Origin of the sequence: Algoriphagus sp. UBA3586 (genome assembly GCF_002376385.1) — a bacterium.
Lineage (GTDB): Bacteria > Bacteroidota > Bacteroidia > Cytophagales > Cyclobacteriaceae > Algoriphagus > Algoriphagus ornithinivorans.
Genome location: NZ_DFMT01000026.1, coordinates 230,687 through 273,561, shown reverse-complemented (window position 1 = coordinate 273,561; position 42,875 = coordinate 230,687). Strand labels below are relative to the sequence as shown.

General features: G+C 39.8%; 36 protein-coding genes (1 of these 36 cut by a window edge). 10 read left to right on the top strand and 26 right to left on the bottom strand.

From position 1 onward, the window contains the following. Positions 1–545: 545 nt before the first annotated feature. Positions 546–3,323: an outer membrane beta-barrel protein gene (locus tag B2906_RS09100; protein WP_286938411.1), complete on the bottom strand. Its 2,778-nt coding sequence runs from the start codon at positions 3,321–3,323 to the stop codon at positions 546–548. A 304-nt stretch (positions 3,324–3,627) separates the two neighbouring features. Here B2906_RS09100 and B2906_RS09095 point away from each other — a divergent pair, with 304 nt between their 5' ends. Continuing rightward, on the top strand, positions 3,628–3,885 hold the full coding sequence (locus tag B2906_RS09095) for a hypothetical protein (protein ID WP_286938402.1): 258 nt from the start codon (positions 3,628–3,630) through the stop codon (positions 3,883–3,885). Continuing rightward, entirely contained in the window at positions 3,882–4,655 is a 774-nt protein-coding gene (locus tag B2906_RS09090) for an XRE family transcriptional regulator (protein ID WP_286938392.1), read from the top strand. The genes B2906_RS09095 and B2906_RS09090 overlap by 4 nt, the downstream gene beginning before the upstream one ends. Here B2906_RS09090 and B2906_RS09085 read toward each other — a convergent pair whose 3' ends face one another. Beyond that, a complete protein-coding gene (locus tag B2906_RS09085) occupies positions 4,656–5,417 on the bottom strand; it encodes a hypothetical protein (RefSeq protein WP_286938383.1) in 762 nt (253 codons plus the stop codon). A gap of 72 nt (positions 5,418–5,489) precedes the next feature. Here B2906_RS09085 and B2906_RS09080 point away from each other — a divergent pair, with 72 nt between their 5' ends. Beyond that, the gene (locus B2906_RS09080) at positions 5,490–6,101 is read left to right on the top strand and encodes a 2OG-Fe(II) oxygenase (protein WP_144604351.1); all 612 of its coding nucleotides are present in this window, start codon (positions 5,490–5,492) and stop codon (positions 6,099–6,101) included. Here the strand turns inward: B2906_RS09080 and B2906_RS09075 are convergent. Together B2906_RS09075 and B2906_RS09070 are read right to left on the bottom strand one after the other, a co-directional pair. Beyond that, positions 6,098–6,529, bottom strand: a complete 432-nt coding sequence (locus tag B2906_RS09075; RefSeq protein WP_286938377.1) for a DUF2141 domain-containing protein — start codon at positions 6,527–6,529, stop codon at positions 6,098–6,100. The genes B2906_RS09080 and B2906_RS09075 overlap by 4 nt on opposite strands. Next, positions 6,526–7,596, bottom strand: coding sequence for an AMP-binding protein (locus tag B2906_RS09070; RefSeq protein WP_286938369.1), 1,071 nt, complete (start codon positions 7,594–7,596; stop codon positions 6,526–6,528). Before B2906_RS09070 ends, B2906_RS09075 begins: the two co-directional genes overlap by 4 nt. Positions 7,597–7,701: 105 nt before the next feature. Between B2906_RS09070 and B2906_RS09065 the strand changes: the two genes are divergently transcribed. After that, positions 7,702–8,535: a 1,4-dihydroxy-2-naphthoyl-CoA synthase gene (locus B2906_RS09065; protein ID WP_144604348.1), complete on the top strand. Its 834-nt coding sequence runs from the start codon at positions 7,702–7,704 to the stop codon at positions 8,533–8,535. 191 nt (positions 8,536–8,726) lie between these two features. Here B2906_RS09065 and B2906_RS09060 read toward each other — a convergent pair whose 3' ends face one another. From B2906_RS09060 to B2906_RS09010, 11 genes are all read right to left on the bottom strand, one after another. Next, positions 8,727–8,885 carry a hypothetical protein gene (locus B2906_RS09060; RefSeq protein WP_219958536.1) on the bottom strand — a complete coding sequence of 53 codons (159 nt, stop codon included), beginning with the start codon at positions 8,883–8,885 and terminating at the stop codon, positions 8,727–8,729. 100 nt (positions 8,886–8,985) lie between these two features. Further along, positions 8,986–10,413, bottom strand: a complete 1,428-nt coding sequence (locus tag B2906_RS09055) for a sulfatase family protein (RefSeq protein ID WP_286938363.1) — start codon at positions 10,411–10,413, stop codon at positions 8,986–8,988. Next, on the bottom strand, positions 10,410–11,753 hold the full coding sequence (locus B2906_RS09050; RefSeq protein WP_286938361.1) for a vanadium-dependent haloperoxidase: 1,344 nt from the start codon (positions 11,751–11,753) through the stop codon (positions 10,410–10,412). Before B2906_RS09050 ends, B2906_RS09055 begins: the two co-directional genes overlap by 4 nt. Further along, the gene (locus B2906_RS09045) at positions 11,743–15,045 is read right to left on the bottom strand and encodes a VCBS repeat-containing protein (RefSeq protein ID WP_286938351.1); all 3,303 of its coding nucleotides are present in this window, start codon (positions 15,043–15,045) and stop codon (positions 11,743–11,745) included. The genes B2906_RS09050 and B2906_RS09045 overlap by 11 nt, the downstream gene beginning before the upstream one ends. A gap of 11 nt (positions 15,046–15,056) precedes the next feature. Then, entirely contained in the window at positions 15,057–16,304 is a 1,248-nt protein-coding gene (locus B2906_RS09040) for an ROK family transcriptional regulator (protein ID WP_286938347.1), read from the bottom strand. A 378-nt stretch (positions 16,305–16,682) separates the two neighbouring features. Then, positions 16,683–16,853: a Lacal_2735 family protein gene (locus tag B2906_RS09035; protein ID WP_286938345.1), complete on the bottom strand. Its 171-nt coding sequence runs from the start codon at positions 16,851–16,853 to the stop codon at positions 16,683–16,685. Between the two features lie 42 nt (positions 16,854–16,895). After that, the gene (locus tag B2906_RS09030) at positions 16,896–18,479 is read right to left on the bottom strand and encodes a toxin-antitoxin system YwqK family antitoxin (protein WP_144604344.1); all 1,584 of its coding nucleotides are present in this window, start codon (positions 18,477–18,479) and stop codon (positions 16,896–16,898) included. A gap of 102 nt (positions 18,480–18,581) precedes the next feature. Next, positions 18,582–19,133, bottom strand: coding sequence for a hypothetical protein (locus B2906_RS09025; RefSeq protein ID WP_286938337.1), 552 nt, complete (start codon positions 19,131–19,133; stop codon positions 18,582–18,584). Beyond that, positions 19,133–20,131: a 3-oxoacyl-ACP synthase III family protein gene (locus B2906_RS09020; RefSeq protein ID WP_286938326.1), complete on the bottom strand. Its 999-nt coding sequence runs from the start codon at positions 20,129–20,131 to the stop codon at positions 19,133–19,135. Before B2906_RS09020 ends, B2906_RS09025 begins: the two co-directional genes overlap by 1 nt. Before the next feature lie 322 nt (positions 20,132–20,453). Next, the gene (locus B2906_RS09015) at positions 20,454–21,152 is read right to left on the bottom strand and encodes an SOS response-associated peptidase (protein ID WP_144604341.1); all 699 of its coding nucleotides are present in this window, start codon (positions 21,150–21,152) and stop codon (positions 20,454–20,456) included. 23 nt (positions 21,153–21,175) lie between these two features. Beyond that, positions 21,176–22,135 (bottom strand): YheT family hydrolase, encoded by a 960-nt coding sequence (locus tag B2906_RS09010; protein ID WP_286938324.1) that lies wholly within the window; start codon positions 22,133–22,135, stop codon positions 21,176–21,178. 121 nt (positions 22,136–22,256) lie between these two features. Between B2906_RS09010 and B2906_RS09005 the strand changes: the two genes are divergently transcribed. The 4 genes from B2906_RS09005 (at position 22,257) to B2906_RS08990 (ending at position 26,699) form a co-directional block, all read left to right on the top strand. Then, positions 22,257–23,915 (top strand): pyruvate dehydrogenase complex dihydrolipoamide acetyltransferase, encoded by a 1,659-nt coding sequence (locus B2906_RS09005; protein ID WP_286938319.1) that lies wholly within the window; start codon positions 22,257–22,259, stop codon positions 23,913–23,915. 142 nt (positions 23,916–24,057) lie between these two features. Next, entirely contained in the window at positions 24,058–24,600 is a 543-nt protein-coding gene (gene hslV / locus B2906_RS09000; protein ID WP_091655287.1) for an ATP-dependent protease subunit HslV, read from the top strand. 110 nt (positions 24,601–24,710) lie between these two features. Continuing rightward, complete coding sequence (locus B2906_RS08995) at positions 24,711–25,376, top strand: TetR/AcrR family transcriptional regulator (RefSeq protein WP_286938309.1); 666 nt, start codon at positions 24,711–24,713, stop codon at positions 25,374–25,376. A gap of 3 nt (positions 25,377–25,379) precedes the next feature. Next, positions 25,380–26,699 carry an ABC1 kinase family protein gene (locus tag B2906_RS08990; protein ID WP_219958547.1) on the top strand — a complete coding sequence of 440 codons (1,320 nt, stop codon included), beginning with the start codon at positions 25,380–25,382 and terminating at the stop codon, positions 26,697–26,699. A gap of 19 nt (positions 26,700–26,718) precedes the next feature. On the opposite strand, the gene B2906_RS08985 is transcribed toward B2906_RS08990, so the two are convergent. Next, positions 26,719–27,285: a GNAT family N-acetyltransferase gene (locus tag B2906_RS08985; RefSeq protein ID WP_286938307.1), complete on the bottom strand. Its 567-nt coding sequence runs from the start codon at positions 27,283–27,285 to the stop codon at positions 26,719–26,721. Next, positions 27,285–28,406, bottom strand: coding sequence for a pyridoxal phosphate-dependent aminotransferase (locus B2906_RS08980; protein ID WP_219958549.1), 1,122 nt, complete (start codon positions 28,404–28,406; stop codon positions 27,285–27,287). Before B2906_RS08980 ends, B2906_RS08985 begins: the two co-directional genes overlap by 1 nt. A gap of 200 nt (positions 28,407–28,606) precedes the next feature. On the opposite strand from B2906_RS08980, the gene B2906_RS08975 reads away from it, so the two are divergent. Continuing rightward, complete coding sequence (locus B2906_RS08975; RefSeq protein ID WP_144604334.1) at positions 28,607–29,398, top strand: hypothetical protein; 792 nt, start codon at positions 28,607–28,609, stop codon at positions 29,396–29,398. Positions 29,399–29,417: 19 nt separating this feature from the next. Here the strand turns inward: B2906_RS08975 and B2906_RS08970 are convergent, their stop codons facing one another. From B2906_RS08970 to topA, 8 genes are all read right to left on the bottom strand, one after another. After that, positions 29,418–30,617 (bottom strand): MFS transporter, encoded by a 1,200-nt coding sequence (locus tag B2906_RS08970; RefSeq protein ID WP_219958550.1) that lies wholly within the window; start codon positions 30,615–30,617, stop codon positions 29,418–29,420. Further along, positions 30,614–31,636, bottom strand: a complete 1,023-nt coding sequence (gene mgrA / locus B2906_RS08965; protein WP_144604332.1) for an L-glyceraldehyde 3-phosphate reductase — start codon at positions 31,634–31,636, stop codon at positions 30,614–30,616. The genes B2906_RS08970 and mgrA overlap by 4 nt, the downstream gene beginning before the upstream one ends. A gap of 17 nt (positions 31,637–31,653) precedes the next feature. Further along, positions 31,654–32,988, bottom strand: a complete 1,335-nt coding sequence (locus tag B2906_RS08960) for a YfcC family protein (protein WP_219958551.1) — start codon at positions 32,986–32,988, stop codon at positions 31,654–31,656. Further along, positions 32,985–34,097 carry a serine hydrolase domain-containing protein gene (locus B2906_RS08955; protein ID WP_219958552.1) on the bottom strand — a complete coding sequence of 371 codons (1,113 nt, stop codon included), beginning with the start codon at positions 34,095–34,097 and terminating at the stop codon, positions 32,985–32,987. Before B2906_RS08955 ends, B2906_RS08960 begins: the two co-directional genes overlap by 4 nt. A 9-nt stretch (positions 34,098–34,106) precedes the next feature. Beyond that, positions 34,107–35,453, bottom strand: coding sequence for a flavin-containing monooxygenase (locus tag B2906_RS08950; protein ID WP_219958553.1), 1,347 nt, complete (start codon positions 35,451–35,453; stop codon positions 34,107–34,109). Beyond that, complete coding sequence (locus B2906_RS08945; RefSeq protein WP_144604328.1) at positions 35,450–36,403, bottom strand: DUF5996 family protein; 954 nt, start codon at positions 36,401–36,403, stop codon at positions 35,450–35,452. Before B2906_RS08945 ends, B2906_RS08950 begins: the two co-directional genes overlap by 4 nt. 324 nt (positions 36,404–36,727) lie before the next feature. Next, positions 36,728–37,408, bottom strand: coding sequence for an SIR2 family NAD-dependent protein deacylase (locus B2906_RS08940; RefSeq protein WP_286938274.1), 681 nt, complete (start codon positions 37,406–37,408; stop codon positions 36,728–36,730). An 85-nt stretch (positions 37,409–37,493) separates the two neighbouring features. After that, positions 37,494–39,815 carry a type I DNA topoisomerase gene (topA, locus tag B2906_RS08935; protein WP_286938270.1) on the bottom strand — a complete coding sequence of 774 codons (2,322 nt, stop codon included), beginning with the start codon at positions 39,813–39,815 and terminating at the stop codon, positions 37,494–37,496. 155 nt (positions 39,816–39,970) lie between these two features. On the opposite strand from topA, the gene B2906_RS08930 reads away from it, so the two are divergent. Continuing rightward, positions 39,971–40,438, top strand: coding sequence for a SixA phosphatase family protein (locus B2906_RS08930; RefSeq protein WP_144604325.1), 468 nt, complete (start codon positions 39,971–39,973; stop codon positions 40,436–40,438). Between the two features lie 133 nt (positions 40,439–40,571). On the opposite strand, the gene B2906_RS08925 is transcribed toward B2906_RS08930, so the two are convergent. Further along, positions 40,572–42,875, bottom strand: partial view of a M14 metallopeptidase family protein gene (locus tag B2906_RS08925; protein ID WP_286938267.1) — the 3' portion only. 237 nt of this gene lie beyond the right edge of the window; the window shows 2,304 of its 2,541 coding nt (coding positions 238–2,541); its start codon lies beyond the right edge, outside the window — the gene reads right to left on this strand; the stop codon is at positions 40,572–40,574.

Below are 42,875 nucleotides of genomic sequence, written 5' to 3'. Positions count from 1 at the left end.
CAATTTGAAAGCAATTCACAACTGATGAGCGCTCCATGTACCGCTACATTCGGCTGTGATTCCTACAGGAAAGTACCAATTTGAAAGCAATTCACAACGCGCTTTGAGATTGATCTGGCGGAGCAGTCGCTGTGATTCCTACAGGAAAGTACCAATTTAGTTCGCTAAGAAATTATATTCAATGGTGCTCATGAATCTCCCTTCGGTCGATTTGAAAGCAATTCACAACCGGGAAGGAATTCTAAGCAACCCTGAGAGTGCTGTGATTCCTACAGGAAAGTACCAATTTAGTTCGCTAAGAAATTATATTCTATGGTACTCATGAATCTTACTTTGGTTGATTTGAAAGCAATTCACAGCAGAATAATTGTTGTTGAATCGAAAATTCTACTTAAGATCAATAAAATTGAGCTTAATCTATAGACCTATCTCACATACGTTTGAAGGACGTAAAACAAAGATAATTCCCCCTAAGCAGCCCCTAATTCGCAAACCCTAAAAATGAGTTTCTCTGAATTTCAGATTTTTGAATTTAGCCTTCATCTTTACAGTCCACCACCTCTCACGCTTCCATCATTTCCGGTATTGATGAGTTCTTGGTAGTCATCCATATCCATGCCTTTGCTGAACCTTCGGATATTATAACTGAAAGTCAGCATGACATAGCGTTGCAAGACATTGGTTTGTACATCTTCAATAAAGGTCTCAGAAATGTTTCTGCGAATGTTGTTGTTCTGCCGGAATAGGTCATAGACATTCAAGCTGATTTCTCCTCGCTGATTATTGAAGATCTTCTTGCCCAAACTCATATTAACCAAGGTGAAATTGGTGTCAAAGCCTTCGGAAAGGCCAGAATTCACTTGATGGGTCAAATCCAGTCTATACACAAAACCTTCCCAAATGATCCAGTTGAAATTGATTCTTCCCCGCTGATTGAAAAACTTGTTATTCAAATTCGGATTGAGTGTATTTTCTACATCATTAAAGGAAAATCTTGTCCAGATGTTAAAGTCAATCTGATCGCTGATATTACTGCTGATAGAGAACCCTGTACTGAGTCTTCGAGAGTTATTAAAACCGTTTTGCTGATTGACTAAAGTTGGCCTTTTGGTGTAAGCCGCCCCGAAATTCATATTGAAATTGGACTTGATAAATCCTGCAGGAATACCATAACTCAACCAAGATCTAAAATCCCAATAACCATCTAAGTTTACCGGTCTAAACAACTGACTGCCCTGTTCCAAGATGATTCCATTTTCAATTTCGGTTGCTTCTTGTGCAATAAAGGAACTGTTGCTGATTGTGTTTTTTACAAAAGAGGACTGAGCAAAAAGGAACCAGTTCCTGTCTGTTTCAGGATTGTTGCTTCTGAATCTTACTCTCAATCGGTTACTGTAAGATTGATCCAAATCCGGATTTCCTACATACAATTGCAATGGATTGGAGTTGTCGACTACCGGTTGTAATTGCCTTAAGTTTGGCTCATTGGTTCTGGTATCGTAATCGAACTCTATATTTGTGTTATCAGAAAATTTATAATCAATTCTGACACTTGGCTGGAAACTTTGGAAAGTCCGCAGCAAATCAAAAGTCAAAGGAAAACCCTGGCTATTGTCCAGTTTGGCATTTTGATATTGTCCTTCCACCTGAAATCTCAAGCCATCTTTTGAATATTGATAGCCTAACTCCACTTCCTGAGTTAAAAACTTGCTTTCAAAAGTATTACTCAAAGCAGTATCCAATCTTAATTCAGGATCACCTGGTGTTTCATCGATCACATCAAAAATCAACTGGTCTGAATCATTAATTCGGTTTCCGATTTCATATTCCAATTCAAATTGGCTTCTTTCACTCACTGCCTCTGTGAAGGAAATTCCTGTTTCCCAGGAAAGCCCAGTTCGGTCTCTGTTTATCTGTTGGTTGATGGTTTCAGTTCGGAAAGTAGGGGAGAAAAACTGGTTTTCAGCCAGTCGGTTGGCCCTATCCTCATTGGCATTATTTCCCAATCTAGCTCTAACAGTCATGGTTCTTCCGGGCTTATCAAATTTGTGACTGTAGAAAAAGCGATTGAATAGATCGTAATCCTTGTTTTTTGATGTTCGAGTATTCTCTACTGAATTGATCAAATCCACTCCATTGGTCGTTTCCCCAAAGAAATCTGAGTTTTCTGTTTCGAACCTTGCCGAAAATCTAGGGATATATAAGATCCTGTTCTTCTCATCAATATTATATTCGAAGCGCATATCAAATTGATGCTGGTTGTTCAATCTGGTATCATTGCTTACTTCTTCATAAAATTGATCCGTTTCATTATTGGTGATAAACTCACGGAAGCGTATTTCCTGCCCGATATTTTCTCTGCTGCTGAATACATAGCTTCCCGAGACCTTTATTTTTTTACCCCAAAGATCTGAATAGTTTAAGCCAGCCAAATTTGTATTAATGATCCCATTTTGAGGTCTCGCATTGTCCTGAGCATTGGGGTCGGAGGAGTAATCAGTCAGGTTAATATTATTGGAAAGTCCAGTAAATGTGATACGCTGATCCTCGTTGAAAGCATTGATACTTGCTCCCACTACATAGCGATCATCGCTTCCATAGCCTGCTGAAGTACGTCCAAATTGCCCCTTTCTTCTATTAGGCTTAGTGATGATGTTGATCGTTTTAAGCCTTTCACCATCATCGAAACCACTCAATCTGGCTTTTTCGCTTAGCTGATCAAAAATCTCAATGCTTTGAATTACCTCTGCAGGCAAATTTTGTAAGGCTGTTCGTACATCAGTTCCGAAAAATGGCTTTCCATCCACCAATATCTGCCCAATATTTTCACCTTGAGCCTGCAAAGCTCCATCAGCGGAAGTTACTCCCGGTAATTTTTCAATCAGTGTCTGAGCGCTGGCATCCCGCATAGTCTTAAAGGCATCAGCATTATATAGGGTCGTATCTGACTTTTGCTGACTGGTAGATCTTCTTGCAGAGATGGTAACCTCCTCCAAAGCAGTTGCCTCTTCTTGGATGGAAATGACACCTAGGTCAATATTTCGTGCAACTTGAAGACTTCTAAACAGGTTTTGATAGCCTAAATATTGAACTTTCAATAGGTATTCCCCCTCGCGGACATCGTCGATTTCAAAATTTCCATCTAAATCTGAAATCATTCCATCCACCTGGGTGGAATCGTTTACACGGAGAAGTAAGATGGTTGCATTGGGGATTGCTGTTTTGGAGCCTGATTCCTGAACTCGCCCTTTGATAGAGTAGGTTTGGGCAATTAATGTGGTAGTTGCAAAAAAGAATAGCAGGATACTAAATTTTACTCTCATGGGTAGGTTTACTGTAATTCGCTGGTTTGAAGCGAAGATTGGTTTTAGTTTTCAATACAAAGGAAAGTCCTGTCAGAACTAATTGTTTGAACTTTTCGCTGAGCGGTCATATGGGAAAATGAAAGCATACCGATCGTGTAAAAAATTAGTCTTTATCATGTTATAAGTGCCTGATAATTTTATGATTTAGCTTCCTTTTTTGTAAAAAATGACAATGCCTGTCAGAAATTTATGTAAATTTTATAAACCTGTTGATGTTTATAAAAGTAACATTTTATATTAGTACTCGTAAAACAGGTCAATCATGGAAAAGCTAGAAAAAATCAACATCACCACTAAAAATTTGGCATCAGGGAATTGTCAGGTAAAGTTTGTTGTCGAAGATGATCAGGATTCAAGGTACGGGTATCTTTTGATGACAGAGCCGAAGCCGGTAGGTGAGATCATTTTGGAAATTCAGCGAAAGTTGGAAAATAGAAGAATGGCTGAGCGGAATATCAATCCCTTGTTTCCTGTTGCCCCAGCTCAGGATGATCCTAACTTTTATTTATTCTCGGCATGAGTTTTCTAGCTTCCAATCTCCGGTTTTTGAGAAAGCAAAAAGGCATTACCCAAAGTGATCTAGCCGATCAGTTGGACGTGCAAAGGACTATGATTTCTGCATACGAGGATGGGCGTTCAGAGCCCAAACTTGCTGCCCTTCAAAAGATCTGTGAATTATTGGAAGTTGGGATGGATGAGTTGATCAATCATGATATTGAAAAGCTTGGAAGAAAAGCTATTCAAAAGCGAGATCTGAACATTTTGACTATCGCGGTAGACGATCAAGACAGGGAGAATATTACGCTGGTAGGTCAGAAAGCTTCTGCAGGATATTTGAATGGTTTTGCTGATCAGGAATACATGGAGAAGTTACCACAATTCCGACTTCCTAATTTAGCAAGCAACGCGACATACAGAGCCTTTGAATTGGCGGGAGATTCCATGCTTCCCTTGATACCTGGCACAATCGTAATTGGTGCTTATGTGGATCATCTCAGTTCTATCAAAAGTGGTAGAACTTATGTGCTCGTTACCCAAACAGAGGGGGTGGTTTACAAGAGAGTTTTTAACTATTTATCCGAAAATGGAAAGCTCTTTTTGGTATCGGATAATGAACATTATAAGCCCTTCGAGGTAAAAGGTGAAGATGTACTGGAGGCATGGGAAGTCAAGGCCTTTATCAGTACTGATTTCCCAAATCCGGGAGATAAGAAAAAGCCTTTAAGTTTGGATGATTTGGGCGAGATGATTAAAGATATTCAATTGGATTTGAAAAAGCTGAAAGGTTAATTATTCATCTATCAAGCTCTGAAATCCTTCCTGGATTTTCCCCACTGCATCAAAAGCTGGATCTATGTTGACTACTCCTTTGCCCAATTCATGCCAATAGCCATCACCGCAATCAATGTAATGACCTCTCTTGGTACCTGGCGATTCCTTAGCCATATCATAATGATAATCCGGAGTAAAAACCAATTTCATCAATTGAATGGCGTATTCCCAATTGATGGTTCTGCTTTTACCATTTTGCTCAAAAATCACCTTTCTATTGGAAAAATGAACCGATACGGAGCAATCAACAGTTTTTTCAGAGTTGACTATTCTATAATGAACCTGAAGAGGAGCTTCTTTTTTGGTGGTTTCATAAATGGCTTGAATCAGATCCTGAGCCATTAATTGCCATTCTTCCTGATTGGCAGGAGTTTTATAATCCTTTACTTTACCTGATTCTGTTAAACCAATTCTAATTCCTCCTTCATCCAGAGATTTGCCTGTCCATCTAGAAGTGGAGATCAGTTCCTGAAGAGATTTGACCCAAACCTGATCAATAGGGCCATCATATTGATAATCATCGTTGAGTGTAAAGCCTTCATCTAAGATTTCTTCTTCCGAAAGCTCCTCTCTATCAGTGTAATGTAATTGAAGTTGAGCTTGAAGTTCCTTGCCCGACCAGTCCAAAGTCATGTGAAATACATGGGCATAGGGAGGTGGGGTGATTCCTGAATCATATTCGAAAACTAATCCTGTAACGTTTGATTTTGGGGAACTCATAGCTTGAAGTTTGTGCAAAAGTATATTTTTTCCACTGATAAAGCAGTTATTTTGCAAGCAAATAGCTGATTGATGGAAGATGTATTGGAAAAGATAGCAGAGGAGATTTATACCAAGTCCTATGTGGTCATAGATAATTTCGTGGATGAGATCTTTAGAAAAGCCCTTTTTGATGAACAAACTGATTTACTCGAAAAAGGAAAGTTTCGAAAAGCTGCTGTAGGTTCAGGTGATAAAAAGCAAGTGATACCTGAAATCAGAAGTGACGAGGTGCTTTGGATGGATGAAGAAAACCTCAGCCCACTTCAACAAGAATATTGGAATCGTGTGGAAGAAATCAAGACTATTTTGAACAGGAGATGTTTTCTAGGATTGAAGTCATTTGAGGGCCATTTTGCGAGGTATCCTATAGGTTCTTTTTACAAGCGTCATCTGGATCAATTCCAACAAGTTCCTTATCGGGAGGTCACAGTTATCCTTTATGTAAATGACCAATGGACTGAGGCGGATGAAGGGGCTTTGCGCATGTATCTTCCCAATCCCGATGGTACAGAGCGAATAGAAGATTATTTGCCAATGCCAGGTAGGTTGGTGGTTTTTTTAAGTGCTGAAATCCCACATGAAGTCTTGCCTACAAAAAAGGAAAGAAATAGTATTACAGGCTGGCTAAAGACTATAACCTAACGGAGATTTATGTTGATTTCTCTGACTTGATTAGCTTTCAGTTCAAAACTGCATTTTTCAAATGATGGTGGAGTAAAAATTACTCGCGGGTTATTAGAAAATCCATATTTCTCGGAAGGATAGCCAAATGGATTTTTGTTTAACTCACCATTTTCGTCCTCATCATGGAAAGTTGAAATGGAGTATTTCCCTGGTTTTAAATCTAAAATGGCAATTTTTGATTCCTGATTTTTTATAGGTAGTGAGATGGCCTTAATCGCTTTTTTTCTATTGTCAGGAAATCCACTTTCCTGATCAAAAATCAATATTCTTACCATGCCTTGGTTTGATCTGCAATTCGAGACCGTCAAGGATATACTTGCTAAATCTTGGTTGAAATTTGGTCCTTGAAATAAGAAATGAAAAACTATCAATAGGATTTGTATCATTCAAGCAGGCTTTTTCTGGCTAATTTGCCATTTGCAGTCTCAGGAAATTTGGGTAGGCAAATAATCTCCTTTGGCCTTTCAAAACGGGATAAAACAAGTTCAAGTTGCTTTTTTAAATTTTCTGCCTGATCCGCTTCAATTTCTTTCCTTTCCAGAAACAGAATTACTTTTTGTCCCAAGGATTCATCCTTCTTTGAACTGATAAGGAAACGCGTATCCGGAAAAATCGCTTGAATTGAATCCTCGATTTTATTTTCAATTTGTTCAGGGTGAATCTTTACACCTCCAGAATTGATCACAAAGTCCAACCTGCCTTTCCAAATAAATTGATTAGGAGAAAGCAACTCAATTTGGTCATTTGTTTGGATATTTTGAGGCCCGCTCATTGGGGATTTTATCCAAAGTGCATCATTTGAATCTGTTCCGATTTCTACACCCGGCAAGGTGCTGTAAATTAATTCTGGCTGGTCAGTTATTCGAGCTAATGCAACATGTGAAACAGTTTCTGTCATACCGAAGGTTTGCCAAGCAGCAATTCCATGTTTGACTATTTTAGATTTTAATTTTTGGGAAAGAGGAGCTCCACCTATAATTACTTGTTTGATTTTCTGCAATTTTTCTAAGCTCTCAGGCTTCTCTATACTATTTTCCACCTGTAGTGGCACCATTGCTACAAATTCAGGTAATTCATCCAAATTGATTTCACCCAGTGGATCTGAACTTGCAGCTACAATTTGGATGGGAGCATCCCAAACCATTGCTCTAACAAGCATCATTTTTCCCGCGATATAGGCAGGATTTAGGCAGCAAAGTAGTTTGGTGTCTTTACCTACCTTGAAAAATCCCTGAGTTGCTTTAGCACTGGCTTCCATTTGAAACTTTTCTAGTAAAATGGTCTTAGGCACACCTGTCGAACCCGAGGTTTGTTGAATAAATTTTGTTTCTCCAATTTTCCAAGCCTGGCAAAAAGCCAATGCCTCTTTTAAGAAATCAGGAAAGTCTGATTGGATCTGAGTAAAATCTTCAGGTTTTTGAAAAGTGAGGTGATGATATTTTAATTGAAACATAATGTTTTAACTCTTGTAAGCAGACTTCGGGTTCGAAAGATCAACAAATTCCGTGGAAGGCTGTTATCTTGCAAAAAAATCTGATTTTTAACCAAAACGGAAATCATGGAGTGGATTACTGCCAAAGAATACGAAGATATCACCTACAAGAAGTGCAACGGGGTTGCCAGAATAGCTTTTAACAGACCTGAAGTAAGAAATGCCTTCAGGCCCAAAACGACAGCCGAACTTTATGATGCTTTTTATGATGCTCAGGAGGATACCTCTATTGGAGTGGTTTTGTTGAGCGGAGAAGGACCTTCCTCCAAAGATGGAAAATGGGCCTTTTGTTCAGGAGGGGACCAAAAAGCTCGAGGTCATCAAGGGTATGTGGGGGATGATGGATATCACCGTTTGAATATTCTGGAAGTTCAGCGCTTGATTCGCTTTATGCCAAAGGTAGTGATTGCTGTCGTTCCGGGCTGGGCTGTAGGAGGAGGACATAGTTTACACGTGGTTTGTGATTTGACCTTGGCTAGTAAGGAAAATGCAATTTTTAAGCAAACTGATGCAGATGTAACCAGCTTCGACGGAGGTTATGGTTCAGCTTATTTGGCTAAAATGGTGGGTCAAAAAAAGGCGAGAGAAATATTTTTTCTAGGTAGAAATTATTCTGCCCAAGAAGCTTATGAAATGGGGATGGTAAATGCAGTCATTCCTCACGAAGAGTTAGAGGAAACAGCTTATCAATGGGCTCAGGAAATTTTAGAAAAGTCCCCAACATCCATCAAGATGCTCAAGTTTGCCATGAATCTGACTGATGACGGGATGGTGGGTCAGCAGGTATTTGCCGGTGAAGCTACCCGTTTGGCATATATGACAGAAGAAGCGAAAGAGGGTAGGAATGCCTTTTTGGAGAAAAGAAAGCCGAATTTCAAGGATATTAAGTGGATTCCGTAGACTGTTGATAGGTTGAGTAGCTGTGGGATTGGGTTATTGAGTTATAGGTTACTTAGTTATTCGACATTCATCATTCGATGTTCGATATTCCAATGAGGAATTGATGAGTAATCGAGTAACTGAGTAATTGATTAATTGAGTAGGCGTCAGGGGAGAGGTTATTGAGAGGAGCCTTGCTCAGGGTTCAGGGTTCATTGTTCTACTTCAAATCCAACTGATTCTTCCGCCAAGTAGACAAGATGTATCCGAGAGTCATGCAAATCCCAGAGGGATTTGAGATAGGTAGTAATGATATATGCAGACACCCTCACCATGCTGTAGGCATGGAAGAATTTGGAATTTTTGTTCATCGTTCACCGTTCATGCATTTTTTTAAGGCGTGGGGGAAGAATAGAAGTTGGGAGTTCCTCGTATCCCGAACGCTTTTGGGGTGTAATTCTTAATTCAAAACTAGTCAGGGCTTTCGTACTTCCCGTGTTTTCTCATACCGCTACCTTCAAAACCGGTAAGTGCATCGCCCATGTCTTTTCTAGCTTCTTCAGCATAGCCTTGTAGCTTAGCCAGAATTTCCGGGTTTGCTTCGGAGACATCCTTACTTTCAGAAGGATCTATTTCCAAATTATAAAGCTCGGCTTTTTCCAAATTAACATGCGTGTATTGAACCGGAATTCCATCATTTCTCAAGACGGTTCCTTCTGGCAGAGTTCTATAGCGGTGCGGAAAAACAAGCTTCCATTTTCCATAAATCACTGCCTGCAACTCATTTCGGTTATAGTAGGCAAAATAAGGCTTGTCCTCTTGCTGTTCTCCCTGAATCATGGACCATATATTCCTTCCATCAATAGGAAGCTCAGGTAATTCGGTACCGGTTATTGCTGCAATAGTTGGTAAAATATCCACAGTCATGGCAGCCTGACTTTGTACTGTTCCCGGTTTAATTTTTCCAGGCCAGGTGAAAATAGCCGGAACCCTGATTCCGCCTTCCCAGGAAGTGCCTTTGCCCTCTCTTAATCCACCGGTCAATCCTGCATGTGCTCCATAAGAAAGCCATGGACCATTGTCTGAAGTAAATATGATTAAGGTATTTTCTTCTAGGTCCAACTCTTTTAACTTTTTACGGATTTCGCCGACTGACCAATCAATTTCCATAATCACATCCCCATACATTCCCTGAGAAGACTTCCCTTTGAATTTTTCAGATACAAAAAGGGGAACATGCGGCATAGAATGAGCTAAGTAAAGGAAAAATGGCTGATCTTGATTTTTCTCGATAAATTCTAACGCTTTATCGGTATACCGGGTAGTTAGCAAACTTTGATCATCCAAAACTTCAAGGGTTGAGTCACCTTGAATCAATGGTAAAGGTGGATAATAGTCTTTAGCCTCAGGATGATGAGGCCACATATCATTAGAATAAGGCAATCCAAAATAGCTATCAAAGCCTTGTTTGCCCGGTAAAAAGGGTGCTAGATGGCCTAAGTGCCATTTGCCCACCATGCCTGTTGTATAGCCTTGCTCTTTGAGTAACTCAGCTATCGTAGTTTCGTCCGGATTCAATCCATGGCTAGCTGTATGATCCAAAGCGCCGAAGATTTCAAGGCGATTGGCGTATGTTCCTGTCAATAAAGCAGCTCTTGAAGCAGAGCAAACTGCATGAGGTACATAAAACTGGGTGAACTTGCTGCCATCTTCAGCCAATTGGTCCAGATGAGGAGTTTGCCATTCACTTGCTCCATAGCTTCCCAAATCGCCGTAGCCCAGATCATCTGCAAAAATTAAGACGATATTTGGTTTTTGTATTGGCTCTTTAACCTCTTCTTTTTGACAGGAAAAACAGAGTAAACATGAGAATAATAGAAGTGCTAGGGTCGATTTCAAGGCTGTTCTTTTTTACTTATAAAAACTTCAGTGTTACTTATTTTTTTCCAGATGCTTTGTCCAATTTTTTCTCCCTGAGCCACTCCTTCTTCAATCGCATCTCTAAAATGAATTCCTCCGTAAAGGCGGGAAATCGCCGCTTCTTCGGATGCTTGTAAAAAGGACTGAAACTGTCTTTCAGGTAAGCCGAAGTAAGTCTCAGATGTATCTAGAAAGTCAAAATCATGCCCAAAATACCCTGTAAGAATTACAGCTGAGGCTCGAGAGATTACTGAGTGACCAGAGGTGTATTCCGGAAAAGGAGGGGTTTGAAGCAATGGCTTCCACCTTTGATCCAATTCTCTGTTTATGACTGTCTCAGGACGGATTCTGTCCGTTTCATATTTTGCTTTCCAACATGAAATAAAGGCATCATGCAAAGTCATTCCAACCAAAGCATGAATGTAAGCAGTTTCTGCAAAGCTTAATTGTTGTTTTTCTGCCGCAATTCCTGTGATTCCCATCCAGTGCCCACCTGGAGAGATTTTTTTTACCCCCATCGCCATATGTCCGGAAAATTCTACCATAAATGGGTTGCAATCCCAAAAATTGGCTATGAGTTTTTGTTCCTCATTCAAGCTTTTGACGGTTTGATAAACCTCCATCAGTTGGTTACGAAAGGAACTGCCTTCCTTCAAATCATAAGTTGCCATAGGGTTTGGAGAAAACTGGTTCAAATCCTGAATGTAAAAAGTTTTAATAGTTCTCCATTCAGGTTCAACAGCACCCATATAAGCCGGTGGAGTAGGGTACCAGTTGCCAGCGCCTTCTTTGGGACTGTATCGAGTTAGTGTGGGGAGTTCAAGGTAACCATCTGCTTTGGCCTGGGTTAGAACCGAATTCGCAACTGTTTTTGCAAAATTGATGTGCGCCTCCAGTTCTTTCTTTTTGAAAAGCTTGTTCTTTAGAGCAAAAGCCACCCATTTCTCTTGCTTTTCTTTCATAAGATAACCTGAAGGCATAATACTTTCACCTACCAAAAGCATGGCATAAATTGCTGAAAACTCGGGTGAACTGATTGGATTTCTTTCTACTTCGAGACTATTTAGCCGAGATGGTCCAAGTAAGTCCGGGTGTTTGAATTCCTTTCCTTGCTCTCTAATAGCCAAATAGGAGGCTAGGGTGGAATAGGCGTAGATCCTAGCAGCTACCGGAGGACTTGCTACGTCCGTGACCATCACTTCAGTTAGATGAAATAGCTTCTCTCTATAGGTCTTTGGCCAATTCAAGGATTGCGCATTTACTTGATTCAAGCGAATTGTTAATAGAAGAATAACCAGGTAAAGGGCTTTATTTCTCATGGTATTGATAAAGTTCTAAAGCTTGTCCATGAATCCCAAAAAGCAAGAAGTTTTTTCCTGCTACTTCAATCGGTAAAACTGATTTGATATCACCTTTGATAGCTAAACCTGATTCAAATGGGTAAGCAGTTTGGAAATTTCCCTTTCCATCACCTTTAAGCACTAATCCAAGCCCTGCATCTATGTTCCCTATCCGGATCCTGGTTTGTCTTTGATTTCCTCCTAGTAACAAATCAATATGTCCGTCTTGATCAAAATCCCCGGTTTGAATTTGAAAAATGGGGAAAGCCTGAGCCAAACTTGGGAGCTTTTTGGCAATGAAACCAGTTCCTGTGTTTTCAAATACAAATGAACTTAGACTGTTGGCTTCTAAAATTTGGGCGGCATCCAAGTCTTTCTGCGAAAATAAATCTTGCAACTTAGCATCAGCATAACTTTCATAATTAGTGAATTTGCTCCTCATGGAGACCATTTGATCCAGTAATTCATCCCGGCTTGCAAACGGATAGGCCTCTTCACCAATGTAGCATTCCAAAATAGGATCTATGGACCCATTTTGATCAAAGTCGGAAGCGTAGAGCCGAAGTTTTTTTTCTTCGCTGACCTTAAATTGGGAGTTGTTTCCAAAATTCCCGGCGATGATATCCAAATCCCCATCACCATCTACATCTGAAGCATGAAGGGCGGTCCACCATCCTGATCTATTATCCTTAAAGTATTGATCTGTTTGATTGCTAAAGGTTTTTCCTTGCTGATTAATCAAAACGGTGATAGGCATAAATTCCCCAGCAATCACTAAGTCAGGAAACCCATCTTCATTAAGATCTAGGTTAAGGCTGGTATGAATCAAACCCAATTTTCCGTTTTGAGGTAAAAATTGATCAGTTTGATCTGAAAATACCCCCGATCCATCATTTATTAGGATTTTGCTCAATGGAGTCTCCGGGTATCTTCCCGGAATCACTTTTCCTCCTATAAATAGATCTAAGGCTCCATCTTGATTAATATCTAATGCTTGGGCTGTACCAGTTGATAGGGTATAGGCTGGAAAGTTTTTCTGAAGGCTTAATTTACCTGTTCCATCATTAAGATAAAGTCTGTCTTGGAGAGCCTCGTCACTACTCAGATAATCATGATACCCTCCACTTCCAATAAATAAATCCAACCAACCATCAGCATTGAAATCCTCAAAAATGGCAACTGCATCGGTGTATTCATCGGAGGATCTAAATCCTGAATAAACGGACCAGTTGCTTCCATCAAAGCTGAAAATCATTCCAGACTGACCTTTGGTGCCTCCAATAAAAATTTCAGGAATTCCATCCTGGTTTACATCTCCTTTTGCTAAGACTGGGCTGATGGCTCCTGGCATTACAGTCATCAGAGGCTGTCTTTTAAAATCATTAAATCCTATAGATTTAGGCTTAAAATCCGGTAGCTTCTCTACTTGGGTGAAAATAGTTTGTGTAGCGAGAGCTTTTGGAGTGGAGATAATAGCATTGCTGTGGCTCAAGGTATTCAGACTATTGATTTTAAGGTCGTAGACGGTTTCAGCTTTTCCATCGGGCCATGAGATCAAGGCTGAATCAATACTTGTGTATTCTCCTAATCCAAAATGAATTCTATATGTACTGCTAGACTGAAACCCACGGACTACCTGAAGTTCTTGTATTTGCTGACCACCTTTACTGTACACTTTAATTTCGGAGCCTAGCCCGAAAGGATTTAATTCTGGTCCTTGAAGCTGGAATTGAATCCAGTTTCCTTTCTTTCCTGTATTTTCAAAAATGTCTGCCGTTGTATTCAGATTACTGACGATTAGATCTAAATCTCCATCATTGTCCAAATCCGAATAAGCTGCTCCGCTGGAAAATCCTTTTTCATCAAATCCCCACTCTTTTGATCTGTTTTTGAAATTCAGGTCACCTAAATTTTGAAAGAAGTAATTGGAGATAGGAGTGGAGCTCATAGAAGTCACCAAGTGCAGAGTGTCTGCCTTTTGGTTTGCTACAGCTTGTTTGAAATAATAGTCTCCTTTGTATTTTAAAAAGTCCCGATTGGTGTAATCTCTGAAATATCCATTGGTAACCATCAAGTCTTTGAAGCCATCGTTGGTTGCATCAAAAAACAAGGCTGACCAAGACCAGTCGGTATTAGAAATTTCTGCTAATTGACCTACTTCTGAAAAATTCCCATTGCCCAAATTAAGTTGGAGCATATTTCTCATATTTTGATGATAAAAGCCTTTTTTGATCATCAATGCATATTGCTCGTAATTCTCCGGACCGTAAAGAAGCTTTTGCCTTCGGTTATCTTCCGGTAGCATATCTAAGGTGTAAATATCTTTCAGCCCATCATTATTGATATCCGCTATATCAGCTCCCATGGAAAAGTGCGAAATATGCTGAAAGAAGGAAGCCAGTTCGTCCTTGAAGGTGCCATCCTTTTGATTGATATAAAGGTAGTCTGGCTCTATATAATCATTAGTGACTAGAATGTCTGTCCATCCATCCCCATTTATATCTGAGGCAATGACTGCTAATCCAAAGCCTAAGGCCGAGCCTTTGATGCCAGCTGACTGACTGATGTCTATGAACTTACCATTATCATTTCTATACAGCTTGTCGCCCGCAGTAGGATGTCTAATTTGCTTGACCTCATCAAACTCCAATTCATTGATGACTTGGATATGATGATTAAGTAGATAAAGGTCCAAATCACCGTCTCTATCGAAATCGAAAAACAATGCCTGAGTGGAATTGGAGGGGTCCGCTATACCAAATTGCTCTGCTTTTTCTTCGAATTTAAATCCACCCTGATTGATCCAAAGTTCATTTTTGCGGCTTTGTTCATCTCCTTTCCCTGAATAAGAGATATAAATATCCAGCAAACCATCAGCATTGACATCTGCCATACTCACTCCCGTAGCCCAGGCTTTTTTCCCACCTATTCCAGCCGGTTTGGTTAAATCTTCAAATTTAAGACCTCCCAGATTTTTGTATAGCCTATTGGAAACCATATTTCCGGTGAAGAAAATATCGTCTAATCCATCATTGTCCAAGTCGCCTATAGCTACTCCGCCGCCATTGTAGAAATACTCATAGCGGAGTATATTATTGTATTGATCCTCGGTCAGTTGGTTTTTAAAATTGACCTTGGATTTGCTGGCCTTGAGAAGTTGAAATTTTGCCTCGAAATTTTCCTGAGCAATTACTGAAAAAGAGAAGAAGCAAATCCCCATAAGCATCCAAAATAGGATTTTAGTAAATGCCTTTGTATTACTGGTGCTCATGGGTACACTAATTATCCTAATCTGCTAATAACATCTTCAAAAAGCTGTTCATTGACCACGGCTACTCCTCCCATTAATCCCACATCCTGTCCCAATTGATAGAGAGCCAATTGTGATTTTTCTCTGGATTTGGCCATGCTGTAGATATTAAGCGCTTGTTGAATTGGCGTGATCAAATATTGATTGGCCTCTGCCACTGATCCTCCAATGATGATCAATTCTGGGTTGAGCAACTGGATCAGCATGGATATTCCTCTTCCCAAATCCAATCCTGCCTCGGATAGAATAGTGATGGCCCGTTGATCTCCAGCCAATGCAGCTTCTACCACGATTCCCGGCTCCAACTCTCCTTCATGGTCCCTAACCATCCTTGCTAGAATACTATCTTTATCCAATTTGATGGCTTCTTCTGCCATTTTCACAATGGCTGTTCCTGAAGCAACCGCTTCCAAGCAACCTTTCTTTCCGCAAATACAGGTGATATCCCTTGATTCAAATATTGGTGAGTGGGAAAATTCCCCTGCAAAACCAGAAGCACCTCTATAGATTTTACCATCTATAATGATTCCTAAACCGATTCCCCAACCCACGAAGAGTCCTAGTACATTTTTGTGAGAGTGATCGGAACCGAATTTAAATTCAGCAAGCGTCATCGCTCTGGCATCATTCTCCATAAAAATCTTTTTCTGGAATCTGGATTCAAAGTTTTCTAACAATGATTTTTTGCCAAAGCGGAAATAAGTGTAATTGATGCCTCCAATAGAATCCACTAGGCCTGGCATAGAAATTCCGATAGCAATGATTTTATCTGATTCTATCCCCGTTTTGGCTAGATAATGGTCTATGATATCACAGATTTTATCGAAAGTTTCCTTTTCATTATCCAACACGATCTTGTGGCTTTCTTTGGCTACTGCTAAGGTATGATTGCAGGAATACAGCCCAACATTCATATTAAACTTTGAAAGATCTACAGAAAGGACATAGAAAGCGTCTTCCGCCAATCTGTAGAGATCAGGCTTTCTTCCTCCTTGAGATTCTGCACGACCATGTTTGATGACTTCTCCAGAACTCATCAAGTCTGTGAGTAGAGAATTGACCGTAGGAAGGGAGATCCCTACCTCATTGCAAATTTCACTGGCTGTATTCGCTCCTTTGAGGTATAGGTTCTTAATGATCTTTATCTTATTGAGATAACTCTTTATTTCGACTACTCCCTCCATCTTTTCGATGAGGGCATTTGGATTTATTAGGTTCATAAATTCTAGTTGTACCTGAAATAAGGGAATTTTTAGGTTTCAAAAAATACTTTTTTAAAAAAATTAGAAAATGATTCAAATTTTAACGCTTCAAAATCAATTTATTTTTAATTGATTAATATTTGACAAAAAGATTTAGAAAGATTCTTGGGTTTGGGCAGGCCTCTTTATTATAGATTAAAAAAAAGATGAGGCTGCCTTTGAATAAAGACAGCCTCAAAAAGAATTATTAAGTATTCGCCCGTAGCTCAATCACCCTTAAAATAAACTAATCTAGTTGAAAAAATGCTCTATCGGACTAGCTTAAATAATTATATCTAATATACATGTAAATAATTGAAATACAAATAAATGCATTATAAATTATCAAACATGTATTTAGTTTTTTGCAAGCTTTTCGATTTTCTTTGCTATTTCTTCTGCCTCAGCCATTAATTTGTCTGCAGCGGTCCTATTCGAGTGTGAGATCTTGTGAGCTTCTTCCAGTTTCTTTTTGTACAAATCCTGAAGTTTTTCAGCTTCTGATTTTTTCTTGAATAATCCAAACATATCTAGTCTTTAGGGGTAGAACACGTGAAGATTTAAAAGGTTTTAAAACCGAATGAATGAAGCTGATGGATCTTGAGTTCGATTGTCTCCTTCTACGATTTCATCATTTTTGTAATTGATCAAATCTTCCAGCCTTCCTGCGGAATTATAATATCTCCAAGGACCTTCTCTTTTACCATCTTTCATTGCGCCTTCTGAAGCCTTTCTGCCATTCTCATGAAAGAAAATCCATCTACCGTCAGCCTTACCCTCTTTATAAGCTCCCTCAGATTCTTTTTTGCCATTTACATAGTAGGTAATTCTAGTTCCGTCTCCATCCTTTAATGTTCCTTTATCATAGGATTTAGAACCATCATAGGATTTGTATTCCGAAACATTCCACAAACGGCCCTCTTTCCAAAATTCCTCTTGTGTCAATTGCTTATTGTCATAAAATAACCCCCATATACCATCCTCAAAACCCAGCTTGTAAGAACCAACTGTCTTCAATTGTCCGCCATCATAATAATAAACCCATTGCCCGTTTTCCATTCCCAAATCGTACTCACCCTCGGCTATCAATACGCTGATTTTGTTGAAGTATTTCCAAAGACCTGTTTTGACATCATTTCTATATTCTCCAATAGAAAACAAAACTCCATCAGGAAAATAACTTTTCCATACACCGGTTTTCATTCCGTTGGCATATTGGCCTTGAACTGATACTTTTCCATCCTCGTAGAATTCTTCGTATTTACCTACTGGAACTCCCAGCTCATAGGTTTTTCGCTTAGCAACATTTTTATTTGGGTAATATTCTTCCCATGTTCCTATGGCAATACCGTTTTCATAAGTCTCAATTCTTGCAAGCCGCTTATTGAGATAATAGTATTTCCAGGTTCCAACTCTATTACCATTTTCATCGTAGAATTCTTCCGCTTCAATAGTTTTTGTATCAGGAAAATATCTCACCCATGGGCCTATTTTTTTACCCTTTTTATAATCTCCTGTTTCCAGTACATAATTATAAGAGGAGAAAGCAGTGTATTTGCCATTGAATTTGCCATCCGAATAGGTGGCCTCTACCAATAGTTTTCCATCTACGTCATACTCAAAAAATGGCCCGTCTAAAACTCCATTTTTATAAAACTCTCTTCTTAAAACCTCACTTGAAGGATAATAATAAATCCATTGTCCTGATTTTTGCCCTTTTTCATATTGACCCTCTGTGAAAATTGCTTTCGGATCCACAAAATCAGGTTGACCTGTACTACCATAGTACTCTACATATTTTCCAACCAGCAAGCTATCTTGAAAAATCAACTTTCGTTTGAGAAACCCATCATTATCATAAACTTCTGCAGGACCAAACAGAACTCCGTTTTTATACTCTGCTTCCAACATTTTTTTTCCATTGGGAAAAAACGAAATCCAAACGCCTTCACGTTGATCATTTTCAAATTTCCCCCTAGTTAGAAGGGTATTATTTTTTGGATTATAATAATTCCATAAACCCTGTTTTTTACCCTGCTTTATCACTCCTGTGGCCATGATGCTGGAATCCGGACTGAAAATTTTTACTAATTCGGTTTCTTGGGCAAAAAGTGAAGAATTTATAAAAAGAAAGAGGATGATTAGATATCTCATAAATTATTTGTCATAATCTGGCGAGAGCCAAATATCGGGGAGAACTAATTTGAATGATTCTTAGTATTCTACGAACAAATAGAATTCCTGTTTAAAAATAACCTATTTCTGCTTCTTTGCCAGAAATGCTTCAAGGGAGTTTAGAACTTTTCTAATTGCCTCTGACCATTCTTTTTGATTTTGACTGAGCACAGGAGAAACAGGTAGCCTTTTAAACCATTGAATATAGTTAAGGTTTTCGTTTTCCGAAAACTCCTCTAGTAACAGTTCAGAATAATCCCAAGGGCTGCTTGTCCAAGATCTCTGAAAATCAAGCTCTTTTAGATTCCAGTCTTTATGGGAAAATTTTCCACACAGAACAAAAAGATATACGCCCTTTCCAAACCAGTTGAGCAATCGGATATTTAGACCTTCGTCCAAATTGAAATCCCGAAATATATCCAAAACCTGATAAGGCAGACCCATTAGGTCTTGACCTTGGGCTAATTTTTTTCCTTTGACTTTGCTGTGGTATAGACTGAGATGATTTTTAGGGAATTCATCTCCTACAGCTCCAAAAACTTCCCAAAACTGATATTTCAACTGATTCTGTCTTCGGATCAACTGTTCATCTGCCCAAAGATTCAAATCCAGTTTATCTGATTTTTTTTCCATTACCAATGTAGCAGAGCGGAAGCCCAAGTAAAGCCTGAACCAAATGCTGCCAAACAAATCAAGTCGCCCTCTTTGATTCTTCCTTGTTCCCATGCTTCGCTTAAAGCAATTGGAATAGTTGCAGCTGTAGTATTGCCCATGTGCATGATATTGTTGAAAACTTTCTCATCCGGCATTTCCAATTTTTGCTGAATGTATTGGCTGATTCTCAAGTTGGCCTGATGAGGCACCAAGAGGTCAATGGCTGATTTGTCCAATTGATTGTGACTCAAGGCCTCTTGAATTACTTCCATAAAACGCACAACAGCATGTTTGAATACAGCATTTCCGTTCATTCTAAGATAAGTGCTGCCAGACTCCAACATTTCAGGGGAGAGTCTAACTTCTCTACTGCTTCCAGGATCTTTACAATAGAGCTCCTCTGCATACTTACCTTCTGAATGCAAATGGGTTGAGAGAATTCCAGGTTGATCAGATTCAACGGCTCCTAAAACTACTGCACCGGCACCATCTGCAAAAATGACTGAACTTGACCTTCCTTCATCACTTTTATCCAAAGCAGAAGATTGGATTTCTGCGCCTACTACCAGAACCTTTTTGTACATGCCGGTTTTTATAAACTGATCGGCGATGGAAAGTGCATAAATAAATCCTGAACAGGCATTTCTAATATCTAGCGCTCCGATTTCTCTAAAGTTGAGTTCTCGTTGAAGCAACACGCCATTTCCTGGAATAAAATAGTCGGGAGTTATTGTAGCAAAAACGATAAAATCTATTTCCTCGGCAGTTACATTTGCTCTTTCAAGAGCCTTAATCGTAGCAGCTTTGGACATGGAAGTGATGGAGTCCACCCCTGGGGTAAACCAGTGTCTGCTGTGAATTCCCGTTCTTTCGACAATCCACTGATTGTTGGTGTCCATCATACCTGCAAGATCTTCGTTGGTTACAACACGCTCAGGTACAAAATGGCCTACACCTAATATTCTGGATTTTTTCATCTGTTTATAATTTGTTTTTCAGTGGTCAGATGGAATGCCCTACCCCGATTTATCGGGGCATCCCCCTCACGATCCGCCGCGGCGGACGGGACAAGTTGTGTGAGATTTATTCTCATGGGCATTTCATATGATTATTCTTTTTTTTCAATCGCCATGCCGACCTGCCAAATGGCAGAATGGATCTCGTATGAATAATAATCACGCCTGTAGAGGTTATTTTGGGTCATACTCGATTATGGCAAATTTGGGTCAATACTCGAAAAGAAGGCCTAAATATCGTGACTTAGGCACTTACAACAAAAACCATCAAAGCCTCATTTGTTTACCCGAAAAGAGTATAATTCCCAAATTGATCCATGGGAGAAGTTCTTTTGATGATAGCCGGACTATCATTCTTCACTGAATTAACCATTGGGGAAACAGTAAAGCTGAGCATTTTTTCAGCCTGATATGGCTTCAGCATAGAAAGAAGCTCTTTTTCTTCGGTATAAGAGTCCAGCCATTTCTTTTCATCTTCCCGATTTAAAATGACAGGCATTCTGTCATGCACTTCAGAAACCAATTCATTGGGAGAGGTTGTCAAAATCAAAAAAGTATGGTGATTTTCTCCATTGATATTTTCATACTCTTCCCAAATTCCAGCAAACGCAAATAACTCATCATCCCTCATTGTAAACCGATAGGGAATTTTGGTTTTCTTTCCCAATTGTTTCCATTCATAGAAGCCGTCAGCAGGAACCAGACATCTCCTTTGTTTAAACGAGGTTTTAAAAGAAACTTTCTCATGCACTGATTCTGCTTTTGCATTGATCAGTTTTTGAGCGACTGGTTTATTTCTTCCAAATTCAGGTGTGATTCCCCAATAGAAAAATGAAAATCCCTTTGGACTTTGGGAAGTAATTACTGGCAAAAGCTGAGTTGGGGCAATATTATACCTAGGGTTGAAATCAGGAAGCATTTCTGCCTGAAACCTTTCTTCCAATTCAATTTTGCTTTTGCTTAGAGAATATCTACCACACATGATTTGTCATAATTTGCTGGAAGTTAGATATCCATCCCTATAAATTCAAATGCTCTTTGCTCAGAATAGTAAGGAATTGAATTATTTCCTGAAGAAAACCCCACATGACCCCCATGTTTTGGGAATTCGAAATAAACTTTTGGAAGACTTTTTCCCAATTTTTCAGGAAAACAACGCTCGCTTAGGAAGGGATCATTTTTAGCATTCAAAACCAAAGTAGGCACATCAATCTGGTCCAAAAAATGGATCGATGAATTGACCTCATAATATTCCTCTGCATCGCTGAAGCCATGTAAAGGTCCCGTGAAATAATCATCAAAATCGCTGAGAGTTTTGATGTTTTTTAAAAAATGAATCGGAATTTCCTCAGGATGTGTTTCTGCCTTTTTCATAACCTTTTCTCTCAGCGTTTTGAGAAATCTTTTGGAGTAAAGGATGTTTTCGCCTTCAGATATCTTTTTGCTGCTTGATGAAAGGTGAAGCGGAACTGAAACAGCCACTCCATTCTTGATTTTTGGATTATTGCTTTTCTGTTCTCCTAGATACTTTAAAGTAAGGTTTCCTCCCAAGCTGAAACCAATTAGACTGATTTGATCATAATGCGGCATGGAGTGCTTCACTACCTCATCCAAATCATAAGTTGCTCCGGAATGATAAAATATTGCCTGTTTATTCAGCTCTTCTCCGCAACCCCTATAATTCCAAGTGAGCACATCAAAGCCATTTTTGAAAAATATTTTGGCCATACCCAACATATAGGGACGGGAACTGTTTCCTTCCAAACCATGACTGATGATGACTAAATGGGAGGAATTTTGTTTGTACCAATCCAAATCCAGAAAATCTCCATCGGCTGTTTTAATTCTTTCCCTTAGTCCGTTTAAGAGCTCTATTTTGCGAAAAAGGGCGGGGTAAATAGTTTCTAAGTGGCCATTAAACAGCCACTTAGGTCTTTTGTAGTTGCTATGGGTAATCAGAGGCATACAATTTAATGTATTATCTATGGCTTCAATCAGAGGGGAAAATACTAGTTTTAAATTTGAATAAAGACATTATAAAAACTATTTTTGGACACTTTAAAAACGAACTAGCGCGCAATAACCTATGGCCGAAGTAATAAGAATGCCAAAAATGAGCGACACCATGGAAGAAGGTGTGATCGCTGCATGGTTGAAAAAAGTCGGAGATTCTGTAAAACCAGGAGATATTCTGGCGGAAGTAGAAACTGACAAAGCAACTATGGAGCTTGAATCCTATGAAGAAGGTGTGCTCTTACATATCGGAGTAAAAGAGAAAGATTCAGTTCCTGTAAACGGCATCATCGCTGTGATCGGGGAGAAGGGGGAAGACTTCGAACACTTGTTGAAGGATAACGGAGGCTCTGATGAAAAGAAAGAAGAAGCTCCTAAAGCTGAAGAGAAAAAGACTGAAGAGAAAAAATCTGGAGACAAGCCTAAAAAGTCTTCGGAGAAAATAGATACATCCAACATCGACGCTACGGTGATTACCATGCCGAAAATGTCTGATACTATGCAGGAAGGTACTATCGCTGCATGGCTGAAGAAAGTTGGAGACAGTGTGAAATCTGGCGAAATTATCGCTGAGGTGGAGACGGACAAGGCTACCATGGAATTGGAGTCTTACGAAGACGGCACACTTTTATATATAGGAGTAGAAGAAGGCGACAGTGTACCAGTTGACGGCGTAATTGCTGTAATTGGTGCAAAAGATGCTGATTATGAAACTCTGCTGAAAGCTCAGGAGCAATCAGATGAGCCTGAAGAGGAAAAGCAGGAGGATAAAGAAGAAAAGAAAGCTGCTGAACCTAAAAAATCAGAAGAATCCAAGTCATCTAGCAATAGCTCTGTGGCAAGTCCATCTCCAGTAACTTCTGATGGAGATCGTGTTAAAGCTTCTCCATTGGCAAAGAAAATCGCCGAAGAAAAGGGAATTGACATCCGTCAGGTAGCTGGTTCCGGTGATGGAGGAAGAATCATCAAAAGAGATGTAGAAAATTTTGTTCCTACTGCAGCTCCGGCAGCTTCTGCTTCTGCATCTGCTGTAATGCCTTCGGTTGGTCAGGAGAGCTTCACAGAGGAGAAAGTTTCTCAAATGAGAAAAGTGATTGCAAAGAGACTTGCAGAAAGCAAATACTCTGCACCACATTTCTATTTGACTATGGAAATCAATATGGACAAAGCCATCGAAGCTCGTAAGAGTATGAATGAGGTTTCTCCAGTGAAAATTTCCTTCAATGACATGGTGATCAAAGCAAGTGCAGCAGCCTTGCGTCAACATCCTAAAGTGAACTCAAGCTGGTTGGGTGATAAAATCCGATACAATGACCACATCCATATTGGAATGGCGGTAGCAGTTGAGGAAGGACTTTTGGTTCCTGTTATTCGTTTTGCAGACAGCAAGTCATTATCTCAGATTTCCAACGAGGCAAAAACTTTGGGTGGAAAAGCCAAAAACAAAGAATTACAGCCTAAAGATTGGGAGGGTAACACATTCACAATTTCCAACTTAGGGATGTTTGGCATTGATGAGTTCACTGCTATCATTAATCCGCCTGATGCATGTATCCTAGCTGTAGGAGGTATCAAAGAGACGGTAATTGTGAAAGACGGTCAAATGAAAATCGGAAATATCATGAAAGTGACTCTTTCTTGTGACCACAGAGTAGTTGACGGTGCAGTTGGGTCAGCCTTCTTATTGACTCTAAAAGGCCTTTTGGAAGATCCGGTCAGAATATTGATATAAATTATCTGTCAAAAAGTCCTGTTTTCAGGACTTTTTGCTTTTAGTATGGTTATTGGAGAAAGGCATTCGAGAAGACGCTGAGAGATTTAAGAAAACTCGAAGTCAGCAGAGTCATCTTTATAAGCAAGAAAACTTTTAATTCATGGAAAGAATCAAATCAACCACCGTTGTAGCTATCAGGCACAATGGGGAAACAGTAATAGGTGCAGATGGACAGGCCACTTTGGGAAATACGGTAGCCAAAAGTAGTGTAAAGAAAATCAGAGTACTGCAAGGAGGGAAAATTGTAACAGGTTTTGCTGGTTCAACAGCTGATGCCTTTACCTTATTGGAGAAGTTTGAAGAGAAGCTTGGTGCTTTTGGCAATAATATGAAAAGAGCCGCCGTTGAGTTAGCCAAAGAATGGAGAACAGACAGAATGCTTAGCAAATTGGAAGCGATGATGATTGTTGCTGATAAGGAGGATATCTTGATTATCTCTGGAACAGGAGATGTGATTGAGCCCGATATGGAAATAGCTACTATTGGTTCGGGATCCATGTTTGCGCAGTCAGCTGCAAGAGCAATGAAGAAATTTGCTACCCATCTGTCAGCTGAGGAAATGGTGAGAGAAAGTCTCCATATAGCTGCAGATGTATGTATTTATACGAATCATAATCTGGTGGTAGAAAAAGTGGGGGACTGATAATTTTCGCCTAAGAATTTTGACCGGGACTTGTTCCCGGTTTTTTTATGCCCATATCTTAAACCCAAAGTCACTTTTGCGTGTTTACCCTTTGTACTTACACCTGAAAAATGGAAACAGCAACAGTGAAAAATACCAACAAGAAGGATTATAGAAAGCTAATTCTAGAAGGTTTTGTAAATCATGTATTAGAAAATGGAACTGCTCCTAATTCGATCTTTAAGTTTGCAAAAGAACTGAAGATGAAAGAGGCAGATTTCTACACTTATTTCACCTCCTTTGATGCAATCAAATCAGCAATCTGGGTTCAGATATTTGAGGATACCATCAGCCAGTTAGAGGCTCAAGAGGTGTATAGAGAATATTCAGCCAGAGAAAAATTTCTCGGTTTTCTCTTCACCTGGATTGAGGAGCTTAAGAAAAATAGATCCTATTTATTGAGTCTGTACGAGCACAGAAGCAAAGCTATGAATCCAATTCCTTCAGAATTGAAGGAGTTTAAAGAAAAATTTAAGGATTTTGCCAGCGATATAATCATGGAGGGAAAGGAAACACAGGAGATCGCCAACCGCCCTGTGATTTCAGATCGCTATGATGAGGCCTTGTGGATTCAGGTATTGTTCGTTTTGAAATATTGGTTGGATGATAATTCTCCAAGATTCGAAAAAACAGATGCCGCTATTGAGAAGTCTGTCAATTTGGCTTTTGACCTGATGGGAAAAAGTGCCCTAGATAGCTTCTTAGACTTTGCCAAATTTTTATACCAAAACAAATAAACCATGGCTGAAAATGTGAAAGAGCAGGAAGCGATACCAGTTTCCAAAGTGCAGAGAGCGGCTAAATTCATTTCTACCGGTGCGAAGGTAGGAGGGAATTATGTGAAGCATTATGCCAAAAAAATGGTTAATCCGGCTTTGGACAAGGAATCCTTACACCAGAGCAATGCGAAAGATATATATAATTCATTAAGTCAATTGAAAGGTTCTGCCTTGAAAGTGGCTCAAATGATGAGTATGGATAAAAACCTTTTGCCAAGGGCGTATCAGGATAAGTTTACCATGGCTCAATATTCTGCGCCACCATTATCCTATCCTTTAGTCGTTAAGACATTTCAACAGCATCTGGGAAAAACCCCTGATCAATTGTTTGACACCTTTACCAGATCCGCAGTAAATGCTGCTTCCATCGGTCAGGTGCATCAAGCTACCAAAGGAGATAAATTACTCGCTGTGAAAATCCAGTATCCAGGGGTAGCTGATTCAGTCGGGTCTGATTTGAAGCTCGTTCGTCCCTTTGCTTTGAGGTTACTTAACATGAATGAGAAGGAACTGGATCATTACATGGCTGAAGTAGAAGAGAGGCTGTTGGAAGAGACGGATTACGTTTTGGAAGTAGAGCGATCCAGAGAAATTTCAAAAGCCTGTGAGCATATTCCAAACTTGAATTTCCCCACCTATTATGATGAATTGAGTGCTGATCGCATCATCACTATGGATTGGATTCAGGGAAAGCATATTAAAGAATGGCTAGAGACCAATCCTAGTCAGGAGGCTAAAAATCAAATCGGTCAGGCATTGTGGGATTTTTATCATCATCAAGTTCACAACTTAATGCAGGTACACGCAGATCCACATCCAGGTAATTTCATCGTACAGGAAAATGATGTGTTGGGGATTATAGATTTCGGATGTGTAAAAGTGATCCCGGAAGAGTTTTACCATGGATACTTCTCTTTGATCAAAAAGGATTTATTGATCAAAGAAGAAGAGCTGAATCAAATTTTCTATGACTTGGAATTTATTTCCGACAAAGATACCGAGCAAGAAAAAGTCTACTTCAAAGGAGTATTCAAAGAAATGATTTCCTTACTGGGGAAGCCATTTCATGTTGAAAAGTTTGACTTTGCTGACGATGGCTTCTTTGAGCAAATTTTTATGTTGGGAGATAAAATCTCGAATGATAAGATGTTTAAAAAGTCTAGGCAGGCGAGGGGTTCCAGACATGGTTTGTACATCAATCGAACTTACTTCGGATTGTATAATTTGCTAAATCAGTTGCAGGCGGAGGTTATAACGACCAAGCCTGATTGGCTGAAATAATAAATGAAAGGCGCTAATTTCAGCGCCTTTTTTCATACCAAGCCTTTTTCGTGGATTCCCATTCATCTGCGAGTAAACTATAATAAATCGTATCCCTTCTTCTTCCGGAGCAAAGGAGCGTATGACTTCTCAATATACCTTCCTCATGGATCCCCATAGCAAGCATGGCCTTTCTTGCGGGAGTATTCAACACATCGGTTTTCAATTCTACTCTTAGCATTTTTTGGACTTCAAAAGCATACTCGAACATCAGGAATTTGATCTGCCTATTATAACCTTTTCCATGAAAGTCCTTTCCCAGCCAGGTCCACCCAATTTCAATTCTTTTATCCCTAGGGGAGAAATTTCCAAAGGCGCTGGATCCAATAGGTAGTGTACTTTCTTTATCGATTATTGTGAACTGCAGTCTTTCGCCAGAAAATGTGGGAGCAGCCCAATCCTCAAAATCTTCCTGGCTACTTAAATCATGGGTGAAATAATCCCAAAGTGATTTTTCTCTGCTTAAATCCAATAGTAAAGGAAAATCCTGCCGAGTCATGGGTCTCAGCAGGATTTGTTCATTTTCTAGAATTACATTTTCAAGCATTAGCCTAATACTTCTTTCAGGGTTTGATTAAAGATGGCTACTTCCTCCGGAGTTCCCGTGGAAATTCTGCACCAATCGTTCAAAGGCGGGAAGGGTCTTCCAATGATGATTCCTCTGTCCGCAAAGGTTTTATTTAATTCCCCAATATCTCTTCCAGATTGGAAGAATACAAAATTGGCATGTGAATCCAGGTAAGGTAGTTTCAACTCATCCAAAGTCTTGGTAATGGAGGCTTTTACTTCTTTATTACTACGAATTGAAAAGTCATAAAATTCTTTATCCAAAAGTGCCGCTTTTCCAGCCTCAATAGCCATAATATTGGTATTGGCCACCACCCGATCTCTCAATTTTTCGGCAATTGCAGGCCTTGCTACCATGTATCCTAGACGGATACCTGCCAGTCCATAGGCTTTGGAGAAAGTTCTGGATACAATGACATCTTTTCCTTCTTTGACTAATTCCACCATAGATGGATAATTAGGTTCTGTGATGTAATCATAATAGGCCTCATCACTAAAGACCACTGTTTTCTTGCTGACTGTATTACAAAAATCCTTTACACGATCTGCAGGTAATAGTTTTCCAGTTGGGTTATTAGGGTTACAAAGGAAAACCAGTCTGGTTTGATAAGAAACCCGCTTCTCAATTTCATCCAGATCAAAGTCCAAATCCTTGGTCAAAGGAACCCAGTTGATATCCGTTCCCCACAATTCGGCATAGCTCATCATGGATAAAAATGTAGGGGCGCATGAAATGATCTCACCACCTTGCCCGAATGTGATTCCTGCCACTTTGAGGCCTTCTGTGGATCCTGCTACCATGACAATATGATCCTCAGTAACGCCTTCTTTATCAGCGATCATCTTCACCAAATCCCCATTATAGGCCCAAGGATACCTACAGCCAAGGTCAAAATTATCCATCATGGCCTTTCTCATTTTCTCAGAGGGGCCGTATGGATTTTCGTTTGAACCCAATCGAATCGGACCTTCTAATGGTCTGGGATTAAACTTTTTTACTTCCTCAGCACTAAGCTGTGTGCTTATACCCGTTCCAAATAAGGCCAAGCTTCCGCTCATTCCGGCTTTTTTTAACCAAGATCTTCTTGAAATTCCTGTCATCTTCTCATCATTTTTTTAGTAAAATACCAACTTTTGTTGATCTCTTTTATGAAAATTACATTTTCGGTGTCTCTTTGTTAAAAATAAGTTTTATCCTGAAAATATTCAATAAATAAAATTTCATTTTAATAAGTTGCATATAAACAGAATTATTTTTTAAATTATAAGACAAGCACATCAATCCCTAAACTATGTATAATATGAAAAAGCTGTTATTTTTCTTGGTTTGTGGGTTGCTTTGGTTCTCAAGTCTTAGGGCCCAGCAAACTCAGTATATGGTATTCGAATTTATCAAGGTAGAAAATGATCAAATCTTTGATTACATCGAGTTTAAAGATTTTATGGAAAAAGTTTACCGGCAGGCTCTCAATGATGATCAAATAAATGGATGGGACTTCTGGGCATTGCAGTCAGGAGCGGACCATAGTGATTTCCAATACATCATGATTACGTACTTTGATGATCCGGTGAAAATGATGAATGGTCTGGAGGATAAAAAAATGATAGAGTATACAAAAATCGCCTATCCTCATCTCAGTGAACCTCAAGTGCTAAAGTTATTTGAAAATGCACTTTCGATGAGAGATATGCCCATGAGGCTTTATATGAGAGAAATTGTTAGTACGGAAGACAACTTCCAAATGAAACCTGGTGTACTTGCCTCTTTTGACTTGATGAAGGCTGTGGAGGGTAAGTTCAATCAGTACGAGCAAGCTGAAATGGAAGTGTTTAAACCCATACACCAGAATAAAATTGAAAAGGGTTTGATGGGACACTGGAGCTTCCTCCGAACAGCATTGCCACAAGGGTCTCAAGCAAAGTCAACGCATTTGACCATGAATATGTATAAGGATTATATGCAGTTTTTCAATGCGCAAGCTTATGAGGACTTAGAGCAAACTGCTGAACAAAGAAAAGCTGTCAATGAAGGTTTGAACTCAAGAGATCAAAAGTGGGTTTACCTAGCAACATTAGAAAATGTAGTTCGCTAATCAATAGTCCGGTTTGTAACTATGCAGGGAGGCTTCGAGACAAAGCCTCCTTTTTCTTTTTAAACAATTTGAACAATAGAAGACCGAAAAGTGGCCCTATGCTCAGTAAACTGATCATTTGTTCAATCGAAAGCCATTTCAGCAGTAGTTGCCCCACTTGAATAGAAACAATTGTCAATGCAAAGCCCAGACAATTCACCAAAGTAAGGGCAGTTCCTTTGTACTGAGCGGGAGTAGCCTGAGCCACCAATGTGGAAAATTGAGGGGAATCAGCTGTAACTAGCATCCCCCAAATCAACAGGAAAATGATCCAAAAATAATGGGGTTCAGTCGGGATAATCAAAACCAATATACAGCAAATGCCAGAACCTAGTAATGCGGTTAATGCTACTTTTTCGCTTCCTATTCTGGGTGAAATCAGTCCTCCCACAGCACAAGAAATGGCCCCTACCGCGATGACTGCAAATGAAAGATAAGCGTTTTGAGAAGATTGAATATCCTGAATACTGAACCAAGCAATCAATCCTGGGATAAATGCCCAGAAAGTGTATAGCTCCCACATGTGGCCGAAATATCCTGATGCAGCACTTTTTAAAGCAGGGATCTTAGAGAGGTTAGGGATTAGGCTCCATTCAAATTTTAGATTTTGTTTTCTGAATGGACCATCCGGAACAAAAATCCCAACTATCAATCCTCCTATTATGGCCAAAGCAGAGGTAGTCCAGAAGAGGATTTCCCAAGAAAGCTGAAGTTCTAACCCTCGAATCAAATGCGGGAAAGCTGTACCCAATACCAATGCTCCTACCAAAAATCCCAAGGCAGTACCCAACCCTTTTTCAAAGTAATCTGCCGCTATCTTCATCCCAACCGGGTAAATGCCTGCCAGAAAAAAGCCTACGAAAAATCTACAAATGAGAAGGACTCCCAACTGTAGAGGAATCAAAACGATGAAAAGATTGAAAAAGGAGGCTAAAATAGCACTCACCATGAAAACCCATCGAGGAGAAAATCTGTCTGGGATAGAAAACACAGCAAATAGCAGGGTGCCTGATATGAATCCGAATTGAACCGCAATAGTAATGGGTGCAGTCAATTCTGGTTGACCGAGAATTTGACTGATTTCCGGTATCGCAGCATTGGCTGCAAACCAAAGAGAAGTGCCCAGAAATTGAGCAATAACGATCAATATCAGGGCACTTCTTGCTTTATCAGAACTCATTTTGAACCTAAGATTCCTTTGATTTTAGAAACTTCTGCTTCCGAAAATTGAGTGTTTTTCACTGCATTTACATTGTCATCTAATTGCTCAGGTTTTGAAACGCCCACCAAAACAGAGGTAATTCGGCTGTCCTTCAAAAGCCAAGCAATCGCCATTTGAGCCAAGGTTTGTCCTCTAGAGATCGCAACTTCATTAAGTTGACGGATTTGCTCCAACTTTTCTCCTCCAATTTGCTCTGGCTTAAGATATCTTCCGTCTTTTGCTGCCCTTGAATCTTCAGGGATTCCTTTCAAATATTTATCCGTCAACATTCCTTGTTCCAAAGGTGAAAACGCGATACTTCCTATACCATTTTCTCCCAAAACGTCTAATAAACCATCTTCAACCCATCTATCCATCATGCTATACCTAGGCTGATGGATAAGTAAAGGAGTACCGAGTTCTTTCAGAATTTTATAAGCTCTGGCTGTGTCCTCAGCACTATATTGGGAAATTCCTACATAGAGTGCTTTACCTTGTCTAACCAATAGATCCAAGGCACCCATAGTTTCTTCCAAAGGTGTTTCCGGATCTGGTCTATGGTGATAAAAAATATCTACATAATCTAGTCCCATACGTTTGAGACTTTGATCACAGCTAGCTACCAAATACTTTTTGGAGCCCATATTTCCATAAGGTCCGGGCCACATATCCCATCCTGCTTTGGAAGAAATGATGAGTTCGTCCCGATAGGGTAAAAAATCTTTTTTTAGGATTCTACCAAAATTTTCCTCAGCGGATCCATAAGGAGGACCGTAGTTGTTCGCTAAGTCGAAGTGTGAGATACCCAAGTCAAATGCTCTTCTCAATATTTTTCTTCCCAAAGTAAAATCAGCATTATGGCCGAAATTATGCCAGAGACCAAGGCTTATTTCTGGGAGAAGCAATCCGCTTTTTCCTGTTCTTCGGTATTTCATCTGAGCATAACGGTCAGTTGAAGGAAGATAGGGAGGTAAAGGATTGTGGTCGTTGATGTTCATAAATAGGTTTTTTTAGGTTATGCGAACCAAATTAAGGCGATAAAAATAGATATCAAACAAATTCCTATAACTGCTAGCCAAGACTTAATGATAAACTTGATCCAGTCATTGAATTTGATGCCTGCTGCTGCAATTACCGCCATCATTCCACCATTTGTAGGGGTAAGCAAATCCATCATGCTAACTGCGTATTGGCTGGTAAATACTGCAAGCTGCCTGGAAATTCCCAATAAATCCATTAGGGGGCTTGCCAAGGGAATGGTAAGGACAGTTTGGCCAGAAGTACTTGGAACTGGGATATGGATAAGAAGCTGACTGATAAATAAACCCATCACTGCCAATTGATCTGGAAGCCCTTCCAAAGGAGTAAACATGGAGTGTATTACCGTATCGATGATCATTCCTTTCTCTAGAATCAAATAGACACTTCTTGCCAAGCCCACAATCACACCTGCAAATATCATTTCTCCGAAACCAGCTGTATATACTCTTGCCGTTCCGTTTATGCCTAATTTTCCGATCAGTCCACAGGCAAATCCAATCACAAAAAAGAATGCAGACATTTCATTGTATCCCCAGTCCTTTTGGGTAATTCCCCAGCCCATAAATATGATTCCTCCTAATGAAAGAAAAAGAATCAATCCATTTCTCCATCCTATGGAAGAGGGCTTTAATTCTATTTTTTCAGTAATTGAATTTTTATTTTTTCCATTTCTGATCATTAAAAAAGTCCAAACTCCTATCCCAATCGCGAAAAACACCAATCGATAAACCAAGCCCTCAGAAACTTCGACTTCTGCTAATTTTTGAGCTAACAAAGAATTGAATGGATTAATAGGGGACAAGGCCGCTCCAACCAATGAAGAACCCAAAGTCAAACCTACTATGGATTTTACATCATAATTGAGCTTTTTGGACAATACTATCAGGAGAGGAACCATAGCAATTATTTCCTCCTGCATGGCAATGGTTGCCCCGGCTATTGAAAAACAGATGGAAAGTATGACCAATAATAAGTAAGTGTTTCCGCGGAAACTGTAGATCAATGCTTCAACTCCTACTTGCAATGCTCCAGTCTTTTCAACAACATAAAAGGCCCCGCCTATAAGCAGGATAAGGACTAGAATATCGGCGCCCAAAATAATCCCCTCCGGGATAGCTTTGACCATTTCATCGTAGGAGACATTTTGCTTTTCTATAGCTTCGTAACTTCCCTGAATCACCACTTCCCGTCCAGTATATTCATCGATTTGCCTATCATAAGTTCCTGACGAAACCAAAAAGGTCGCTAGCCAAGACAATAGGACGAAAGCCAAAAGAATGATTAATGGATGTGGAAAAGAGATTTTCATGGGTTTTGTTGGATGAGGGAGTGGATTTCACTTGCCAGGTTAACTCTAAAATTGTCTCGGTCCCGAGTATTCGAAAGAATTATTAATCCAAATTTTTCTTCGGGATCAAAAAGTAAAAGAGCACTAAATCCAGCTTGGCCTCCAAAATGACCAATAAACTGCTGCTTATTAATTTCAATCTTTTGAAATCCCGCAGGAGCTTTTTCAGGGTCTGTTTGGAGCCAAAGAAGCTCTTCCTGCATATTTCCTAAATGGAGACGTATTAGCTGCAGTAAGGCATTGTTAAGATCTTCTACAGAGCTCTGGAGGCCGGAAGAAGGGGAGGGGTGTGATTGATATTCAATAGGAGATTCTTTTAGCCTTTTCCAAACAGATGTTTTTCTGTAGCCCCCATCAATTATCAAACTTTCATTAAAATAACTGGATTTCATTCCCAATTGCCGGAAAACAGATTCTTGAACCAATTGATCGAAACTCGCTCCTGAAGAGAAGGAAAGCAGGAATCCCAATAAATCAAAATTGATATCTGCATAATGATATTCTCTTTTTCGACCAAGTTTTGGTGAACCTTCTAAAAAATCCAAGACATAGTTATCAAGACTTTGATCTTTCTTTTGCTTGAAAAACTCGTTAAAAACTGTTTTGTCTTTTAATCCTGATTCATGCCGGAGTAATTCTTCAAAGGATATTTTTCCCAAATCTGATTCAGGACTAATTAAAGGGTGTTGCAGGATTGAAATAGGGTCAGCTACATTCAGGCCCACGCTTTGGAAGTGCTTGGCAACAGCCAAACTGGTAAAGATCTTTGAGATAGATGCAACTGGAAGGATGGTGTTTGTTTTAAATGAATCTTTGGATTCCAGTTCATTAAAGCCAATGGCTTTTTGGTAAGTCACCTTCGAATTTCGAACAACCGAAACTGCGAGACCTGAGAGTTGATTTTGATTGAGTGTGGCTATTAAGATAGAGTCCAGCTTTTCCTTTTTTGAATGACTGACTAAAGGCGGGGCGAAGCTAACTTTTGGAAAACTATTCCACCATTCATATCCGTAGAAAAGGACTGCTCCTACGATTAAAACCCAAAGAATTAACTGGATAGTTTTTTTCATTCTATTGAATTATTCAACTTCATTATTCACAGTTTCCTTTTTATTCAAAATAGGCTTTTTCGATAGGTATTCTTTTGGCAACTGCTTTTTCAGATCATTCACAAATTGGTGGTAGTCCACCGTAATGGTATGCCTTGGGGTTTCTATTTGATTGTAATGTGGGTTCTTTACCTCTTTTTGACAAAGCTCCCCTAAGTTGGAAGGCCTTTTCCACTTGCCAATTAATTCTTGGGCCATCAGCTTACTTTGTAATTCTGCTCCCGGCCAAATACAACCTAGTGGCTGGAACATGCCTACGAAATAGAGATTATGGATTTCAGGGTGAAACATTTTTAGATATAGCGGAACAGGACCTTTGCTGTAGTCTATAAAATCTTTATCAAAAAACGGATGACTCAACCAATACCCAGTGCAAGCAATGATCGTATCAAATTCTTCTTCTCTGCCATCTTCAAAAATGACTTTTTTTCCTTCGAATCGCTTGATATCCAGTCTAGGTTTGACCTTGCCATGTCGTATTTTATGCAGAAGCTCATCATTGATGGTAGGATGAGTAGCGCCGAAGGCTTCAGTGGGAGGTCTGAGTCCATAAGCTTCATTTTTCCCGATAATGATTCTCAGTAAAATAGAATTGAGGAACATCCTGATCTTAGGAGGGATCCATTTACTTTGCTCAGCTACTTTATCGGATGGCTTCCCGAAAATGAATTTGGGTACAATTCTGTATCCTCTTCTCCAGCTAATAGCTGTTTTCGAGGAAACTCTGCTGGTTTCTACCGCTACATCGCATGCTGAATTGCCTCCCCCAATGACCAAAACCCTTTGGTCTTTAAATGGAGTTGCCTTTTTGAATTGATGGGAATGGAGGAAGTCTCCCGAAAATTCTCCGGGATATTGAGGATATCTGGGCTTCCAATGGTGTCCATTGGCCACAACTAGATGGGTGAAAATCTCCACAGTCTCCTTGCCATCTTTTTCAGTAGTTATTTCCCATGTTTTTTGGTCTATCCATTGACATTTTTTGACTAAAGTACCAAAGCGGATGAATGGATATAAATTGAATTTGGTGGCATAAGCCTGAAAATATCTTCTCAATTCATCATGAGAAGGGTAATCGGCAGTTTCAGGATCAAATTCATCGAAAGTAAAGTCCTCGTATTGGGAAAGAGTTTTGGAGGAAATGATATGAGTTGTTTCAAAAACACTGGAATGAGATTCGTCCTCTGAGTAGATCCAGTTTCCGCCCACATCTTGGTTTCTATCAAAAGCAACCGCATCAATTCCTTGGTCCAGTAAGTTTTTTAAAGCGGTTATTCCAGAAGGACCTACACCGATTACAGCTACTTTTTGGTTCATAGGTTGATTGCTGAATTTTTCTTTTCCAGATGACTGAAATCACAATCTAACTCATTTCTGTTCCAGTTTCCAACTTCAGTTGCCCCTTGATAAGTGCTTTGTAGAAAACTCATTAAGGTTTCTCTGGGATTGGAAGAGCTTTGCACTGCCTTATAGGGTAGCATAAACTCACCCATGTCAGCGTGCCAAAATGCAGTGTCTGGCTGGACTGAGATTGCCCTAAAATGCTCATGATTAGGATAGCAATAAGCGTAAAAACAAGCTTCAGGAAAGTCAGCGTTTCCTGGCCAGAATCCAACACTGAAAACTTCGTGGGAATAGGCTTCCTGCATTACATCTAATGGCATATTGGGCATTTCTCCTTGAAATTCAGGAGCTGCAGATCCTGAAAATCTAGTATAGGCTAAATCAAAGGATCCCCAGAAAAAATGAATCGGACTACTTTTTCCTCTGAATTTGGCTCTGAAAACGCTAAAAACATTTTGAACCTGAATTAAACTTTTCCAAAGCTTTTGTGCTTCATTCGGGAGATAGGACAGCCGCTTGTTGTTTTTTGCAAATGGAATGGCTTCAGGGATTTCATTGGGCTTTGAATGGATTTTAACCGAAATGCCCAGGAACTTCAATTTTTCTTGGAGTTGCTCATAAAAGCTGGCGACGGTTTGACCACCTAGCGAAAACCTATCTCGATTGCCATTGCTTGTTTTTATTTTTAACTCATGCCTGGTGAAGTCCAATCGTATTTCAAAAATTCCATTTTCGTAGGGGATTGGACCAGTAGTGAACCCCTGAGCATCGATATATAAGGCTACATGCCAAGAATGATTTTGCCATGGTGATTTTTTCAACCTTACTTTTCCCACCATCTGTGTCCAATGGTGAAGTAGGTATAATGTGTCTTTGTATAACTCAAAATCGAGCTGTGGCCAGGAGTTTTTGCGAGTTGACATAGGAAAAATTTAAATATGTATATCCGCTTTCTTACCAGTAACAACCAGATACGGCTTTTTGTCAAGTAAATGGATCAGAATCCGGAAGCTTCGCCTGCCTGCCTTGGCTGGGTCTTCGGTCATCGGTCGCCTGTACTGAGCGAAGTCGAAGTATCCAATCGGTCAAACAAAGAAAATATGGCAACTGGCATGATTGCGGATAATCAGTAATTTAAATTTCAATTTATGGTTTTTAGATCAATTGTTGAAATTTTATTTTCTCTAAAGAAAACCGAATAAAATTAACAGCTTAAGTTTCCCAAAGAGTACAGGTGAATATTAGGATCAAATCAAAACCTCTTTGAGGATCTTCATTCCTTCTGTAGCTGATTTTTGAAAATGGGTAAGATTTTTCGGTAAGCTATAAAAGCTAGAATTAGGGTCAATTAGGTAAATCGGGATGTTTGAAGGCGCATAATCCACAATACTTGCCGCAGGGTAAACCTGCAAAGATGTACCAATAATTAGAAAAATATCGGCCTTTTGGGCTATATCAATCGCCTCCAGCATTTTAGGTACAGGTTCACCAAACCAAACTACATTTGGTCGCAGTTGACTTCCCCGTTCGCATTTATCTCCTTTTTTGATTTCCCAGTGATCCAGGTCATAGACCAAGTTGGGGTCTAAGGAGCTTTGTGCCAATCTCAACTCACCATGTAGATGGAGTACATTTTTGGAACCGGCCCTTTCATGTAGATCATCTACATTCTGAGTGATAATCTGCACATCAAAATTATCCTCCAACTCAACCAATATTTGATGCGCTAGATTTGGCTGGCACTCCAGCATCTGTTTTCTCCTTTGGTTATAAAAATCTTGAACTAGATCCTGGTTTTTTCTCCAGCCCTCCGGACTTGCCACTTCCATCACATCATGCCCTTCCCAAAGTCCTCCACTGTCCCGAAAAGTTTTAATTCCGCTTTCTGCGGAAACTCCGGCACCTGAAAGAACTACCAATTTTTTCATAAAGGATTAAGATTTTGATTACTCAATGATTTGTAATGTATCATTTAAGTTAAAAAATTAAAGCCGGATAAAGCCGGCTTTTAATTTACTTCTTTTTCGAAAAACGCCCTTTTTTCTTTGTATCAGGCTGATTTTCTATGATTTCTATGGTTTCAGCATAAGTGAGCTCTTCCGCCTCTTTGTCTTTAGGGATTTTGAAGTTGTTCTTGCCAAACTTGATGTAAGGACCCCATCTTCCGTTTAGGATCTGAATTTCAGGATTTTCATCGAAGGACTTGATGTGCTTTTTGGCATCTGCCTCACGCTTATCCTTGATTAATTGAATAGCTTCCTCCTCTGTGATACTAAGCGGGTCCTGCTCCTTTTGCAAAGAAACAAAAGAGCCATCATGTCTTACATAGGGACCAAATCTTCCTATGGCAGCCACAATTTTTTTATCTTCAAACATGCCCACATCTCTTGGTAGTTTGAAGAGTTCTAAAGCATCATCCAAGCTGATGTTTTCAATGAATTGCCCTTTTTTCAAACTGGCATACTGCTTCTCCTCATCTTCATTGTCACCAATCTGAACCAAAGGTCCAAATCTTCCCAAACGAGCAGTCATGGGTTTTCCTGATTGGGGATGATTTCCTATGAACCTACTGGTATTGACATCCTGTCTTGAAACTTGTTCTGTCTCCTCAACTCGATGATGGAATTTGCCATAGAAAGAGTCAATCATATCCTGCCAATCTTGGCCTCCGGCAGCAATGTCGTCAAATTCTTTTTCCACCTTGGCGGTGAAATTGAAGTCAATCACATTAGGAAAATGCTCCACCAAAAAGTCATTCACTACCATTGCAATATTGGTAGGGAAAAGCTTTTGCTTTTCAGCTCCTGTGATTTCAGTTTTGGTTTCCTCCTTGAATTTCCCTTTGGAAATTTTCATTTCCTGATATTCCCTTGGGGTTCCATCTCTAGATTCTTTGATGACATACTCCCTTTTTTGGATAGTTGAAATTGTAGGAGCATAGGTGGATGGTCTTCCTATTCCCAATTCCTCCAGTTTTTTCACTAAGGATGCTTCAGTATATCTAGGGGCAGAGCGAGTAAAGCTTTCTCTTCCTTTCATTTCCAGAAGATCCAGTTTCTGTCCTACTTTCAGTGGAGGCAAAAGTGATTTGTTGGTGCTTTCCTCTTCTTCTGGCTCGTCGTCGGTGCTTTCCAGATAAACTTTAAGGAACCCGTCAAATTTGATGATCTCTCCATTGGCTGTCAAAGTCAATTCAGAGTTGGAAATACCAATATTGACTGTGGTTTTTTCCAATTCAGCATCAGACATCTGAGATGCAATTGCTCTTTTCCAGATAAGTTCGTACAACCTCTGCTCATTTCTGTCTCCGGAAACGCTTGATTTGGAGAAATCCGTTGGCCGGATGGCTTCGTGAGCTTCCTGTGCGCCTTCAGATTTGGAGGTATACTTTCTAGAATGATGATAAGGCTTTCCGTAAGAATCTTCAATGGCACTTTTTGCTGACTGCATAGCATCTTCAGAAAGGTTGACGCTGTCAGTACGCATATAGGTAATCTTACCAGCTTCATATAGCTTTTGAGCCACAGACATGGTTTGGGCTACAGAGAAGTACAGTTTTCTACTGGCTTCCTGCTGAAGGGTAGATGTAGTAAATGGTGGAGCCGGCGATTTTTTGGCTGGTTTTTTTTCCAGATTAACAATGCTGAACTCAGCATCAAGACAAGCTTTCAAAAACTCTTCTGCCTCTTCTTTAGTCGGGAACTTTCTGGGTAGCTCGGCTTGAAAAGATTTTCCTTCTACTTCAAATTGAGCAGTAATACGGAATGAAGACTTTGCTTTGTGAGCTTCAATTTCCCGCTCTCTCTCCACTATCAATCTTACAGCCACCGATTGAACTCTTCCCGCCGAAAGTCCGGTTTTGATTTTTTTCCAAAGAATAGGGGAAAGTTCAAATCCGACTAATCTGTCCAAAATCCTTCTTGCCTGTTGCGCATTGACTAAATCATAGTCAATACCTCTTGGGTTTTGAATGGCTTTGGTGATTGCATTTTTGGTGATTTCACGAAATACGATTCTCTTGGTGTTTTCATCCTTTAGATTCAGGACTTCCTTCAAATGCCAAGAAATAGCTTCTCCTTCCCGGTCATCATCACTTGCTAGGTAAACAGTCTCAGAATCCTTTACCAGGTTTTTGAGGTTTTTGATTACCTCTTTTTTATCAGGAGTGACCTCATAGGTCGGTTTAAATCGGTTTTTGATATCAATCGCTTTATCACCTTTCGGTAAATCTCTAACGTGGCCATAGCTAGAGGCCACTTTGAAATCCTTGCCCAAGTAACCTTCAATGGTTTTTGCTTTGGCAGGTGATTCGACGATTACAAGGTTTTTAGACATAAAAAGCAGTTTTCATTTACCCGAAGGCTTGTTTTGAAAAGCTAAAAATAGACGGCATTGTTTTCACGTGCAAATATTACTCCTTTATAAAGCGTTACTTTGTATGAATAGGTTGTCAATTATTCGCTAAATTATAGAGTAAGCAAAAATCAACTATGAAGAAGTTATTTCTTCTCCGACATGGAGAGGCAGGTTTTGTAGAAGGAAGTGATTTCCAAAGGCCACTTACACCCAGAGGAATAACTACCATAAAAAAAGTTGGAGCCATACTCCAAGAAAGCATCGATGAGATCGATTTGATGTATTGTAGTCCGGCACAACGTACAAGAGAGACCGCCGAATGGTTAGGGAAATACGTATTAATCAAAAATTCAGAGCTTCAACTCAATATTTATAGCGGTGATCTCTCTACCATGATCCAAATGATAGATTCCACTCCCGATGAGGTATCGAGCTGTTTGATTGTAGGCCATAATCCAGTGATAAGCCTTTTGCTATCCTCCTTGTCAGACTCAGAATATATTAATCTATCACCCGGCAACTTGGCTATTTTGGAGTTTGATGTTGAGTCTTGGAAATTAATCATTTCGGGAAGTGGCGACTTGAGGGAAATAATAAATTAAAAAAAGTCGCAGATGATATATTCTGCGACTTTTAAGAAGGGGTTATTTTCCACCTATAAGGGAATTTAACGGCTTATATGGAGTTCAAAGTTTGCGAAAAAGCAACTTCGGTTATCGGTCTTCCAGCTTTTGTTTAATCCATTTGGTTTCCGAAGAAAATGGCATTCAGAAATAATTTATTGGTGCCATACCAAGCTCCTCTGAAATTTGGGCTGTCAAAGAAATGAATTACTCTACCTCCGCCAGTAGGCGAGATGAGCACACTCGCGCTTTGCTTAAGCTTTTCTAAATTATCCTTGGAAATATATCCTCCCAAATAAGGATTTGCTGTATACTTGATTGGAGTCAGATATTTATCCTTACTAGGTTGGATAAAGAGGTTGGTGTTTCTATAAACCGGAATGGTTTCATTTCTATATCCGTAGGCAATAGGATGCGTAAGGTCCAGTCTTGCCATATAAATACTTCCTCCTACTGCCTTAGCGCCTTCAAAATCTCTCCTTGTCTCGAAAGGAAGCTCCTTAGGTTCGGCTTTTTTCTCTAAATCTACCAGAGACTCTTTGGTAATTTCTTTTTGGTTTAACCAAAGACTCGCGCTTTTCATGGAAATGATAGTTCCACCTCTATTTACCCAGTCTTTGATATGACTTACTGAGGATTCAGACAAGGAGCTATAGGATCCAGATGGCATGATCAGCGTATTGTAGTCGAAAAGATTAACTCGATTAAACATATCCGAATTTATCTTGGTAATAGGCATCCCTACTTTAGTGTCCATCAAATGCCAAATCTCTCCTGCCTCGTAGGATGAAATGCCAGGGCCAACAATCATGATCACTTTTGGCTCTTGAACTGCACCTACCAGATTGGAACCTAAATCAATACCTGACACATTCAGCCCGGTGGTTACTTTATAGACTTTTTGGGAATTTTTTGCAGCGAGTTCTTTCAGGTGCTTTTGAACATCCTCTTTTTTCAGTTTCTGAAAGCCCATTGGGATCATCAAAGTGCCTCTGGCAAAATCTACTTTTCCATCCTGAGTTTGAGAGCTAAAATCCCGATTAATAACCTCGACATGGATTCCGGCCTGCTGTAAATCATGCAACATTTTAGGAGCGAAGTAATCAGACCAATCAATGAGGTAAGCATAAGCATTTCCTTCAGGAAACTCATAAGAAGGCATAGAAGAGTTCAGCACTTCTGTTCCAGCCTTTGCACCAGGGGCGGAGGCAAAAGGAACACCATATGAAGCTGCCATAGTCCAAGCAGAAGCATCATAAAAGACTGAATCCGCAAATTCCTTCACATATTCAAACATGGTTCTCACCATTCTATACTGAGGTTGAGCGGTAGGAACCACCCAGGATTTGCCTTTTTTGAAGCTTTGTCCTCCAACCGTTAAATCACTGCTGTTTTCATAGACCTTGATTTGGTGATCTCTGAGGAATTGAATGAACAACTGATTTCTGCTTACATCATAAGGGTCTCCGAATACATAGTTTTTTGCCGGATCTTTGGATCCTTCAGATACTGCTGACTCGAAAAATTCACGCAAGTAATTATGCATGTATTCCCTGTTGTCCAAAGCTGCTTCCATGGTAGCTAGCGAGTTCACCACATGATTTCTAATCGTAAAAGCAAAACTGATATCACCTCGCTGGCTAGCTTGCAAATGTCCCCTGCTACTGGCAGTTTCAAAGACCAAACCTAATCCTCCGTGAATATCAGGGTAGGTGGATCCATAACCTGGGTAACTATTGTCAAAAACCTCTTTAGTCCAATAAAGACTTCCGATTTCATCCATGTATTTGGCAAAGTATTTGGCAAATCTCGGATTGATATCATCGTAGTTTTTTCTTGGAACTACCGGATTTTCTGAGCCATAAGGTTTGGTAGGCTCAAAAAAGTAGGTGCTATTGGTGCCCATTTCATGAAAATCTGTGGTGACATTAGGATACCACTGATGGTACCAAGCGATTTTCACTTGGGATTCAGGATGAGCTAAAGGCAACCAGTCTCTATTTAGGTCAAACCAGTAATGATTGGTTCTTCCTCCCGGCCAAGCTTCATTATGCTCTCTATCCAAAGGATCTGCAACAGGAGGGAAGCCTTTATTGGAATTAGCCCATAAGCTATGCCTGTCTCTACCATCTGGGTTCACAGTTGGATCGAAATGAACCACCGCATTTGCTCTCAGATTTTTTGCCAAGTCTGATTGAGAAGCTAAAAGCCAATAAGCAGTAAGCATCGCGGCCTCTGCAGACGAAGGCTCATTACCGTGTACGCCATATCCTTGGTGAATGATGGATGGCATCGAACTCACGTCAGGTTTCGGTTTGGATGGATCAGCCAATTGCAGTTGCTTTTGACGAATCGCTTCCAAATTGGCCATATTGCTAGCCGAAGCGATGGTTAAAATGATTTTCGGTCTATGTTC

Bases quoted from the DNA above. Each gene is read 5' to 3' on its own strand.
- B2906_RS09100 (WP_286938411.1), bottom strand. From the start codon at position 3,323: ATGAGAGTAAAATTTAGTATCCTGCTATTCTTTTTTGCAACTACCACA.
- B2906_RS09095 (WP_286938402.1), top strand. From the start codon at position 3,628: ATGGAAAAGCTAGAAAAAATCAACATCACCACTAAAAATTTGGCATCA.
- B2906_RS09090 (WP_286938392.1), top strand. From the start codon at position 3,882: ATGAGTTTTCTAGCTTCCAATCTCCGGTTTTTGAGAAAGCAAAAAGGC.
- B2906_RS09085 (WP_286938383.1), bottom strand. From the start codon at position 5,417: ATGAGTTCCCCAAAATCAAACGTTACAGGATTAGTTTTCGAATATGAT.
- B2906_RS09080 (WP_144604351.1), top strand. From the start codon at position 5,490: ATGGAAGATGTATTGGAAAAGATAGCAGAGGAGATTTATACCAAGTCC.
- B2906_RS09075 (WP_286938377.1), bottom strand. From the start codon at position 6,529: ATGATACAAATCCTATTGATAGTTTTTCATTTCTTATTTCAAGGACCA.
- B2906_RS09070 (WP_286938369.1), bottom strand. From the start codon at position 7,596: ATGTTTCAATTAAAATATCATCACCTCACTTTTCAAAAACCTGAAGAT.
- B2906_RS09065 (WP_144604348.1), top strand. From the start codon at position 7,702: ATGGAGTGGATTACTGCCAAAGAATACGAAGATATCACCTACAAGAAG.
- B2906_RS09060 (WP_219958536.1), bottom strand. From the start codon at position 8,885: ATGAACAAAAATTCCAAATTCTTCCATGCCTACAGCATGGTGAGGGTG.
- B2906_RS09050 (WP_286938361.1), bottom strand. From the start codon at position 11,753: ATGAGAAATAAAGCCCTTTACCTGGTTATTCTTCTATTAACAATTCGC.
- B2906_RS09045 (WP_286938351.1), bottom strand. From the start codon at position 15,045: ATGAGCACCAGTAATACAAAGGCATTTACTAAAATCCTATTTTGGATG.
- B2906_RS09040 (WP_286938347.1), bottom strand. From the start codon at position 16,304: ATGAACCTAATAAATCCAAATGCCCTCATCGAAAAGATGGAGGGAGTA.
- B2906_RS09035 (WP_286938345.1), bottom strand. From the start codon at position 16,853: ATGTTTGGATTATTCAAGAAAAAATCAGAAGCTGAAAAACTTCAGGAT.
- B2906_RS09030 (WP_144604344.1), bottom strand. From the start codon at position 18,479: ATGAGATATCTAATCATCCTCTTTCTTTTTATAAATTCTTCACTTTTT.
- B2906_RS09025 (WP_286938337.1), bottom strand. From the start codon at position 19,133: ATGGAAAAAAAATCAGATAAACTGGATTTGAATCTTTGGGCAGATGAA.
- B2906_RS09020 (WP_286938326.1), bottom strand. From the start codon at position 20,131: ATGAAAAAATCCAGAATATTAGGTGTAGGCCATTTTGTACCTGAGCGT.
- B2906_RS09015 (WP_144604341.1), bottom strand. From the start codon at position 21,152: ATGTGTGGTAGATATTCTCTAAGCAAAAGCAAAATTGAATTGGAAGAA.
- B2906_RS09010 (WP_286938324.1), bottom strand. From the start codon at position 22,135: ATGCCTCTGATTACCCATAGCAACTACAAAAGACCTAAGTGGCTGTTT.
- B2906_RS09005 (WP_286938319.1), top strand. From the start codon at position 22,257: ATGGCCGAAGTAATAAGAATGCCAAAAATGAGCGACACCATGGAAGAA.
- hslV (WP_091655287.1), top strand. From the start codon at position 24,058: ATGGAAAGAATCAAATCAACCACCGTTGTAGCTATCAGGCACAATGGG.
- B2906_RS08995 (WP_286938309.1), top strand. From the start codon at position 24,711: ATGGAAACAGCAACAGTGAAAAATACCAACAAGAAGGATTATAGAAAG.
- B2906_RS08990 (WP_219958547.1), top strand. From the start codon at position 25,380: ATGGCTGAAAATGTGAAAGAGCAGGAAGCGATACCAGTTTCCAAAGTG.
- B2906_RS08985 (WP_286938307.1), bottom strand. From the start codon at position 27,285: ATGCTTGAAAATGTAATTCTAGAAAATGAACAAATCCTGCTGAGACCC.
- B2906_RS08980 (WP_219958549.1), bottom strand. From the start codon at position 28,406: ATGACAGGAATTTCAAGAAGATCTTGGTTAAAAAAAGCCGGAATGAGC.
- B2906_RS08975 (WP_144604334.1), top strand. From the start codon at position 28,607: ATGAAAAAGCTGTTATTTTTCTTGGTTTGTGGGTTGCTTTGGTTCTCA.
- B2906_RS08970 (WP_219958550.1), bottom strand. From the start codon at position 30,617: ATGAGTTCTGATAAAGCAAGAAGTGCCCTGATATTGATCGTTATTGCT.
- mgrA (WP_144604332.1), bottom strand. From the start codon at position 31,636: ATGAACATCAACGACCACAATCCTTTACCTCCCTATCTTCCTTCAACT.
- B2906_RS08960 (WP_219958551.1), bottom strand. From the start codon at position 32,988: ATGAAAATCTCTTTTCCACATCCATTAATCATTCTTTTGGCTTTCGTC.
- B2906_RS08955 (WP_219958552.1), bottom strand. From the start codon at position 34,097: ATGAAAAAAACTATCCAGTTAATTCTTTGGGTTTTAATCGTAGGAGCA.
- B2906_RS08950 (WP_219958553.1), bottom strand. From the start codon at position 35,453: ATGAACCAAAAAGTAGCTGTAATCGGTGTAGGTCCTTCTGGAATAACC.
- B2906_RS08945 (WP_144604328.1), bottom strand. From the start codon at position 36,403: ATGTCAACTCGCAAAAACTCCTGGCCACAGCTCGATTTTGAGTTATAC.
- B2906_RS08940 (WP_286938274.1), bottom strand. From the start codon at position 37,408: ATGAAAAAATTGGTAGTTCTTTCAGGTGCCGGAGTTTCCGCAGAAAGC.
- topA (WP_286938270.1), bottom strand. From the start codon at position 39,815: ATGTCTAAAAACCTTGTAATCGTCGAATCACCTGCCAAAGCAAAAACC.
- B2906_RS08930 (WP_144604325.1), top strand. From the start codon at position 39,971: ATGAAGAAGTTATTTCTTCTCCGACATGGAGAGGCAGGTTTTGTAGAA.